Consider the following 57,671-nt stretch of genomic DNA (forward strand, 5'->3'; position numbering starts at 1 on the left):
GGGCGCCGACAACGGCTGCGAATGCGTCGGCTACCAGGCACACGACCCCCAGGGACACGAGGACGCCAGCCTCACGCTCAACGGCCTGATCGACTCGGTCAGGTTCACGGGCGACATCGGCGTGGTGGGCGTGTTCCTGCCCCAGGACCCCGGCGGCGCGGAGGCCCAGGGCGAGCTGGAAGCTCAGGGCAAGGTCCCGATCGACTTCGGCATGATGTGGTTCAAGGGCCAGCGCATGGGAACCGGGCAGGCGCCGGTGAAGAAGTACAATCGGGCGCTGCGGGACCTGATCGTCGGCGGGAAGGCGAAGCCGAGCTTCGTCGTCTCCCACGAGCTCAGCCTGGACGAGGCCCCCACCGCCTACGAGCACTTCGACGCCCGTGACGAAGGCTGGACCAAGGTGGTCCTGCATCCCAACGGACACGGGAACGGCCACAAGCGGTAAGAGACCCGGGGCCGCCGTGCCCCCTGTTTCCCCTGGACCGGTCCGGGGGACGGGTGGCGATCTGCCCGTCCGCCGGACGGGGCCGGGGGCAATCGCCGCGCTCCGGCCGGACCTGAACCAACACCGAATGCCCGCGCTTCGGTCTGGAGGACGGACGGCGGACGCTCAGCAGTGTCCGCAGCGGCAGCACCCCGTCCAGCGGCTGCGGCCGCCAGCCAGCCAGCGGGCCGTGTGGGAGGCTTCCTTGCTTGACGGTTGCCGCACCTCAACCAGGCCGACGCGACCCGGCAGGGCATTCCCGCCAGGCGGACACCCGTGACGTGGCTGCGGGCCTTCGGGGAGGTCGTGCGATCTGGGCTCACGATCGAGGAGACGCGGCTGGAGCCCCTGCTCGCGCTGCGCACGGCCGCTGGGGTGGCGATCGTCATCGGGCCGGCGCTGTGGCTGGTCTCCCCTGCGTATGCCGCGTCCGCCGCCCTCGGCGCCTACTCCGCGGGTGGGGCCACCTTCCAGCGCAGCTGGCGTCCGCGCAAGGTGGTCGCGCTCGGCGCGGGCGCGGGTCTGGCGCTCAGCACCTTCGTGGGCTACCTGGCGGCGGGGCGACTCGTGACGTTCCTGCCGCTGCTGGCCGTATGGGCCTTTGCCGCGGGCATGGCGTGGGCCGTCGGATCGACCGCTGGGATCGTCGCAGCGACGACCGTGGGCAGCATGCTGGTGACCGTCACCTTGCCCACGAGCATCGGTCGCGCCCTGGAGCACGCCGGGGTCATCGCACTCGGGGGCGTGACGCAGGCCGTGCTGATCTTGCTGTTCCCGATCCGGCGTTGGGGAGCGCATCGTGACGCGCTCGCCGACGCCCTGGCCGCCGTGGCGGACTACGCCCGCCGATTGCGGCACGACCCGACCGCCCCGTTCGACCCGGAGCCGTTGATGACGGCCCGGGACGCGGCTGCCGTGACGCCGTCACAGGCCCGCACCCGTCCCCCCGTCCTGCACGGCCCCCGGGGACTCGCCGAGCGCATTCGGCCGGTCGTCGCCGCGCTCGCCGACCCGGACGTCGGCGCCCCGGCGGAGGGACCCGGGCGGGACCGCGCGCGGGAGTTGCTCGACGCGGCAGCCGACGTTCTGGATGCGGCCGCCCGTTCGATCCGCCGCGGCACCCCCGCCGAGGTGCGGCCCGGGAGCATGGACGTCCTGTGCGTCGACGAGGAGCACGAGGTGCTGGAGGGCCCCGCGCGGCAAGCCGCCGAACGGCTCGTGGAACTGCTCGGCGAGGCGTTGGAGATCGCCGGGAGCGGCTGCGCGCGCGGGAGGACGCCCATGCCGCCCGGCCTCGCCGGCGCCCAGTTCCTGGTGCGGCCGACAATGCTCCGGCTGGTCCCGGTCGTCGTACGGGCGGTCCGCCGTGAGTTCCGCCGGGACTCGCCGGTGTTCCGGCACGCCGTCCGCCTGGCGGCGGTGGCCACGCTCGGCTATCTGATCGCCGCCCGGCTCCCACTGGGCCACGGCTACTGGGCGCCCATCGCCTCGGTGATGGTGATGCGGCCGGACTTCCACCGGACGTACGCGCGTGCAGTGGCCCGTCTCGCCGGGACCCTGGCGGGGGTCGCGCTCGCCACTGGGATGGTGCGGGCCCTGGGCCCGGACGCCCATGTGTCCGGCGCGCTGGCGGTGGTCTCGGCGGGCCTGTCGTACACGCTGAACCGTACCGGCTACGCCTACTCCCAGTGCTTCACCGCCGCGTACGTCGTCTTCCTGCTCGGCATGGGCGGCCAGGCATGGGAGCAGACGGTCCCGGAGCGGGTGGTGCTCACCCTGCTCGGCGGGGCCCTGGCGATGCTGGCGTACGTGGTGTTCCCCGCATGGGAGACACCCCGGCTGCCGGGCCGGCTCGCGGACTGGCTCGCCGCCAACGGCCGCTACGCGGCCGCGGTGCTCCGCGACTACGCCGAACCGACCCGGGAGCATCACGCCGGCATGCGCAGGGCACTGCTGGAGAGCAGGGAGGCACGTGCCGCCTGGCAGGAGGCATACGACCGGGCAAGGCAGGAACCGGTCCGCCCCAGGGGTCTGACGTCGCGCGAGGCGCAGGAGGCGCAGGAGGCGCTCAAGGGGTTCGGCCGGGCAGCGATGCTCATGGAGAGCAACGTCCCGCGGACCGACAGCCGTTTCGTCCCCGAGGCGGAGCGATTCGCCGAGGCCCTGGAGACGGACACCGCGAAGGCAGCAATGGCCGTGCGCGAGCACAGGAATCCGGACTGGGGACGCGTGGAGGAGGCGCTCCACGCGTGGGAGGACGCCGCCGGCAATGGGAGCCCGGTCGTGCGGCGCGAGGCGGAACTGCAAAAACGGGCCTTGGAAGACCTCGCGACAGCCGTGAGCCGCACACCCCTGGAACGGGACGTCGGCTCTGCTCGCGAGGAGCAGCGGGTGCGGGCGGCCCTGGCTGCGGAAGGTAACGGAGCGGGGCCCGCGCACCGGGGTGGATGACGGCGCCGACGACGGAGGGCGCTGCGCCTGCTGGAACGGGAAATAGTCTCCGGCCGCGTCCAGACTGCGGCGTCGGCGGGCCGCAGAGTGACAGTGGGCAGCTTCGCGGCGCGGTCCGAGCAACTGGACCTCGGCGATCTGCAGTTGCTTCGGCTTCGAACCCGATCGCCGACTGCGCACCTTCGCCAGCACGGTGCTCAGTGTGGTGGCCCACCCCGGCGGTGCACTGGACTCCCTCGCCCCGTCCCGCCCGCAGGTCAGCGTGACAACCCCTGGGAGCGGCTGCGCGCCTTGCCCGCCGCGCTCCTGGTGCAGGCCAAGGACGCCGGAGCATGACCCATCATCCGTGCCGTCCTCGCCCCGGGGGTGCAGGGAGGGCAGCTGTGGGGGCCGAGGGTCTTCGGCCTGCGCGGCAGACCACGGTGTGAGCCCGTCCCTTCTCACATGGCCGACCCGGCCGTCGCCTCTCGCCTGTCGCCAGCGGTGAGCTGGCCGGCACCGATCCGAACCTCGGATCTCGGTAGTCCGGAGCCGCACCCAGTACAACCATCCGACGGCCAACTGCCATGGTTCAACCCGGCGTGGCGGATCGCTCAGTCACAACCAGGTGCCTGCAGGTAGTCGTTGATGCCAACCCATGATCATGACGATCTCGAGCGCGAGATCTTCGTCGGCGACGATCAGTGCCTTCTTCACGTAGGCGAGGGACGGGATGACCACCTTCTCGCGGACATTCTCAGGTTCCTGGACGCCCTTCACAGGGTCATCCGCCATGGCCCCCTTGCCATAGGCATCGCGCAGGATGGCCTTGAGGGTGCGGAAGATGTTCACCTGGTTTCCGCGACCGATCCCGTCCGTCTCCAGCTCGTCCAGGAAGCGCTCTCCCAGGACAGGCGTGACGGAATACAGCTTGCGATCCGAGGCGGGGGATGATGTGCACGTTGATGGAGCTGTCCACGTACCACCCCGTGGAGTATTCGGTCATTGTGCGCTGCCGGGGCCGCCACTGCTCCGCGTATTCCGCGACCGTCTGCCGGCCGAGTTCGCGGCGGACCTCGGCTACTGATGGCGCCGTCTTCCTTTTCTCCGCGTAGATCTGCGTGAGGCGCTCGATCGCGTCGTCTTGCGTGCTGTAGCCGGCCTCCTCACGCTGCCTGCCGAGAGCCTCCCGGAACCGGATCGTGTACGAGTGCGGGCAACGGGACGGTCTCGAACAACCGCATTCCTTGAAGAACGACCCCATCCCACGGGCAAGTTTTCGAGCCACGCATCTAGCCTTCCGAGCGGGCGCCGGGCGGCACAGCAGGCCCCTGGTAGCCGCAAGTCAGCAACGCGGGACACCGCCCGGTCCAATGCTGACCTTTTGCTGACTCGGACGCCGCGATCAGGGCCCCACCTGCTGAAACACCCAAACGCTAGATCTTGGACTTGAACATGGTACGAAGCACGAAGAAGCTCCCGGTTTGTCTGCTCCCTGCCTGCTTCTTGCAGGTCAAGGGCGGTCTTCACCGTACACGGGCACGCTGTCGATGAGCTGAAGCGAAGCGGCTTGGCGGAGAACCTGCAGATCGTGTCCCTGCGCCGGAAATCGGCACAGGAGCAGAAAGGCCGCCCCTTCTCCCACGTCTGTCATGCGGGGTGCTCCGCGTGTTTCACGGAGGTGTGGCCGGCGGTGCGCGACCATACGGACGCGGCACACACATTTCCCAGCCGGTGGGCGCCATGCGCGCTGATTGCGTGGGCCGACGTACTCGGCACCAGCAAAGCCGACGACGTCAAGAGCGGCGGCCGGCAGAAGGACACCGAGACAGGAAGAGGTCGGGCATGTCCGGCAGTGAAAGCGAGAATCCAGTAATCCCGTCACCGACGCCCACGCCAACTCGGCGGCCCAGGACGAACCGGGACTGGTGGCCGAATCAACTGGACCTTCAGGTTCTCCAGCAGCACTCGCCCCGGTCCCACCCGATGGACGAGGACTTCGACTACGCGAAGGAGTTCGCGACCCTCGACGTCGACGCGCTGAAGCGTGACGTCTTCGAGGTGATGACGGCATCCCAGGACTGGTGGCCTGCCGACTACGGTCACTACGGGCCGCTCTTCATCCGGATGAGCTGGCATGCCGCGGGAACGTACCGCATCGCGGACGGCCGCGGCGGTGCCGGCAGGGGCGCACAGCGCTTCGCCCCCCTCAACAGCTGGCCGGACAACGCGAGCCTGGACAAGGCGCGCCGTCTGCTGTGGCCGGTCAAACAGAAGTACGGCCAAAAAATCTCCTGGGCCGATCTTCTGGTATTCGCCGGAAACTGCGCCATGGAATCCATGGGGTTCAAGACGTTCGGGTTCGGTTTCGGACGAGAGGACATCTGGGAACCCGAGGAGATCTTCTGGGGTCCCGAGGACACATGGCTCGGAGATGAGCGCTACAGCGGCGACAGGGAACTCACCGGTCCTTTCGCCGCCGTGCAGATGGGACTGATCTACGTCAATCCCGAGGGGCCCAACGGAAACCCGGACCCGCTGGCGGCCGCCGGGGACATCCGGGAGACGTTCGGGCGCATGGCGATGAATGACGAGGAGACGGTCGCGCTCATCGTCGGCGGCCACACCTTCGGCAAGTGTCATGGCGCGGTCGACGCCAGTTATATCGGCCCGGAACCGGAGGCCGCCGCCATCGAGCAGCAGGGCCTCGGCTGGCGGAACACCTACGGCAGCGGCACGGGCCCCCACGCGCTCACCAGTGGCCTGGAGGGCGCATGGACCACCGAGCCGACCAAGTGGGACAACGGGTACCTGGACAATCTTTACGGGTACGAGTGGGAGCTGACTAGCAGCCCCGCCGGTGCCCACCAGTGGACTCCCTCGGATCCCGCGGCCAGGAACACCGTACGCGACGCCCATGATCCGTCGAAGCGGCACGCTCCCATGATGCTGACGACGGATCTCGCGCTGAAGGTGGACCCGGTCTACGGCCCGATCACGAAGAGGTTCCACGAGAACCCGGACGAACTCGCGGTGGCGTTCGCCAAGGCGTGGTACAAACTGCTGCACCGCGACATGGGACCCCTCTCGCGCTACCTCGGCCCGTGGATTCCCGAGCCGCAGCTGTGGCAGGACCCCGTTCCCGACGTCGATCACGAACTGGTCGGGGACGAGGACGTCGCTGCCCTCAAGGGCAGGATCCTCGCCTCGGGCCTTTCCGTCCCCCAACTGGTCACCACCGCCTGGGCGTCGGCGGCGAGCTTCCGCGGCACCGACAAGCGCGGCGGGGCGAACGGGGCACGGATCCGGCTCGCGCCGCAGAAGGACTGGGAACTCAACGACCTCCCCGAGGTGACCGAGGTACTGCGCACGCTCGAGGGGATCCAGGAGGACTTCAACCGCTCCCAGGCCGGCGGAACGCGGGTCTCCCTCGCCGACCTCATCGTCCTCGGCGGGTGCGCGGCCGTCGAGCAGGCCGCGAGGGACGCCGGGTACGACGTCACGGTTCCGTTCGCACCGGGGCGAACGGACGCCTCGCAGGAGCAGACCGACGCGGCGTCGTTCGCCGTGCTGGAGCCCAAGGCGGATGCCTTCCGCAACTACCTTCCGGCGGGCGAGAAGCTGTCGCCGGAGACCCTCATGCTGGACCGCGCCAACCTGCTGACGCTGACCGTCCCCGAGATGACGGTGCTGATCGGCGGCATGCGGGCCCTGAACACCGGCTTCAAGGGATCCGGCCACGGTGTCTTCACCCACCGGCCGGGAATCCTGACCAACGACTTCTTCGTCAACCTGCTCGACATGGGCACGGAGTGGAAGGTGTCGGCCACGGACGAGAACGTGTTCGAAGGCCGGGATCGCGCCACCGGCGAGGTCAAGTGGACCGCCACCGCCGTCGACCTGATCTTCGGTGCGCACTCCCAGCTCCGGGCCGTCTCGGAGGTCTACGCGTCCCAGGACGCGGGAGAGAAGTTCGTACGTGACTTCGTGGCGGCGTGGAACAAGGTGATGAATCTCGACCGGTTCGACCTCGCCTGAGCCCGACGTCCCGGTCCGCCGTCGTCGGCCGCCCGGGACGTGCCGCGGTGTGGCACTCTGCCGCCGTCATTGCCTGCCCGGGGCGGGCCGGGTCGACGCCGAGTCGTCACCCGGCCACCGGGACCACGGTGGGTTCCACCGTGGCACTCATGAGCAACGCGCCGAGGCTGCAGCCGACCGCGACGGCCCATGTGCGGATGGGCGCGGTGGGCTTCGTGGCATCCCCGTTCAACGCGGTCCCGTGTCGCCGCTTGTCAGTCCCGAAGACCGCCGAGCGCGCGCAGGGCGCTCAGGCTGGGCAGGAAGCAGTACTCACCGCCCCTGGTGACGACGAACCGGGGCAGTGGGGCAAGGCGTCGTCGCACCGGCCGCCGGGGAACGGTGAAACCGGTCGAGCCGTCCTGGGAGCCGGTGACGGGGTCCTTGCCGTCACCTCCGCCGAAGAAGACGCTGTCGTTCAGCCACTCGGACTGGACGAACTCGAACTGCCGCCCCAGGTGTGCGCCGATGAACGCGAACATCAGGCCGCGGTCCACGCCGTCGTCCTCCAGCGCCCCGTCCGGCAGGGGCGGACCGTAGACGGCGCCGCGTCTGATCATGCGGTGCAGGCGCACCTCCCCCGCCACGGCGGCGTCGCGGGGGTTGGCCCGGCGGATGTGGCAGCCGCCGGGAGTGCTGAAGCCGATCGGGTCGTCCCGCTGGTACAGGAAGGTGTTGCGCCGGTGCGGGTCGGCCCCGAGGGCCGGATCGTCCTGGTGGGGGGCGAGTGCGAGGGGAGCCCCGCTGCGCCAGCGCCCCATGATCTTCGCCGCGACGAGTTCCTGGTCTTCGGGCCCGGCGGAGTTGTCCTTCAGGTAGCGGCGGAACCGGGCGACGTCCTGGTGGAGTTTGCGGAAGACGGCGTAACTGCCGTTGCGCCCCAGCTCGGTGGGCTGCGGGGTCTGGATGCCTCCCAGTTCGTCGGGGTACCCGAGCACGAACTCCCCCGCTTTCAGAGGCACTTCGAGCGGGTTCGACCCGGCGATTCCGCTTCCCTCGACCGCGGGGTGACTGACACCGTCGCGATAGCCGAAATGCTCCCTCTCGGTGGGCAGCGCGTAACAGTCCTGCCGCCAGACCGCCGTCACGCCGGGGAGGCGGTCGTACACCGGGCGAGCACGGTCGATGGCCGCCTGCAGGCGCGGGGAGTCGGGGGCTACGGCGGTGAGCACCACGTGGACGCCGGGGGTGCCGAGCGGTGTTTCCCAGTGCTCCGGGGCACTGTCACCGACATCGCCGAGTGCTCGGGCACGGGCGGCCATGCCCTGCCGGAACTCCCAGGCGAACGTGTCCAGCGATGCGGCCGGGACGCCGAGGGCCTTGAGACCGTGACAGGTCAGGGCGGCGCTGACCCAGGTGTCCCCGAGAGCACCGGCAGGGTCGGCGGCGGAGGTCACCGCCGCGCTGACGCGCCGCATCAGCTCCCGCCCCTGTTCCCGGTCGTCGATCCGGAAGGCCAGGTAGGCGGCCGCGTACGGGGTCGGCCGAGGGCTGAGGAGGCCGCGCTGGATGTCTTCCAGTTCCAGCTCGGCCTCCAGGGGCTCGTTCACGGGTGACCTCCTTGCGGGCCCTACTTCGAGACGAGGTTCCGCCAGAAGCTGCGCAGGCTCTCGTCACCCCCGAACAGGGAACTGAAGATCGTCGAGTCCGCCAGCAGCACATCGCCCGCCCGGTCCCCGCCCGGCGGCATCCACAGGAACATGTTGAACTCGGTGTTGCCGGCCTCGGTGAACGGATGCGGCCTGGACATGTCGATCGGCTGCCTCGCCAGCACATGGATGCCGTCCGCTTCGCCGGCCGTCACCTCGTAGTGCGGCAGATGCATGTGGAAGTTGAAGTTCGTCACCCCGTCCAGCCACCCTCGGGCGTCCAGATCGCGAACCGTGGACAGCGGGGCGATCCTGCCGTCCTCGCCGGTCGCGGGACGCAGTCCGTAACGGTTCACCACCGGCACACCCAAACCCTTCATCAGGTCCCTGACGTAGGTGGCGAACCGCTGCCGGCGAGGCACCAGCAGGTCGCCGTGGTGGAGGTACTCCATCTCCCGTTCGGCGAGATCCTCCGACGCACCGACGTCGTGGTGGGGGCCGAGCACCAGGCGGACGTTCTCGCGGGCGAGGAAGGCCCGGAGCGCCTCGATCTCGTCCTGCCGGGCGTCCTGCTCGGTGATCATGTGGTCCAGCCCGAAGACGAACAGGACATCGGTGTCCGCCAGGACCCGCTCGTCCAGCAGGGTGGGGAAGCCGGCCTGGTCGATGCGCTGGTACACCGGAACCGGATGCCCCGTGGTCTCCTCGACGAAGTCCTGGAACGGCACCCAGGCCCAGAAGAACAGCTCCAGCGACCCGGCGATGCCCTGCTGGAACCGATAGGGGTCGGACCATTTCGGGTCCTCGTAGGCAGGCCACGCCACCCGCCTGACCTCGGTCATCGTCGAGAAGCGGTCGTCCAGCTCCGTCGCGTGCCTGCCCGCCTCGGCCGGATAGCTCCACGAGACGTAGATGCTCACCCGTTTCCCGCCGGGGGTGTACGCACGGGGGATGTGCCGCTGGTTGTAGGTGCGCGCGGTCCTGACCTCGCTCATGTCGCGCCCCTCACTGCAACTGGTCGAGCATCTCCGACAGGGCGCCCTTGATCCGCAGGGCCTTCTTGACCTCGTCGGCCGTCACGTACGGGTACTCCCCGTACTCGATGAAGCTCGGACAGTGGTGCTCGCGCACGTACCGGACGAACGCCTCGGGATTGGTCCGCCAGTCCTCGGGAAACCCTTCGAGGTTCTCGAAGACGGTGCTCACGCCGGCCTTCGTGAAGAGCGCGACCGCGTCCTCGGTGTACTTGTCGAAGTCGGTGTCGAAGATGCCCTGGTACATGAAGCGCGTGTCGTCGTCGAAGAGAACCCAGCGAAGGTAGTGCAGCTTCAGCGGAGCCAGCAGGTACGGATCTGCCTCCAACGCCTCGACCAGCGTCCGGCCGTGGGCACGCACCGCGTCGGCCCGGCCCGGTTTGATCCGGGCAATGACCGTGAACCCGTAGCAGGCCGGGGTCCTCGGAAAGACGGGGCCGTACTTCCCCTGCTCAAGATGGTCGGTGTCCTTGGGGATGGCGACCATCTGCGGCTTGATTTCCATACCCGCTCCTCCCGCCGTCCGGGACACGGTCATCGTCCCACCGGCTCACCGGTTCCGCCCGCGCAGCGCAGCCGGACCGACAACGCCGGGGGTTCCGTCAGGCCTGCGCGCGGGCCGGCCGTGCGCCGGCGACCGCCCGGCGGGCCACCGTGACCAGTTCCGCCGCCGGGCCCACGAGGCGCCGCCCGGTCGGCCAGACCGCGCGCAGGTCGCGGGTGAGGTCGACGCCCGTGACGGGGACACCGATCAGCCGGCCTTCCGCGATGTCCCCGCGGACCGCCAGCTCGCTCAGGACGGACGGTCCGGTGCCGGCGATCACCGCGCCGCGCACGGCGGCCGTCGAGCCGAGTTCCACCAGGGGCCGGACGCGTTCACAGCCGGCCAGGTGCAGGGCCCGGTCCAGGGTCTGCCGCGTTCCGGAACCGCTCTCCCGCAGCACCAGCGGCGCCCGCGACAGCTCCTGCGCCGACAGCGGCTCGCGTCGCCGCGCCCACGGGTGAGCGGGGTCGGCCACGACGACGAGCCGGTCCTCGGCCACCTGCCGCGTGGACATCACGCGGGACAGGCGCGGCCCTTCGATGAACCCGATGTCGGCCTCGCCCGACTCCACCAGCTCGGGCACATGCTCACTGTTGGTCACCTGCAGCCCGATGTACAGCTCCGGTCGGCGAGCGCGCAGCTCGCTGATCCAGGCCGGCAGCAGGTACTCCGCGATGGTCAGGCTCGCCGCGACGCGCAGTTCGGCCTCCCGCCGGTCGCGCAGCTTGTCCGCTGAGGCGAGCAGCTCGTCCAGCTCGTCCAGGACCCGCCGGGCGTGTGCGGTTACGGTCTGCCCGGCCAGCGTCAGCCGGGACCCGCGACGGGTCCGGTCGACCAGCACCAGTCCCAGCCCGCGCTCCAGCGTGGACAGCCGGCGGCTGGCGGACGGCTGGGAGATCCGCAGCCGCTCGGCAGCCCGGCCCAGGCTCCCCAGGTCGGCCACGAGGACGAGAAGCCGCAGCGACTCCAGGTCGGGCGTGCGCGAGGGGAGGCAGACGGTACGGGGATCGGGCACGGAGGGCTCTGTCACAGCCCCAGCGTATGAGTCAGCCATACGTTTGGGCTATGACCTCCTGTCCGATCAGGGGCTACAGGGCCGGCAGGGCGCCGACCACAGTGGTGATCATGAAGGACGCCAGCCTCTCCCGGTCAGGGACCACCCGCCCACCCGGCCCCGCCCTCGCCCGCGGCACCGCCCTCGCCGCCCGGCTCCGTGGCTCTGCCGCCCGGCTGCCCGGACTGTCCCTGGCCGTCGGTGTCGCCCTCGTCGCGACCGCACTGGGGCGGCTGGTCCCCGTCGTCGGCGGCCCGGTGAGCGCGATCGTGCTCGGGGTGCTGGTGGCGATCGTGGTACGGCCCGGGGACCGGATGCGGCCCGGCATCACCTTCGCCGGGCGCGCGGTGCTCCAGGCGGCGGTGGTCGTCCTCGGCGCGCAGTTGTCCCTGGGCCAGGTGCTGCGGGTCGGTGCCGGCTCGCTGCCGGTGATGACCGCGACCCTCGCGGTCTGCCTGGCGGCGGCGTACGGGATCGGACGCCGGCTGGGTGTCGTCCGCGACCTGCGCACCCTGATCGGTGTGGGCACCGGCATCTGCGGCGCCTCCGCGATCGCCGCGGTCACACCGGTCATCGGCGCGGCCGAGGCGGAGGTGGCCTACGCCGTCTCCACGATCTTCGTCTTCAATGTCGCCGCGGTGCTGACCTTCCCCGCACTCGGACATCTGCTGGGCATGGGCCAGCACGCCTTCGGCCTGTTCGCCGGCACCGCGGTCAACGACATGTCGTCGGTGGTCGCCGCCGCCACCACGTACGGCGGCCCGGCGGCCGACTACGCGGTGGTGGTCAAGCTGGCCCGCACGCTGCTGATCATCCCCGTCTGCCTGGGACTCGCCGCCCTCGCCCGCCGCCGCGCGCGGACCGCGGACGTGCCGGACCACACCGGTGCACCGGGCGGCCGGCCCGGCCCGGTGCACGTCGGCCGGCTGGTGCCGTGGTTCCTCGTCGGCTTCCTCGCGCTGGCGGCCGTGAACACGGCCGGCCTCGTCCCGTCCGCCGCCCACGGCCCGCTCAGCACACTCGCCGTCTTCCTGATCACCGTCGCCCTGTCCGCGATCGGCCTGTCCACCGAACCTGCCAGGCTGCGCCGGACCGGTCCCGCGCCCCTGCTGCTCGGTGGCTGCCTGTGGCTGGTGGTGTCCGCGACGAGCCTGGCCCTCCAGTTCCTGACCGGGCACCTGTGACCGCTGCGGTTCAGCGGTAGTAGGTCTCCAGTTCGGCGATCGAGGTGAAGGTCTGTGTTCCGCCGCTGCCGCCGATGACGCGTACGCCGTCGCCGGTCGTGGCGTCGAAGCGGGCCCCACGGGGTGGGCGCCTCGTAGAACTCGTAGGTGTACTCCGTCCAGGACGTGTAGATGTAGCGGTTCAACGGCTTGTCGTAGACGACTCCGCCCTGGCTGATCACGCTCAGGTCGCTGGGCCGGCCGGCGGTTCCCACGTTCTGGTAGACGCGGTGGTCGTCGTGGAGCACGGAGACCCTCTGGTCGATGTCGGAGGTCCATACGGGTGTGCCGTTGCCGTCACCGGCGTAGAACTGCCAGGCGCTGCGGTCCTGGACGGACGTGGCGGGTACGCGTGCCAGGTAGAGGTCGGCCGGGTCCGGGGCGGGGCTGTAGGTGTCGCGCCAGTTGTAGTCCAGGCCGTAGGCGTAGACGTATCCGTCGGGGCTGTTCGCGTTGTCCTTGCCGTAGTCCAGGAACATGATCGTCGTGAACTTCTGGTCCGAGAACATCGGTGCGGTCCTGTCGGACGTCCAAGTGGCGCCCTTGTCCGCCGACTTCACGATCGTCGCGCTGGGCGCGCTGTCCAGGGTGCCCTGCCTGAGGTCCTGGACGGCGAGGTACAGGTCGCCGTTCACGCAGACCATGCCACGTCTCCGCACAGGTGCACCTCGACGCCCAGTTCGGCGAAGAGTGCGGCCTTCGCGCGCAGCGCCTTGTCGGCGGTCTCCGCGTCGGGGGCGTAGGCCACGTTCAGGTGGTTGGCGCGGTGGCGGGCCATGAACTGGTCGCGGGTGACGCCGTGCAGGACGGCGTGCATGATCGGCCACTGCGGGGTGGTGGCGTCGAGCCTGCGCCGGGTCTCCGCCTCGGGCAGTTCGATCGAGGTGGCGCGGCCGAGGTCGGCATGCAGCCGGCCGTCCATCAGGAACACGCGCGACCAGACGATCTCGCCCGGCTTGGAGACACCGCTGAGGGTGCCGCCGCCGAGCGGGAAGTACATCGGGGGCTGACGCATGCTGTACGACTTGTGGTAGCCGCCGTTGTGGGAGGCGGGCACCGAGCCGGAGATCTCGAAGACCCAGACGAACCGGCCCTCGTACTCCTCGCCCCAGCGGATGTCGTGCAGCGTGGTGGCCGGGTCGAGGCCCATCGCCGTCCAGATCCGGTTGGTGATCAGGGAGTCGACGGCCACGCCCTCGTCCACCTCGTTGAAGTGCGGCAGCGCGGCGCCCGGGTAGAGTTCGCGGGCGCCGTCGCGGCTGCGTACCGGCGGGCGCTGGACGTTGTTGAGCAGGCCCTCGGCGAGGTCGCTGGCCGGGACGGTGTCCTTGAGGCCCTGCTGGTACTGGATGCCGACCGCGTCGAGCCCGAAGTCGTCGGCGATGCGCAGGGCGGCTATGTACATCTTGAACTGGCTGAGCAGTTGCGCGTCGGTGAGTTCGGTGGCCTCGTCGGTGCCGGTGTGGAAGGTCAGGCCGGCATGGTCGAGCCAGGCGCGCACGGCCCGGGCCTCTTCGTCGGAGACCTTCTGCATCTCGGCGACGAGGGCGCTCTGCGACAGCCGCTCCTTGTAGATGCCGAGCGGGTTGAGGAACTCGTCGTCGATGATGGCGTTGTACATGCCCATGCAGCCCTCGTCGAAGACGCCGATGACGGCCTTCTCCTCGCGCAGCTGCCGGGCGAGGGCGACGCCCAGTTCGGTCTCGGGGTCCTTCGGCAGCGGGGGCAGGGGCCTGACGTGGCTGGTGTCGTGGGTGAGGGTGCCCGTCTCCAGCCAGGTGCGCAGGCCTTCGCGGGCCCAGTCGTCGGTGAAGTCGGGGCTCCACAGGACGGAGTAGTCGCGCCCCGCCTTGGTGAGGCTGCCGGCGAGGTTCAACAGACCGACCAGGCCCGGGAATTCACCGCTCCAGTTGGCGACGACGAGGATCGGGCCCCGGTGGCTGCGCAGGCCGGCCAGGACGTGGTGGCTGTACTGCCAGACGCCCTCGACGACGATCAGCGGGGCGTCGCTGGGCAGGTTTTTGAACACCTCGATCCCGGCACGCTGGCTGTCGATGAAGCCGTGTCCCTTGGTCTCGTCGACGGCGTGGCCGCGGCGGATCTGCCGGCCGAGTTCGGTGAGGGCCGCGGTGAGGTCGTTCTCCAGCTTCTCCTGAGTGGGCCAGCAGGTGACATTGGCTGCGGGGCGCAGGTCGCCGCTGGCCACCGTGTAGACGGTGTTCGGTTCGGCGGCGGGTCGCTGGTGCGGCTCCGGCAGGGTGTACGCGGTCATGCGGTCTCCGGTGGTTGTGCGTGCGGTCCCGGCATGCGATCTGCGGGTCGCGCGGTCGGTCTGGTGGTGGGGGCCGTCTGCGGCGGCGAGGTCGGCGGGACGCAGTTGGCAGGCAGGCGGTGGCGGACAGGAGCCGGCCGGACTCAACCGGCAGGCACGGGGCGGCGGACACAAACCGGCCGGAGGCAACCGGCGGGCACGGGGCGGCTGCCGGCGGGCAGCCGGGAGACGCCCTCGCAGGTGCGCGGCAGGCTGAGGTCAGCGCTCCTGGAGTGCCGCCAGGGCGTGGACGGTCTGCGTCGTCTGCGGGTACAGCCGCCGGTAGAGGGTGTACAACTCGTCGTAGCGAGCGGCGTTTTCGGGGCGGGGCATCACCGTTTCGCGCACCGGGTTCCAGTCGTCGACGCAGGCGTCGCCGACGAGCTGGGCGGCGAGCAGCGCCCCGCCGTAGGCGGCGCCGATGGTGATGGTGCGCAGTTCCTGCGGGCGGCCGGTGATGTCGGAGACGATCTGGGTCCACAGGGAGCCCTGGGTGCCGCCGCCGACGGCGACCACGCGGCGGATGTCGCCGCCGGCCGCCTCGATGACCTCGACGTTGTGCCGGATGCCGAAACCGGTGGCTTCGAGTGCGGCCCGGTAGAGATCGCCGCGGGTGTGGGAGAGAGTCAGGCCGGCGATCACCCCGCGGGCGTCCGGATCCATGATCGGGGTGCGCTCGCCGGAGAAGTACGGGAGCATCAGCAGGCCGTTCGCGCCGGGGGCCGACTCGCCGGCCAGCCGGGTGAGTTCGGCGTGGTCGGTGCCCGCGAACAGGTCGCGCAGCCAGGTGGTGACCGCTCCGGAGGTGGCCATGCCGCCCGCCAGATTGCGGGTCCCGGGCAGCGCGCCGACCGTGCCCCACAGGGACGGGCTGGTCAGGGGCTTGGGCACGGTGTGGATGAGAAACATGGTCGTGCCATACATGAGCATCAGGTCACCGGTGTGCTGGGCACCCACGCTCAGCGCCTCGGCCCAGGCGTCGATGGTGCCGGGGATGCCGGCGGGCAGGCCGGTCTCCCGGGCGGCCTCGGCGGTGAGGGTGCCCGCCGCCTCGCCGGACCAGCGCAGCGGTGGCAGGTCGATGCCGGGGGCGACCTCGGCGGCCCAGGGGGCGTACCACTCGCCCGCGAGCGTGTCGTACAGCGGGGTGCACTGGCTGGCCGAGTGGTGGTCCAGGACGTAGGCCCCGGTGAGCTTCCTGACCAGCCAGGAGCTGGGCATGTAGAGGCGGCGGGCGCGGGCGTAGAGGCCGGGTTCCTCGTCCGCGATCCAGGCGATCTTCGGCCCGGCGGCCTGGGTGGTCAGGGCGGAGCCGCCGCGGCGCATGATCTCCTCGGCACCGAGCCGGGCCTCGATGCGCTCGATCTGGCGGACCGAGCGGGTGTCCACGCCGTAGAGGACGGCGGGACGCAGCGGGGTGTCGTGCTCGTCGGTGAGCAGGACGCAGGGGCCCATACCGCTCACCCCGACGGCGGTCACGGTGGTGTCGTCCGCGGCGGTCAGCTCCCGGGCGAGTCCGCGGCCGTGCCGGGCGGCGCCGCGGCCACCGTGGGCGCAGGCGGGTCACGGGGGCGGCGGGGCCTGGATGCCGGGACGGAACTTGGGGACGTGGAGCGTGATCTTCGTGCCCGCGCCGACGCCCGTCTCGATGACGAGGCCGTGGTCGTCGCCGTAGACCTGGCGCAGCCGGCGGTCCACGTTGCGCAGGCCGATGCCGGTGGCCGGTCCGGCCGTGCCGCGCAGGATCGCGCGCAGGCGTTCCGGTTCCATGCCGACGCCGTTGTCCTCGACGACGACCCGGGCCTCGGTGCCCTCGTCCTCGGCGGTGATCGTGACGACGCTGCGCTCCACCGACTCCTCCAGGCCGTGCTTGAGGGCGTTCTCGACCAGGGGTTGCAGACAGAGGAACGGCAGCGTGACGGGCAGCACCTCGGGGGCGATGCGCAGGGTGACCTTCAGGCGGCGGCCGAAGCGGGCGCGGGCGAGTTCCAGGTACTGCTCGATGGAGCGCAACTCCTCGGCGAGGGTGGTGAAGTCGCCGTCGCGGCGGAAGGAGTAGCGGGTGAAGTCGGCGAACTCCTGGAGGAGTTCACGGGCGCGCTCGGGGTCCGTGCGCACGAACGAGGCGATGCTCGCGAGCGAGTTGTAGATGAAGTGCGGGGAGATCTGGGCGCGCAGGGCGCGGACCTCGGCCTCGTGGGCGCCGGCCCGGACCCGGTCGAGGCCGGCGAGGTCGAGGTCCAGCGAGAGTCTGCGGGCCGCCGCCTCGACGGCCCGTGTGTGGGCGGTGGACTCCGTTGTGGCGAACACGGCGAGGACGCCGGCGGGCCGCCCGTCGGCAGTGAGCGGGGCCAGGGCGCCCCAGCGCACGGGGCAGCCCTCGTCGTCGCAGGACAGCGGGAAGGTCCCGGTCCGGGGCAAGCCGGTGAGCCGGGCCGCGAGTTGCTCACGGTGGTGGTCGGCGGCACCGTCCCAGGCGAGGACGACGGCGGCGTCGGTGAGGGCGAGGGCGGGCGCGCCGAGCAGGGGGCGCAGCCGCCGCACCACCCTGCGGGCCGTGTCCGGGGTGAGCCCGGCGCGCAGCGGTGCCGCGGCGAGCGCGACGGTGTGCAGGGTGTGGACGAGGGTCCGGGCCCCGTCGGCGTCGACCGCGTGCTCGTGCTGCCGGCGCGCCGCATGGTGCCCGAGGGCGGCGCCGAGCACGAACAGCGCGAACCCGGCGAGGACGAGGGCGGCGCCGCCGAGGACGCTCATGGGCGGGCCCGGGTGTCGTGGTGCGCGGTGAGGCCGGTGGTGGACACGGTGGTGGCTCCTCGGTCAGGGGGTGGCCGGGCCCGGCCGGGTGCCCTCGGGCAGGTGGAGGCGGGCCATCGTGCCCGCGGTGCCGGGCGGGACGCGGTCGCGGGTGGCCAGGGAGGTCAGGATCATCGCCGCGAAGCCGGCCGGGACGGACCACACCGCGGGCCAGGCCAGCAGGGTGTGCGGCCAGCCGGAGTCGGCGCCGCCCGCGATGGTGGCCGCCACCGCGGCCAGCGCCGAGCCGCCGCCGAGGAGCAGCCCGGCGACGGCGCCCGGCGGGGTCAGGCCGCGCCACCAGATGCCGAGGACGAGCAGCGGGCAGAAGGACGAGGCCGCGACGGCGAAGGCCAGTCCGACCGCATCGGGATGCGCAGGCCGAGCGCGCCGACGAGGACCGTGGCGAGGACCACGGCCGTCACGCCCGCCATGCCGTACGTCTGGTTCACCGGGCGGCCCCGGCGGGGGAACGGCGCATGGTCAGGGGCGCTCCGCGGGGGCCGGGCCCGGCGGTCCGGCCTCGTTGCGCTCGGCGCGGCGGACGTACCAGGCGCCGATGGCGAGCAGCGCGGGGTACGGCGCCACGCCGAGCAGGAGCCAGACGGCGAGGGGGACGTGGGGCTGGGCGGTGGCGGACGGCAGCAGCCGCAGCACGACGGGGAGCAGGCCGATCGGGACCGCGAGGAGGGCCGTCGCGGTGAGCGCGGCACGGATCTGACGGTCCATCAACTCACTCACCATGGCGTCGGTTTCGGGTGCGTCCGGGCGGGGATCGGGGACGGCGCCGGGCGGTCGTCGGCGGGCGGGCCCGCGGTGACCACCTCTCTGCGAGGGACGGATTCGGCTCCCATGACGCGCTCCCCGAGGCCACGGTGATCACCTGGTGTGCGGCGAGTGTACGCAGCGTCGGACCGCGGCGGCAGCCGCCGGAGCAGAATCGCCACATGTCCGTCACCTCGGTCACCCGCGGACCGCTCCCGCCGCGTGCCGGGCCAGCAGGTCGCGCAGTTCCCGGGCGTTGCGCCGGCTCACGGCGAGGGTCCGGTCGCCGATCCGGACGGTCACGTTGCCGCCGTCCAGGCGGAGTTCCTCGATGCGGCCGAGGGCGACGAGCCGGCTGCGGTGGATGCGGACGAAGCCGCGGGCGCGCCACTGTTCCTCCAGCGTGGACAGCGGGATGCGCACCAGGTGGCTGCCGTGCCGGGTGTGCAGGCGGGCGTAGTCGCCCTGTGCCTCGACGTAGGTGATGTCGGCGACGGGCACGAAGCGGGTCACGCCGCCCAGTTCCACGGGGACGTGGTCGCCGGGGGCGGGGGCGGTCACCGGGGGGCCGGCGGGGCGGGGTCCCGCTCCGGCCGCGACCAGTTCGGCGACCCGGCGTACGGCCTCGGCGAAGCGCTCCTCGCGCAGGGGTTTGAGGAGGTAGTCGACGGCCTTGAGGTCGAAGGCGCGCACCGCGAAGCCGTCGTGGGCGGTGACGAAGACGATCAGCGGCGGTGCGGCGAAGCCGCCGAGCAGGCGGGCCAGTTCGAGACCGTCGAGTCCCGGCATGTGGATGTCGAGGAAGACCACGTCGACGGCCGGGGCGCCGTCCGGCCCGGCCTCCATGGCCCGCCCGAGGCGGCGCAGCGCCTCGGTGGCCGTGGGCGCGGGGATCACGGTGCCGACGCGCGGGTCCCGTCCGAGCAGGTACAGCAGCTCCTCGAGCGCGGGTTCCTCGTCGTCCACCGCCAGCACCCGCAAGGGGGCGTCGGTCGCGCTCATCTTCGCGGCTCCTCTCCTCCGGCCACCGATTGATGCATCAACTACCTATCGGTGCATGGTGGTCCTCCGGGCCGCCGCCGTCGAGATCGCGGGCGGGGTGTGCGGCGGCTCTCGCGCGGCGAGGACCGGTGCGCTCACTCCGGCAGCACCAGACGGGCCGTCTCGCCGGGCACCACCGGGATGACCTGGTCCCGCAGGCGGATACCGATGGGGGAACGGTCGGAGGCCGGTACGGCGACCTCCAGCAGGCCGCTGCGCAGGCGCAGATGCGCGCCCCAGTGGCCGTGGTAGCGGAACGGGAAGCCGTAGGAGGAGAGTTCGGGCAGCGGGACCGGGTCGAAGCTGAGGACGCCGCCCCGGGTCTCCAGGCCGGTCAGTCCGCGCTGGACGAGGTCGAGGGTGCCGGCCATCGCACCGAGGTGGATGCCCTCGCCGGTGGTGCCGCCCTGGAGGTCGGCGATGTCCCCGCGCAGCGCCTCCTGGACGAAGGCCCAGGCGTCCTCCCGGCGGGCGCGGGCCAGGATCCAGCCGTGGACCAGGCCGCTGAGCGTGGAGCCGTGGCTGGTGCGGTGCAGGTAGTGGTCCACCGTGGCGGTCCAGGTGTGCTCGTCGATCCGGTAGCCCAGCCGGCCGAAGAGCGCGCGGAGTTCGGGGGGCGAGAAGAGGTAGCCGAGCATCAGGACGTCGGCCTGCTTGGACGCCTTGTACCGGTTGACGGTGTCGCCCTCCGCCTCCAGGATCCGGTCCAGGCGCCGGATGTCGTCGTACCGCTTGCGGTAGTCGTCCCAGTCCAGCTCGGCAAGGTCGCCGTAGCCCTCGAACTGGCTGATCACCCCGTCGTGGAAGGGGACGTGGAGGGTGCGGGAGACCTCCTCCCAGCGGGCGGTCTCGTCCTGGGCCAGGCCGGCGCTCTCGGTGAGTTCGCGGCGGCGCGGCTCGGGCAGGGCGTTCAGCAGCTCGAGGGCGCGGGCGAGCACCCAGGCGGCGGTGACGTTGGTGTACGCGTTGTCGTCCAGGCCGGGTGCGGCCGCGCCGGGGTAGGCGTCGTGGTACTCGTCGGGGCCGACCACGCCCCGGATGCGGTGCCGGCCGAGGCCGGCGTCGTAGGTGGCCGAGTCCGCCCAGAAGCGGGCGATGTGCAGCAGCATCTCGGCGCCCTCGCCGTGCAGGAAGTCGGTGTCGCCGGTGGCCTCGTGGTACTGCCAGATGTTGTAGGCCACCGCCGAGCCGACGTGGTGCTGCAGATGGGAGTGGTCCGGCAGCCAGCGGCCGGAGCGGGGGTTGAGGTGCAGCCGCGGGGCCTCCTCGCGGCCGTCGCTGCCGCTCTGCCACGGGTAGAGCGCGCCGCGCCGGCCGAGTTCCTGTGCCGCGTGACGGGCGGCGTCAAGGCGCCGGTGCCGGTAGTGGAGCAGGGCGCGGGAGACCTCGGGCAGGTGGAGGTTGAGGTAGGGCAGGACGAAGAGTTCGTCCCAGAAGACGTGGCCGCGGTAGGCCTCGCCGTGCAGTCCGCGCGCGGGGACGCCGACGTCGAGGTCGGCGGTGTGCGGGGAGAGGGTCTGCAGCACATGGAAGAGGTGCAGGCGCAGGATGCTGCCCGCCTCGCCGGGGACCTCGAGTGCGGTGCGCCGCCACAGCTGCTCCCAGGCCCTCGCGTGCGTCTCGAGCAGTTCGTCGAAGCCGGGGGCGGCACAGGCGCGCTCGACGGCCGCGTGCAGGGGGTCGCCGATGGCGGGGTCGCGGGAGGTGTGCAGGGCGACGGTCTTGTCGACGGTGACGGTACGCCCGGGCAGCAGCGTGAGCCGCAGCTGCTGCACGGCGCGGTGGGCCTCGTTCGCGTGGGTGACGGGTGAGTCGGCGGTCAGCCGGTGGGCCAGTCCGAAGCGGATGTCGGAGGTGCGGGTACGGCACTGCAGCCACGCCGTGCCGGGTACGGCGGTGCCCGCGTGGAAGTGGGTGAGGTGCCGGCCGTCCAGGTCCCGGTAGCGGGCCACACCGCAGTTGGTGACCCTGCCGTCGAGCGCGGCCTCGGCCTCCAGGTCCATGCGGGGTCCCTCGACGGTGAACTCGGTGCGCAGGGCGGCGAGATGGGGGTCGGCCAGGTGGAGCAGGCGCAGCTGGCGTACGTGCAGCGTGCCGCCGCCGGGCAGGCCGTAGCCGGTGCGGCGCTCCAGCAGGCCCGGCTCGAGGTGGAGGACCTGGTGGTGCTCGGTGACGGGGGCGGTGTCCGGGGTGAGCCAGTCCCCGCCCGCGGGCCTGAAGCGCAGCGGCAGCCAGTTGGGCAGGTTGACCATGTCCTCGTTCTCGATCCGGCGTCCGGCGACCTCGGAGGTGAGCCGGTTGTAGCAGCCGGCCGCGTAGGTGCCCGGGTAGTGGACGTCGTCCGCGGTGCACTCGGGCAGGGCGCCGCGGGTGGCGAAGTATCCGTTGCCCAGCGTGCACAGGGACTCCCGCAGCCGCTCCTCCTCCGGCCGGTAGCCGTCGTACTCCCAGGCCGGTCCCGTCACCGCCACCCCTCGGACCGGGCCCCGCATTCGAACATGCGAACGGGCCGGGCCGTCGGGCCGCCCCGGCCGGGCGGGGACACGACGGCCCGGCCCCCCACCCGTCGGGCCCTGCCGGTATGCGGCTCCATGAGGAGATTGTGCAGGGGCGGGGCCCGGCGGTGTGGGACTGACTGGGCTGGACGGGGGACGGCGTCGGGGACGGCCGGCCAGGTCCGCCACGTCCGGCCGGCCCGCCGGCGCACGGCCGGGCGTCAGCCGGTGTACCCGGCGGGGACGCGGGTGCACGAAGGCGAGGGTGAACCACTTCACGCCGGTGGCCTGGGTGATGGCGGTGGGGTCGGGCGGGCTGCCCCAGCCGTACAGGTAGGGCGCGACGGCAAGGTCCGGACCACTGCCGTCAAGGGGGTGGGCGGCAACCTCCGGCCGGCCCACCCCCTGGGTCTCAGGCCGTCGCGACCTCGTCGTCCCGCTGGGCGAACTGCGTCCGGTGCAGCTCGGCGTACCTGCCGCCGGCCGCCAGCAGCGAGGTGTGCGTGCCGCGTTCCACGATCCGGCCCGACTCCACGACCAGGATCTGGTCGGCGGCCCGGACCGTGGACAGCCGGTGGGCGATGACCACGGCGGTGCGCCCCTCCAGGGCCTCGGTGAGCGCCTCCTGCACGGCGGCCTCGGAGGTGTTGTCCAGGTGGGCGGTGGCCTCGTCGAGGATCACCACGCGCTGGCGGGCCAGCAGCAGCCGGGCGATGGTCATCCGCTGGCGCTCACCGCCGGAGAGCCGGTAGCCGCGCTCGCCGACGACCGTGTCCAGGCCGTCCGGCAGGGACCGTACGACATCGGCCAGGCGGGCGCGGCCGAGGGCGTCCCACAGCTCCTCGTCGGTGGCCTGCGGGCGGGCCAGCAGCAGGTTGGCGCGCACGGTGTCGTGGAAGAGGTGGCCGTCCTGGGTGACCATGCCGAGGGTGGCCCGCAGGGAGGCGGCGGTCAGGTCGCGCACGTCGGTGCCGCCGATGCGGACGGCGCCCGCGTCGACGTCGTACAGCCGTGGCAGCAGCTGGGCGATGGTGGACTTTCCGGCGCCGGAGGAGCCGACGAGGGCGACCGTCTGCCCGGCTTCGGCACGGAAGGAGACACCGTGCAGCACCTCGGAGCCGCCGCGGGTGTCGAGGGCGGCGACCTCCTCCAGGGAGGCGAGGGAGACCTGGTCGGCGGACGGGTAGGCGAAGCGGACGTCATCGAACTCCACGGCGACGGGGCCCTCGGGGACCTCGACGGCGTCCGGCCGCTCCTCGATGAGCGGCTCGAGGTCCAGCACCTCGAAGACCCGCTCGAAGCTGACGAGGGCGCTCATCACCTCGACCCGGGCGCCGGCGAGCGCGGTGAGCGGGGCGTAGAGCCGGGTCAGCAGCAGCGAGAGGGAGACGACCGCGCCCGCCTGGAGGGTGCCGCGCAGCGCGAACCAGCCGCCGAGGCCGTAGACGAGGGCCAGCGCCAGCGCGGAGACGAGGGTGAGGGAGGTGATGAACACCGACTGCGCGGTGGCCGTGCGCACCCCGATGTCGCGCACCCGGGCGGCGCGGGCCGCGAACTCCGCCGACTCCTCCTCGGGGCGGCCGAACAGCTTGACCAGGGTGGCGCCGGGCGCGGAGAACCGCTCGGTCATCCGGGTGCCCATGGCCGCGTTCAGCGCCGCCGCCTCCCGCTGCATGCGGGCCATCCGGCTGCCCATGCGGCGGGCCGGCAGCACGAACACCGGCAGCAGCACCAGCGCGAGCAGGGTGATCTGCCAGGACAGGGTCAGCATCACCGCGAGCGTGAGCACCAGGGTGACCAGGTTGCTCACCACACCGGAGAGAGTGTTGGCGAAGGCGCGCTGGGCGCCGATGACGTCATTGTTGAGACGGCTGACCAGCGCGCCCGTACGAGTCCGTGTGAAGAACGCGACGGGCATGCGCTGCACATGATCGAACACAGCCGTTCTGAGGTCGAGGATGAGTCCCTCCCCGAGCGTCGACGACAGCCGCCGCCCGAGGATGCCGAGCCCCGCCTCGGCGAGGGCGACGAGCGCGATCAGCAGCGAGAGCCGGACGACCCTGCCGGAGTCGTGCCCCGCCACGATCGCGTCGACGACGCGGCCGGCGAGCACGGGGGTCGCGACGGCGAGCAGGGCGGTCACCACCCCGAACAGTACGAACCGGACGATGCCCGCGCGGTGCGGGCGGGCGAAGGCGGCGATACGGCGCAGCGTGGCGCGGGCGAAGGGACGGCGGTCGGCCTGCGCGTTCATCACGCTGTGCAGCTGCGTCCATGCGGTGGTCTCCATGCTCATGCGCAAGAACGTAGAACCTCAAGCTTCGTTGAGGTCAAGGTCCGCCGCATTTCACCCTCGAAGGCCCCGATGACCACAGCCTGCAAGCCGCCAGTCCGTAAGCCGCCGTCCCCGCAGCCGCCACCCGCCGTTGAGCCGGCGCGGAAAACCTCTCGAGGTGTGACAGCAGCACTCCTGCCCGGCCCGGGCCATGGACGCCTTCGCCGGCTCGCCCGGCGCATCCCCGTGCGGCAGCTGCTGTGTCTGCTGCCGCTCCTGCTCGTCGCGGTCGTCGCGGTGCGCGACCGGTCCGTGCTCCTCGAGGGCTTCGGCCGGCTGCGGACCGCCTCCTGGCCCTGGCTGCTGGCGGCGGCCGGCGCCACCTGCCTGACCTGGGTGGCCGCGGCCTTCACCCGGCAGGGCGCCGTGATCCAGCCGCTGCCCCGGTGGCGGCTGCTGGCGACGCAGTTCGCGGCGGCCTCGGCGAACCACCTGCTGCCGACGGGGCTCGGCGCGGGCGCGGTCAATCTGCGGTTCATGACCGTGTGCGGGGTGCCGCTCGCCCGCTCCTCGGCCGCGCTCGCGCTGTATCTGCTCGCCGAGTCCGTCGGCCGGCTGAGCCTGCTGACCGCGCTGCTGCTGCTCTTCCCCGACGCGCTGCGGCTCGGCACGCTGGTCCCCGCCGGGGCCGCCGGCCCGCTGCCGGCGATCGCGGGCGCGCTGCTGGCGGTGACGGTTCTCGCGCTGGCCCTCGTACGACGCCTGCGCGCGCCCGTGCTCCGCTTCGTCCGCACCGCTCTGGGCGAGGCCCGCTCGGTGCACACGCGTCCGGCCCGGGCGCTCGCGCTGTGGGGCGGCTCGCTCGCCTTCCCGGCGCTGCAGGCCGCCGGCCTGGTGGCGGTGGGACAGGCGCTGGAACTGCCGGTGCCGCCCGCGCACATGGCGCTGGCGTACCTGGCCGCGACGGTGGCAGTGGCGCTGGTGCCCACCCCGGGCGGACTCGGCTCCGTCGAGGCGGCGCTGATCGTGGCGCTGGTGGCGGCGGGCGGCCCGGTGGCGCCCGCCACGGCGGTGGTGCTCGCCTACCGCATCATCACCGTGTGGGTGCCGCTGGTGCCGGGCGCGCTCACGCTGGGGGCGCTGGTGCGCCTCAAGGTCATCTGAGGCAGAGTGGCCCTTCGCAGCGCCGTCGCCCCTGAGGAGGGTCCGAAGTGCCGGTCCGCGTGGAGCGCAAGGAGTACGTCACCACGGTCGTCCTGTCCCGGCCCGGGGCCCGCAACGCGGTCGACGGTCCCACGGCCGTGGAACTCGCCCGCGCCTTCAGGGAGTTCGAGGCCGACGAGGGTGCCCGGGTTGCGGTCCTGTGGGGCGAGGGCGGCACGTTCTGCGCGGGCGCGGACCTGAAGGCGATCGGTACCGAGCGGGGCAACCGCGTGGCCGAGGACGGTGACGGCCCGATGGGCCCGACCCGGATGCGGCTGTCGAAGCCGGTGATCGCGGCGGTGGCCGGGCACGCGGTCGCGGGCGGCCTCGAACTCGCCCTGTGGTGCGATCTGCGGGTCGCCGAGGAGGACGCCGTCTTCGGCGTGTTCTGCCGCCGCTGGGGCGTTCCCCTGATCGACGGCGGCACCCTGCGTCTGCCCCGGCTGATCGGCACCAGCCGGGCCATGGACATGATTCTGACCGGCCGCCCGGTCCCGGCCCGGGAGGCCTACGAGACCGGGCTCGCCAACCGCCTGGTGCCCACGGGGTCCGCCCGCGCCGAGGCCGAGGCGCTCGCGGCCGGCATCGCCCGCTTTCCCCAGGCCTGTCTGCGCAGCGACCGCGCGTCGGTCCTCGACCAGGAGGGACTGGACGAGGAGGCGGCACTGCGCACCGAACTCCGCCACGGGATGGGCGTGCTGGCGCAGAGCACCGAGGGCGCCGCCCGGTTCGCCTCGGGTGCCGGACGGCACGGCTCGTTCAGCGAGATCTGACGGGCGGCGCGCGGCCCCGGTGCGCGCGCGGGCCGGTCAGCGGACACTCACCCGCACCTCGCCGCCCCCGGGGTCCACGCGGTCGTGCCAGCGGGCGGTGAGGGTCAGGGCGCGGTGGAGCAGGGCGGTGCCGGGAGCGGGCCGCTCGCGGTGCAGCAGGCGGCCGTCCTGGCGGACGTGCAGCACGGGCCGGCCCAGCGGGGCGGCGGTGCGCAGGACGTAGCGCTCGGGGCGGTCCGCCGGCGCGATGCGGTTCGGGGCGATCCAGCGCAGCGGCGCCTCGACGGTGAGCGGGATCCCGGGTCCGGGCCAGGCGGCACCGGCCAGGAAGCCGAGGACGGCCCGGGCCGCCCGGGCGCCCTCACGGGCCGCGGCGCCCGCGGGTTCGACGGCGTGCAGGACGTTCCCGGCGGCGAAGACACCGGGGCGCGAGGTGTGCAGGGAGCCGTCGACGGCGGGGCCGCGGGTGCCGGGGTCCAGGGCGAGGGCACCGCGACGGGCGAGTTCGTGGTCCGGGATGAAGTCGCCGGTGAACACGACGGTGTCGCAGGACAGTACGGCCGTACGGCCGTCGCGGTGGCGGACGCGGACGCCGGACAGGCGTCCGTGGCCGAGGAGTTCGGCGACCGTGGTGTCCGTGAGCAGCGGGGTGCGGTGCCACAGGCGAGCCGACTGGGCCTGCTGGAACGGCACTTGGGCACGGGGCTGTTCCGTGACCAGGGCGACGACCCCGGCGCCGGCCGCGCGCACGGTCTCGGCCGCCGCGCAGGAGACCGGCTCGGCGCCGACGACGACCGCGCGGGTGCCGACGTACTGCCCGAACAGGTGGACGGCCTGCTGGAGTTCACCGGTGGTGTAGACACCGGCGGGCCGGGTGCCGGGCACCAGCCGGGCCGTGCGCGGGCGTTCCCGGGCACCCGTGGCAAGGACGACGGCCCGCGCCTCGACGGTCTCGGGCCCACCGGGTCCGACGGCATGCAGCACCGGCCCCGCGCACACCGCCCCTTGCCCCATCCCGCCACCGGCCACGAACGCCGGCATGGCCTGGCCGGCTCCGGCCGGGTCCGCCCGGGGCACCCCCGCCACGGCCGCACCCGGGGCCACCCCCCAGTCCAGGACGGTCACCCCGGTCCGGATCACGGCGCCCGCCCGCTCGGCCGCCGCCGCCAGCCGACGGGCGTACCCGGGACCGGTCATCGGCTGCGTAAGGGTGCCGAAGCCGCCGTGGGCGCAGTGCCGGGGTACTCCCCCGGCGTCTGGCTCACGCTCGAGCACCTCGACCCGGCCGGCTCCGGCTGCGGCCAGACGGGCGGCGGCGGTCAGGCCCGCGGGCCCCGCGCCGACGACCAGGACGTCGACCCGGCGAGCGGGCCGTCCCGGTACGCCGGCCGGCCCGTCGCCGCCCGCCGCGCCGCGTTGCGCCCTCACGCCCGGCTCCCCTCACCGCACGGCCCCTCGGACCGCCCCCGCGCCACCGCCCCGCGCACACCCCGCCGGCCCGTCACGCCGGGGTCCCCTCGCCGTGCGCCGCCTCGAGCAGGTGCCGTACCGCCGCCCCGCAGTAGAACCCCTGGCAGCGGCCTGCCCGGGCCCGGGTGCGGCGGCGCAGCCCCTCGAGGGTGTGCGGCGGGATCGGGCCGGCGAGGGCGTCGCGGATCTCGCCGCGCGAGACGCGCTCGCAGTGGCAGACCAGGGTGCCGTACTCGGGGTCGGCGGCGATGAGTTCGGGCCGCTGGTAGGGGCGCGGGAAGGCCTCGCCGAGGTTGGGCATGGTCAGCGGCTCCAGGTCCCGGGCCGGGCCCAGGTCGAGCCCGGTTCCCGCCAGCAGGTCCGTGACATGGTCGGCGATCGCCAGGGACGCGGTCAGCCCGGTGGAGCGGATGCCGCCGACGGTGACGTATCCCTGCTCGGGGTGGGCGGCGATGCGGTAGTCCTCCTGGCCGGTGGCCGCGCGCAGCCCGGCGTAGACGGCGGTGACCTCCTCCTCCAGCAGGGCGGGCAGCACACGGCGGCCCTGGTCCCTGAGGCCGGCGAGGCCGTCGGCGGTGGAGCCGGTGGCGCGCTTGTCGTCCAGGTCCTCGGCGGTCGGGCCGAGCAGGACGTTGCCGTGGACGGTGGGCGCGACCAGCACGCCCTTGCCGAGCGCGGTCGGGACGGGCAGGAGGATGTGCCGCACGAGGGGGCGGGCGAGCTTGTCGTACACGAGGAGCTGGCCGCGGCGCGGGGTGACGGTGAAGTCCTCGTGGCCGAGCAGCCGGTCGACGGTGTCGGCGTGCAGTCCGGCGGCGTTGACCAGGCGGCGGGCGCGCAGCGGGCCGCGGGAGGTGAGCAGGCGGTGACCGTCCTGCCGGCCGGCCTGCGTCACCCTGGTGTTGAGGTGCAGGTCGACTCCGGCGCGGACCGCCTGGGTGGCGTACGCCAGGGGTGTCGTCCAGGGGCAGATGATGCTCTCGCCGGGGACGTGCAGGGCGCCGAGCGCCCCGGGGCCGAGGCGGGGTTCGCGGGCGTACAGCTCGCCGGGACCGAGCAGTCTCGTCTCGTGGTACCCGTTGCGCTCGGCCTTCTCGGCCAGACGGGGCAGCGCGGCCCGTTGCTCCTCGTCCCAGGCGACGAGCAGGGCGCCGACGCGCTCGACGGGGATGCCGGTCTCGGCCGCGTAGGCAGCCAGGCGCGCGTGGCCCTCGCGGACCAGGCGGGCCTCCAGGGTGCCGGGGACCGCGTCGAAACCGGTGTGCAGGATCGCGGTGTTGGCCTTGGAGGTGCCCTGCCCCACGTCGTCCTGGGCCTCCAGCAGGGCGATGCGCAGCCCGGGCCGGCGGGCGAGTTCACGTGCGACGGCGCAGCCGACGACGCCGGCGCCGACGACAGCCACGTCGTACGCCGCCTCGGGCAGCGGTCCGTTCGCGGTGACGGTCATGGGCCGAGCAGGGCCTGGACGGCGGCGCGGAAGCCGGCCCGGCGTTCGGCGGCCTGGTCGGCGCTGATGCGCGGTTCGTACACGGCGGCGGGCTTTGCGTCGGGCAGTGCCTGGTCGACGCCCAGGGTGCGGTCCGCGCCCAGGCGGGCGAGCGCGGCCGCGCCGAGGGCGGTGGCGTCGGGCAGCGCGGAGACCTCGACGGGGAGCTGCAGCAGGTCCGCCTGGGTCTGCATGAGGAGCGCGGAGCGGGTCAGGCCGCCGTCGGCACGCAGGCGGGTCAGGCCGGTGCCGAGGTCTTCGGCAGCGGCGTCGGCGAGTTCGGCGACCTGGGCGGCGATGCCCTCGCACAGGGCGCGCACGAGGTGGCCTGCGGTGGTGTCGAGGCCGAGTCCGGTGAGCGAACCGCGCAGGTCGCCGCGCCACCAGGGGGCGGCGAGTCCGGCGAGGGCGGGGACGAAGGTGACGCCTGCGCTGTCCGGGACCGTGCCGCCCACCGGGTCGAGGTCGGCGGCGGAGGAGATGACGCCGAGGCCGGTGAGCCAGCGGACGGCGGAGGCGGCCGTGTAGACCTGGCCGTCCAGGCAGTAGCTGGTGGTGCCGGCGAGCCGCCAGGCGACACAGCTGACCAGCCCGGAGGTCCCGCGCCGGGGCTGCTCGCCGGTGTGCGCGAGCAGGAACGCGCCCGTGCCGTAGGTGCACTTGGCGGTGCCGGGGCCGGTGACGCGCTGGGCGAGCAGGGCGGCCTGCTGGTCGACGGCCAGGCCGGTGAGCGGGATCTCGGTACCGAAGGCCGTGGTCGTGCCGATGTGCTGGGCGTTGTCGGCGGGCCGCGGGAGCCGTTCGCCGTCGAGGCCGTACAGCTCCAGCGCCCTCGGTGACCACTCGGTGCTGTCCAGGTCGAGGAGCTGGGTGCGGCCGGCGGTGGCGGCGTCGGTGACATAGGCGCCGGTGAGGCGGTGGACCAGCCAGGCGTCGGAGGTGGTGACGACGCCCTCGCGGGTGAGGTGGCGGCGGATCCAGGCCATCTTGGGCGCGGCGAAGTACGGGTCGAGGGGCAGCCCGGTCAGCCCGCGCAACTCCTCGGCGTGCCCGGCGAGTTCGGTGCACACCGTCTCGGCGCGGCGGTCCTGCCAGACCAGGGCGTCGGTGAGCGGGCGGCCGGTGGCCGGGTCCCAGGCGAGGACGGTCTCGCCCTGGTTGGCGAGGCCGAGCGCCACGACCGGTTCGCCCGCTTCGGCGAGTGCCTGCCGGCCGGCGGCGAGCACCGAGCCGTACAGCTCGGCGGGGTCCGCCTCGACCAGGCCGCCGGGCAGGTGCCGGGGACGGACCTCGGCGAACCCGGTGCCGAGGACACCGCGCTCCGGGCAGACCACCAGGGCCTTGGTGCCGGACGTGCCCTGGTCGACGGCGAGCACCGGACCCGTCATCGCACCTTCTCCCGCGTCGCCTCGAAGATCACACCGCTCACCTGGAAGATCACACCGCGTCAGCCTGCCGTCGCGCCGGGCCCGGCGTCAAGCACCGACGGGCGCTCAACTCGCCTGCATAGATAGTTGAGTTGACAACAATGGTATGGAGGTACCGCCGCCTCTATAGTGACCGCCGACCCGCGTACCGCGTCCCGATCCCCGCCCACAGGAGAGCTGTTGCTACGCCACCCCGCCACCTCGCCCGTGTGCCAGTGGCCCGGGACCGACGGCTGATGGCCAGAGAAGGAGCACGTCCCTCCTACGACCCGGCCGGACCCGACCGCGCGCTGCGCGCCGCCCTGCAGGATCTGCGCACCGGCCGCTGGATGGCGATGCGCGCGCTGCTCGCGGACACCGCGAACTGGTGGCAGTGGACCCAGCGCACCCAGGTCCTGGCGGCCGCCGCCGCCGGCACCGACGTGGTGCGCGCCTGGCTCGCCGAGGAGCCGGGCAGCGTCCACGCCGTGGTGATGCACGCCCGGGTCGCGGTGGAGCGGGCCCTGCGCGCGCAGCGTGAACGGCACCGCCGTACCCATGAGTTGTGGATCGAGGCCTGGGACGCGGCCCAGTCCGCCACCCGGACCGCCCCGCACGACCCGGTGCCCTGGGTGTGCCTGCTCGCCCTCGCCCAGCTGGACCCCGACCAGCGCTGGGAGGAGCACCGCGCGGCCGCGCCCGAGCCGATGCTGCCACCGGGGCCCTGGGGGCTGCTGGCCGAGGCCGGCAAGCGCGACCCGTACAACCGCGAGGCGCACCACCGGATGCTGCAGTTCCTGTACGCGCGCGGCGGCACGGGCCGGGTCGCGGAGGCGGCCGGCTATGCGCAGTGGGCCGCCGGGCAGGCCCCGGCCGGATCCGCGCTGCATGTGCTGCCGCTGTACGTCCGGGTCGAGCGCTACCGGCGCGAGAGCGGTCACGACGCGGCGCTCGACCTGCACTGGGTGGCCGAGGACGCGGCCCGCGAGGCCCGGCGCGCCCTGCACTCCTGGTTCGAGCACACCCACCGCGGCGAACGCTCGCTGCTGGACCTCAACCATCTCGCCCACGCGCTGTGGGGATCCCTGCAGTTCCCCGACGCGGCCCGGGTGTTCGACGCGATCGGCCCGTACTTCACTCCCTCGCCCTGGATGCACCGCACCCCCGACCGCGACCGTGCCGTGGAGATCTTCCTCCAGGCCCGGGACCGCTGCCGGAGCGCCGCGGACGGCTCCGGCGCCTGAACGTACCGCCCGCACACGCCCCTTGACCCGGAGGTTTCCCCCGCATGTCCGCCACCCCCGATCCATCGCCGTCGCCGGGCCTGCTCCAGCAGGACGAGGAGCAGCGGCTGCGCGAACTCGGCTACCGGCCGGTGCTGGCCCGCCGCATGGGCGGCTTCGGCAACTTCGCGATCAGCTTCTCGGTGATCTCGATCCTGTCCGGCTGCATGACCCTGTACGGCTTCGGTCTGAACACCGGCGGCCCCGCCGTGATGCTGTGGGGCTGGGCGGGCGTCGGCCTGTTCGTGCTGTGCGTCGGCCTCGCGCTCGCCGAGGTCACCAGCGCCTATCCGACGTCCGGCGCGCTGTACTACATGGCCGACCGGCTCGGCGGGCGGCGCTGGGGCTGGTACACGGGCTGGCTGAATCTGCTCGGTCTGCTCGGCGCGATCGCCGGCATCGACTACGGCGCCGCGCTGTTCACCGGCGCGTTCGCGAACCTCCAGTGGGGCTTCACCCCGACGCCCGCCAAGACCATGCTGATCTTCTGCGCCATCCTGCTGCTGCACGCGGTGCTGAACCTGTTCGGCGTCCGCCTGGTGAGCCTGCTCAACTCCGTCAGCGTGTGGTGGCACCTGGCGGGCGTCGCGCTGATCGTCGGCGCGCTCGCGATCGTCCCCGACCACCACCAGTCGGCGTCCTTCGTGTTCACGAAGTACGTCAACGAGACCGGCTGGCACAACCCGGTCTACGTGGCCGCGATCGGCCTGCTGCTCGCGCAGTACACCTTCTCCGGCTACGACGCCTCCGCCCATCTGTCGGAGGAGACCTCGCAGGCGTCGGTGTCCGCGGCCAAGGGCATCGTGCGGTCCATCTGGGCGTCCTGGATCGCCGGCTTCGTCCTGCTCGCCGGGCTGACCTTCGCCATCCAGAACTACGACGCCACGCGCAACACCGCCACCGGCGTGCCGCCGGCCCAGATCCTGCTCGACGGCCTCGGCACCGGCGGCGCGAGCGCCCTGCTGCTGGCCGTGATCATCGCCCAGCTGTTCTGCGGCAACGCCGAGGTCGCCGCGGCCAGCCGGATGGTGTTCGCGTTCAGCCGGGACGGCGCGCTGCCCGGCTCGCACCTGTGGCGCAAGGTGAGCGGCCGCACCCAGACGCCGGTCGCGGCGGTGTGGCTGGCCGTCGTCGTGGCCGGTGTCCTCGCCCTGCCGTCCCTGTACTCGGCCACGGCGTACAACGCGGTGACCGCCATCAACGTCATCGGCATCACGCCCGCCTACGCCATTCCGGTGCTGCTGCGGCTGCGCGCGGGCGACCGCTTCCGGCCCGGCCCCTGGCACCTGGGCCGCTGGAGCAGGCCGGTCGGCTGGATCGCGGTGATCTGGGTGGCCTGCGTGACCGTCCTGTTCTGCCTGCCGCAGGCCTCCCCGGTCACCGCCGACACGATGAACTACGCCTCGGTCGCGCTCGCCGTGGTCCTCGTCCTGGCGAGCATCTGGTGGTACGTCGCCCGCCGTTCGTACGGCACGCCCACCGCCGCCGCGTACGGCGACGACCGCGACCAGGCCGAACTCGCGGAGGGCATCATCTGAGCCGGCTGCCCGAAGGCGCCGGTCCGGGTGCGAACTGGTGTTCCGGATACGGCAGGATGAACGATCGCGCCGGTCACCGGGGTTCCTCCGGCCGGCGCGTTCGCACATCCCGCACTTCGAGCAGGTGACCACGTGACGACACTTCACAACTCCGCAGCCGGCCCGTGCATCGCAGGTGACCGGTGAACCGCGCGCTGACCCTGGACGACCTCGTCCTCGCCGGTGTCTCCGTCGCCGCGGGCCTGGTGCTCGCCTTCCTGTCGCGCACCCTGCTGCGCTGGCTCGCGAAACACGCCAAGCGGACCAAGTGGAGCGGCGACGACGTCATCGTGGACGCGCTGCGCTCGGTCGTGCCCTGGGCGGCCGTCGCGGGCGGCGCGGCGGCGGCAGCGGCCGTGCTGCCCCTGACCCGGACGGTGCAGCACCACACCGACCAGATCCTCCAGGTGTGGCTGATCCTCGTGGTGACCCTGTCCGCGGCCCGGGTGATCGCCGGTCTGGTCCGCACGGTCACCCAGTCCCGCTCGGGCGTGGCTGGCTCGGCGACGATCTTCGTCAACATCACCCGGGTGCTGGTCCTCGCGATCGGCTTCCTGATCGTGCTCCAGACGCTGGGCATCTCCATCGCGCCCCTGCTGACCGCCCTCGGTGTCGGCGGCCTGGCGGTGGCCCTCGCCCTGCAGGACACACTCGCCAACCTCTTCGCCGGCGTCCACATCCTGGCCTCCAAGACCGTCCAGCCGGGCGACTACATCCGGCTCAGCAGCGGCGAAGAGGGCTACGTCGTGGACATCAACTGGCGCCAGACGACGGTCCGCCAGCTGTCCAACAACCTCGTGGTCATCCCCAACGGCCAGCTCGCCAAGGCCAACATGACCAACTTCACCCGCCCCGAACAGCGGCTGACCGTGCCGGTGCAGGCGGGCGTCGGCTACGACTGCGACCTGGAACACGTCGAGCGGGTGACCGGCGAGGTCGTCGCCGAGACCATGCGCGAGGTCCCCGGTGCCGTACCGGACCACGAGCCCGCCGTCCGCTTCCACACCTTCGGCGACTCCCGCATCGGCTTCACGGTGATCCTCGGCGTCGGCGAGTTCAGCGACCAGTACCGCATCAAACACGAATTCATCAAGCGCCTGCACCGCCGCTACCGGGCGGAGGGCATCCGCATCCCGTCCCCGGCCCGCACGGTGGCCCTCCAGCAGGGGGCGGTGGTGATCCCGCAGCAGCGCAGCGGGGAGGACGTGATCCAAGGGGTCATGGAGTAGTACGCACGTCCGGAATGACGGGAGTGTCCCGGCCGCCAGGGCCGGACGGCGGGAAAACGCGGGCCACTCCCGGACCCCTGTCGAGCCCGCCCCGATCACGAGATATCTTGATGTCGAGCAATGTTGCAGACGTGGAGCGGAGCACCCGGTGACTGACTCGACCATCATCTACACCTACACAGACGAGGCCCCGGCCCTGGCGACGCATTCGTTCCTGCCGGTGATCCAGGCGTACGCCTCGCAGGCCGGTGTACCGGTCACGACGCGCGACATCTCGCTGGCCGGACGCATCATCGCCCACTTCCCGGAGTACCTGAACGAGGACCAGCGCATCCCGGACGCGCTGGCCGAGCTGGGTGACCTGGCCAAGACGCCCGAGGCCAACATCGTCAAGCTGCCGAACATCTCGGCGTCCATCCCGCAGCTGCGCGCCGCCGTCGCCGAGCTGCAGGGCAAGGGCTACGCGCTGCCGGACTACCCGGACGACCCGAAGACCGACGAGGAGCGCGAGATCCGCGCCCGCTACGACAAGGTCAAGGGCTCGGCCGTCAACCCGGTGCTGCGTGAGGGCAACTCCGACCGCCGCGCCCCGGCCTCGGTGAAGAACTACGCCAAGACCCACCCGCACCGCATGGGTGCCTGGAGCTCCGACTCCAAGACCGCGGTGGCCACCATGGGCGTGGACGACTTCCGCTCCACGGAGAAGTCCGTGGTCATCTCCGAGGCCGGTGCGCTGCGCATCGAGCTCAAGGGCGACGACGGCTCGACCACCGTGCTGCGCGAGTCCGTCCCGGTCCTCGAGGGCGAGGTCGTCGACGCCTCCGTGCTGCGGGTCGCCGCGCTGCGCGAGTTCCTGACCGCGCAGGTCGCCCGCGCCAAGGAGGAGGGCGTCCTGTTCTCCGTGCACCTGAAGGCCACGATGATGAAGGTCTCCGACCCGATCATCTTCGGTCACGTGGTGCGCTCCTTCTTCCCGAAGACGTTCGCGAAGTACGGCGAGACGTTCGCCGCCGCCGGTCTGACCCCGAACGACGGTCTGGGCGGCATCCTCAAGGGCATCGAGGCCCTGCCCGAGGGCGCCGAGATCAAGGCCTCCTTCGACGCCGAGCTGGCCGAGGGCCCCGCGCTGGCCATGGTCGACTCCGACAAGGGCATCACCAACCTGCACGTCCCCTCCGACGTGATCGTGGACGCCTCGATGCCGGCCATGATCCGCACCTCGGGCCACATGTGGGGCCCGGACGGCCAGGAGGCGGACACCCTCGCGGTGCTGCCGGACTCCTCCTACGCCGGCGTCTACCAGGCCGTGATCGAGGACTGCCGCGCCCACGGCGCCTACGACCCCTCGACCATGGGCTCCGTGCCGAACGTCGGCCTCATGGCGCAGAAGGCCGAGGAGTACGGCAGCCACGACAAGACCTTCGAGATCCCGGTCACGGGCACCGTCCGCCTGGTCGACCAGGCCGGCAACGCCGTCCTGGAGCAGACCGTCTCGGCCGGCGACATCTTCCGCGCCTGCCAGACCAAGGACGCCCCGATCCGCGACTGGGTCAAGCTGGCCGTCACCCGCGCCCGCGCCACCGGCGACCCGGCCGTGTTCTGGCTGGACGAGGGCCGCGCCCACGACGCGCAGCTGATCGCCAAGGTCCGGCAGTACCTGCCGGAGCACGACACCGAGGGCCTGGACATCAAGATCCTCTCCCCCGTCGAGGCCACCAAGCTGTCGGTGGAGCGCATCCGCCGCGGCGAGAACACCATCTCGGTCACCGGCAACGTCCTGCGTGACTACCTGACCGACCTGTTCCCGATCCTGGAGCTGGGCACCAGCGCCAAGATGCTCTCGGTCGTCCCGCTGATGGCGGGCGGCGGCCTGTTCGAGACGGGCGCCGGCGGCTCCGCGCCGAAGCACGTCCAGCAGCTGGTCAAGGAGAACTACCTGCGCTGGGACTCCCTCGGCGAGTTCTTCGCCCTGGTGCCGGCCTTCGAGCAGTACGCCGAGACCACCGGCAACACCCGCGCCAAGGTCCTCGCAGACACCCTCGACCGCGCCACGGCGACCTTCCTCAACGAGGACAAGTCCCCGACCCGTCGCGTCGGCGGCATCGACAACCGCGGCAGCCACTTCTACCTGTCCCTGTACTGGGCGCAGGAGCTGGCCGAGCAGACCGACGACGCCGGCCTGGCCAAGGCGTTCGCGCCGCTGGCCGAGTCCCTCGCGGCCGACGAGCAGAAGATCGTGGACGAGCTGATCGCGGTCCAGGGCTCCCCGGCCGACATCGGCGGCTACTACCAGGTCGACCAGGCCAAGGCGGACGCCGTCATGCGCCCGTCGGCCACCTGGAACGCGGCGCTCGCGTCCCTGGCCTAAGCTCTGCGGCGCCTGAGCCGACCCGCTGACCCCGCCCCGGCCGGTACTCCCCGGCCGGGGCGGAGCCGTCTACGGGATCCGCTCACCCGTGTCTGCTCGTACAGGAGTCGCCGAGCCGCGCGCTCACCATTCCCGGGGCGCGATCAGCTCCCCCGCGGATGTGACACCTTGATCCTGCGCCACGCCACCGACAACGCCCCCTGGAGCAGCCCGTGACCTGGTCCGGCCCCGCCTACAGCCTGCTGCCCGGCGACCCCGCCTCCCCCGTGCTGCTGCACGTGCCGCACTCGGCGCGGGCCGTGCCCGGGGACGTGCGCGCCGGGATCGTGCTGGACGACGCCGGGCTGGAGCGGGAGCTGGACCACATCACCGACGCGCACACCGCAGAACTCGCCGAGCGGGCGGCCGAGTTGGCCAGGGCGACACCCTGGCGGTTCGTGAACCGGCTGTCCCGGCTGGTCGTGGACCCGGAGCGGTTCCCGGACGAGCGCGAGGAGATGGCCGCCGTCGGGATGGGCGCCGTGTACACGCGGACCACGCACCGGGGCGAGCTGCGGGCCGCGGACACCGATCCGGAGCCACTGCTGGAGCGGTACTTCCGGCCGTACGCGCGAGCCATGACCGAGGCGGTGGCGGACCGGCTGGCCGCGACCGGGCAGGCCGTGATCATCGACGTGCACTCCTACCCGAGCGCACCGCTGCCCTACGAACTGCACGCAGGCGGCCCGCGCCCGCCGGTCTGCCTGGGCACGGACCCCTTCCACACCCCGCCACGGCTGACCGGAGCCGGGCGCGAGGCCTTCGCGCCCTGCGGCGGAACGGGCCTGGACAGCCCCTTCGCCGGGACGTACGTACCGCTGGACTTCTACGGCACCGACGCGCGGGTCTGCGCCCTGATGGTGGAGATCCGCCGGGACACCTACATGGCGGAGCCGGGAGGGGCGGCCGGGCCGGGGCTGGAGCAGGTGGCCACGGCGCTGGCGACGCTCGTGGACGCGGTGTCCCAAACGCCCCGGAGAGACGCGTAGGGCACGGGGAACCGCGCGGCCGGCACGACTCCCGCACACGCCCGACGGCACGCCCCGGCGCCCGGCCCTCCACATGGCGCACTCCCGCGCGACAGCCGGGGACCCCCGTACCAGGGTGGAGGGCATGACCGAGGAGACCACGCTCACCGGCCAGGCCCCGCCGCCCGTGCGGGACTGGTCCACGCCCGACCTGGACGGGACGGACTTCGACCCGGTGCTCGCCGGCCTCATGCGCGAGGGTCCGCTGACCCGGATCCGGCTGCCGTTCGGCGAGGGCTGGGCGTGGCTGGCGACCCGGCACGACGACGTGAAGCTGATCACCAACGACCCGCGGTTCAGCCGGACCGAGGTGACATGCCGTCAGGTCACGCGCATGGCCCCGAACTTCGCGCCCCGGCCGGGCTCGCTCGCCTGGGCCGACCAGCCCGACCACAACCGGCTGCGCAAGCCCGTCGCCGGCGCCTTCACGGTGAGCGCCATGAAGCGGCTGCGGCCCCGTGCCCAGGCGATCCTGGACGAGCTGGTGGACGGCGTCGTACGGGACGGGCCGCCGGCCGATCTGATCGAGCGGGTGCTGGAGCCGTTCCCGCTCGCCGTGGTCAGCGAGGTGATGGGCGTGCCCGCCGCCGACCGGGAGCAGGTGCACGCCTGGACGCGGGAGATCATCTCCACCAACGGGGTGGAGGCGGCCGGCCGGGCCAAGGACGGACTGTACGGGTGGATCACCCGGGCCGTGCGGGCCCGGGCCGCGAGCCCGGGCGAGGACGTCTACTCGATGCTCGGCGCGGCCGTGGCGCGCGGGGAGATCCGCGAGGAGGAGGCCGTCGGGCTCGCCGGGCCGCTGCAGATCGGCGGCGAGGCCGTCACCCACAACTGCGGGCAGATGCTGTATCTCCTGCTGACCCGGCCGGAGCTGATGGAGCGGATGCGGGCGCGCCCCGAGGCACGCGGTCCGGTGCTGGAGGAGTTGTTCCGGTGGATCCCGCACCGCAGCTCGGTGGGGCTCGCCCGGATCGCGCTGGAGGACGTGGAGATCGCCGGGCACCGGATCAGCGCGGGCGAGCCGGTCTACGTCTCCTACCTCGCCGCCAACCGCGACCCGGCCGTCTTCCCCGACCCGGACCGCATCGACCCCGACCGCGATCCCAACCCGCACGTGGCGTTCGGCAACGGCCCGCACTTCTGCACCGGCACACTGCTGGCCCGGCTGCAGACGGAGCTGCTGGTCGGCACCCTGCTGGACCGGCTGCCCGGGCTGCGGCTCGCGGTGCCGCCGGAGCAAGTGCTCTGGCGGCACAGGACGATGATCCGCGGCCCGCGGACACTGCCCGTGACCTGGTCCGCCTGACCGGGTTCAGGCCCGCAGCCACTCGGTGACGATGACCTCCGCGCCGGTCCGCAGCCTCAGCGCGAACGGGCCGGCCGGCGGTGTGTCGCTGGCGAAGCGGCCGAGGGGATCGACCGTGACCGAGCGGGCCGTCTGCGGACCGCCGAGCACCTCGATGCGCGCCGAGCGCGGCGGCAGCACCTGGCCGATCAGCCCGTCCTCGGTGACCTCGACGTCGACCGTCACCTCGCCCGCCCGGAACGTCAGCATCCGCGGCGGGTCCGTGACGCCCCGCACCGGCAGCGCGTCCACGAGCGAGTCGAAGGCCAGCTCCGCGATCTCGGCGTCCAGGTCGTGCAACGCGTAGGCCTCGAGCGCCAGTTGGCGCAGGGCGTCCGGGACGGGATCCAGGACGGCGGCCGCCTGCCGCAGCTCCTCCTCCAGCAGCGCGTCCGCGAACGCGTCGTCGTCCGCGCCCTCGTGGGACAGACCGCCCTCGTCGTCCGCGCCCTTTGCGGGCACACCGTTGCCGTCATTGCCACTCATGCCGCACCTCGTGCGTCCATCCGGGCCCGCAGCCGGCGCAGGCAGCGCTGCCGCAGGGGTCCGATGCTGCCGACCGCGATACCGAGCGCGGCCGAGATCTCCACATAGCTGGGCTGCGGACAGGAGACCAGCACGCGCAGCAACTGCCGGCAGCGCTCCCCCATCCCCTCCAGCTCCTGCCACAGGCGGCGCACCCGCTCGGCACGGTCCGCCTCCTCCTCGGAGTCGATCAGCGACTCCTCGGGCGTCCGGTCGTCGCTGGCCCGGTCGAGCACCTGCGGGTCGTCCGTCAGGGTCAGCCGGGCCAGGCTCTTGAGCACCTTCAGGCACTCGTGGCGGGCCGTACTGGCCAGCCAGGCCCCCGTCTTGTCGGGTTCGCGGATCCGCCCCAGATGCTGGGCGAAGCGGAACCACACGGTCTGGTAGACCTCGTGCGCGTCGGCGTCGGAGAGCCGGTGCGCGCGCACCACCGACCACACCAGCGGACTCATCCCTTCCACGAGCGCCTTCCAGGCCGCGGCGTCCCCGTCGACGGCGGACTGAACCAACGCCCCGACCTCTGTACGGTCCACGGCTCCACCCCTCGTGTACGGCACGTCATCGTACGCCGTGGAGCGGAGCGTCCCGGACCTCATACGGGCACGGCCGGGTCGAAAGCCGTCGCCGGGCGCCAGGTCGGCGGCCGGAGCACCGTCACGCGTGCCCCGCGCACCTCGGTGCTGTCCGTGGCCGAGGCCAGCAGCCGGTCGCGGGCGGCGCGCGGGTCGCGTTCCCCCTGCGCCGTCATCTGCGCGGCGACGAGGCCCGCGACGACCGGGGTGGCGAAGGAGGTGCCGCTCCACTGCGCGAGCCCGTCGAACATCACCTGGTGCGGCTTGGCGCCGGTGTTCTCCCGGCCCTCGCTCAACACGCCGGTGTGGCGCGGGAGCTGGCAGGTGCAGGAGTAGTCGAAGCCGAACCGGCAGGCGTCGTAGGTCGAGTGCTGGTAGACGTACGGCACGGGCGCGGCGAAGCCGGTGAGGGCGCTGGTGAGGCGCTCGCCCGGGGCGAAGACCCGCACCCACGGCCCGTGGTTGCTGAAGCAGGCCTCGCTCTCGCCGTCCGCGCTCAGCGCGCCGACCGACACCACGCTGTCCGCGTACTCGGGCAGGGCGGCGTAGGCGGCGGGCCAGAACGGCGCGTTGCTGGAGTTGTTGCCGGCTGCGGCCACCAGCAGGGTGCGCTGCTCGCGCAGTTCCCGCATGAACGCGTCCAGGCCGATGAGGCCGTCGGTGCCCTCGGTGGTGGTGCCGGCGGAGAGGCTGATGATGTCGGGCCAGCCGCCCTCGTCGACCGCCTCGAAGAGCCGGGCGCCGAACTCGGACTCCAGGATGGCACCCGCGTCGCTCATGGTGTTGCGGACGCTCACCTCGGTGTTGGGCGCGACGGCCGCGAGGATCCCGGCGATGAACGTGCCGTGCCCGGCGTACTGGCGCAGCACCCCGTCGGCGCCGGTCTCGGCCGGCTGGACGTCGCCCGTGGTGTGCGCGAGCAGCGGGTAGCCGCCGTGGTCGTGCACCAGGCCGGTGTCGACCACGAGGACCCGGGCGGCGCTCGCCGCGTCGTAACGGCCCCCGGCGGCGGCCGGGTTGGCCGGCTGGGTGCGCGGCACGGGCACCGGCTCGTCGCTCGGGCAGGCGTTGACCGCGATGTGCACCAGGTGGTTGCGGCCGGCCAGCCGGCGGCCCTGGCGGCCCTCGGCTTCGCGCAGCGCGCGCAGGGCGTGCGGGACGGTGTCGGTGCCCTCGGCGGGGTCGCCGATGCGGATGCGGGTCACGCCGGTGCGGTTGGTCTGCGGGCCGTCGCGGCGCACATGGTCGGGCACGAGGCCTTCGGTGGCGGTGAAGTGGGCGCGCACGGTGTCCTCGACGACCCGGGCCTCCTCGCCGTCCCGGGCGAGGACGACCCCCTTCTCGTACAGGAAGTGGGATGCGCCGTCGTCGTGCGGGCCCATCGCCAGGGCCACGTCCGGCATCGCGCGCCGGATGTGGTCGAACTGCTCGTGGAATCGCTGTGGTGCCATGATGTCTCCTCCCCCGACAGGACGGTGTCCGACAGTGAGAGTCGCGGGGCCACCGTCTGATACACCAGGCCACTACCATGCGAGACGTGACAGCGGGAAGCGAATCAGTTTCCGAACTGCTGCCCTTGGTCTTCGCCGACCCGGGCGCGGCCCGGGCGCGCGCGGAACAGGTGCTGCAGGCCGGTCCGCCGCCGCTGCACGCCAGCGTCGCCCACCAGGTCCTCGGCATCTGGCAGCGGGACTTCGGCGATCTGCGGATCGCGCTCGGGCATCTGCGCCGGGCCCGGGACCTGGCCGCGCGCGCCGAGTCGGCCGACCGGGAGGCCGACGTGCTCGCGACTCTCGGGGTCGCACTGGTGCACGCGGGGCGCACTCGGCAGGGGCTCACCTCCTTCGAGCGGGGTGTCGCGCGGGGCACCGGGCACACCCGGGCGCGGGTGCTGTACCGGCGGGCGTACGTGTGGTGGGTGCTGGGGCACCACCGCGAGGCGCTGGAGGACGTACGGCGGGCGCTGCCGGTGCTGCGGCAGGCCGGCGACGACATCTGGACGGCGCGGGCGCTGACCCTGCGGGCCACCGTGCGTCTGGCGCTCGGCTCGGTGGACCGGGCGGTCGCCGACTTCACGGCGGCCGAGCGGCTGTGGGACACCACCGGCCAGGAGCACGACAAGGCCGACGCGGTGGAGAGCAGGGGCCTTGCCGCGTTCCGCTCCGGGGACATCCCGGCGGCGCTGCGGCTGCTGGACGAGGCCGAGGAGCGCTACGCCAAGCTCGGCACCCCCACGTACATGCTCTCCATCCGGCGCTGCGAGGTGCTGATGGCGGCCGGGCTGGCCCCGGAGGCCCTCGCCGAGGCGGACGCGACGATCGCGCTGCTGGACCGGATCGGCGGGCAGTCCACCCGCAAGGCCGAGGTGCTGCTGGCCGCCGCGCGGGCCGCCCGCTCGGCCGGGGACCCGCACACCGCCGTCGCCCGCGCCGCCGTGGCCGTACGGCTGTTCGCGGCCCAGCGGCGGATGTGGTGGCAGGCCCATGCCCGGCTGGTGCTGATCGAGGCGCGGGTGGCGGCCGGGCGCCGCTCGGGGCGGCTGGTGGCGGACGCGGCGGCGGTCGCCGAGAAGCTGGCCTCCTTCGGTTCGCCCGCCGCTTCGGAGGCCTCGCTGCTCGCGGGCCGGATCGCGCTCTCGCTGGGCTGGACCGCGGACGCCGAACGGCACCTGGCGGTGGCCGCGCGCAGCCGGTACGGCGGGCCGCCGCAGGCCCGGGTGACCGGCTGGGCGGCGCAGGCGCTCAGGGCCCGGGCCGCCGGGTCCGGGCGCGGGGTGCTGGAGGCCTGCCGGCGCGGCCTGGACGTGCTGGACGACCACCGGATGACGCTCGGCGCCTCCGAGCTGCGCGCCCGCACCACCGCGCAGGGCGCCGAACTGGCCGCGCTGGCCCAGGAGGCGGGCCTCGCCCAGGGCGGCCCGCGGCGGCTGCTGGAGTGGAGCGAGCGGTGGCGGGCCACCCTGCTGTCCGCGCCGCCCACCCGGCCGCCCGCCGACCCGGCGCTGCAAAGCGGCCTGACCGCCTACCGGGAGATAGCGGCCCGTGCGGAGGAGGCCCGGATGGAGGGCCGTCCGGTGCCCGCTCTGGAGCGCGAACAGCGGCGCCTGGAGCGGGAGATCCGCTCCCGTACCCACCACATCCGCGGTGCCGCACCCCACGGCGGGGACCGCTTCGACGCGGCCCGGCTGCTGGACCGGCTCGGCGACGCCCGCCTGGTCGAACTCGCCGTCGTGGACGGGCGGGTGCACGTCCTGCTGTGCGGGCAGGGCCGGGTGCGGCGGTTCGCGGGCGGCCCGCTGGCGGAGGCGATGGCCGAGGCCGAGTACGTCCAGGCGGGCCTGCGACGGCTCGCCCACCCCGGCGCCGAGGCACGGCTGCCGCTGGTGGAGGCGGGCGGCCGGCGACTGCAGGAACTGCTGCTGGGCGAGGCGGCGCAGCAGCTCGGCGCCGGTCCCGTGGTGATCGTGCCGCCGGGGGCGCTGCACCGGGTGCCGTGGGCGCTGCTGCCCGCGCTGCGCGAGCGGGTCCTCAGCGTGTCGCCGTCGGCGGGCAGCTGGCTGCGCGCCCGCGAGACCGAGCCGCCGCCGGGCGGGCGGCACGTCCTGGTCCGCGGCCCCGGCCTCGCCACCGGCGGCGCCGAGGTGCCGGAACTGGCGGGCCGGTACGGCACGGCGACGGTCCTGGAGGGCGATGACGCCCAGGTCCCCCGGGTGCTGGAGCACCTCGACGGCGCCGCACTCGCCCATCTCGCGGCGCACGGCACGTTCCGCGCGGACAGTCCGCTGTTCAGCAGTCTGCGGATGGCCGACGGCCCGCTGATCGTGCACGACTTCGAGCGCCTCGCCCGCAGCCCGTACCGGATCATCCTGTCCAGCTGCGACACCGCCCGCCTCGCCTCGGTCGGCGCCGACGAACTCCTCGGCCTGGTCACCGCGTTGCTCCCGCTGGGCACGGCCGGCGTGGTGGCGAGCAGCGCACCGGTCAACGACGCGGCGGTGGTCCCGCTGATGCTCGCCCTGCACAAGAGCCTCGATGCGGGCCTCTGCCTGGCCGAGGCCCTCCGCGACGCCCGCGCCGGTGTGCCGGGCGACCCGGTCCACCAGGCGACGGGGTGGGCGTTCGCGGCGTTCGGGGCGGCCTGAGCACGGCTACGCCGGCGCCCCCTGCGGCAGCTCCACCAGCCAGGGCAACGCCCCCCGGTCCCCCGTACCGAGCCGCGTATAGGCGCTGTACAGGTGATTTCCGACGGTCCGCACGGACAGCGTGAGCCGCTCGGCGATCTCCCGGTTGCTCAGGCCCGCCGCGGCGAGCGTCACGATCTGCCGCTGCCGGGCGGTCAGTTCACCGAGGGCGAGGCCCGTCAGCACCGGTGTGTGCGCCCCCTGGCAGCGGCGCGCCAGCGCGACCGCGCGGGTGCGCGACAGCCGGGCGGCACGCGGATCGCGGTGAGCCCGCACGGCCTGCGCGTGCGCCTCGGCGGCGAAGAGCAGGAACCCCCGCTCCCGCAGTTCCTCGGCGGCCCGGTCCAGTCCGCCCCCGTCCCCGCGCGTCAGCGCCTCGGCGTGCTGCGCGAACACGCTGCCCGCCGGCAGCTGCCCCGCGGCCCGACCCGGCTCACCCAGGCGTACGCAGTCGTAGCGGGCGTACACGTCGTCGCCCTCGCCCGGCTCCCCCTGCGCCAGACGGAGTTCCGCACGGCAGGCCGCGTCCCCGGGCGCGTCCCCGAGCCCCTCGCGAGCCCAGGCGGCGGCGTCCCGCAGCTCGCCGCGCAGCCGGGCGAAGCGGGCGCGGACGGCGGCGTACCCGGCCGGGACCCGGGCGCCCTCCGCCACCAGCCAGTCCCCCACCGAGGTGGGCACCGCACGGACGTCGAGCTGCTCGATCGCCCCTGCCAGCGCCCGCCGTTCGGCCTCGAGAGCCGGGCCCGCGTCGCGTGGAGCGCGGGTGGTAGCGGGCGCGCAGCCGGCCCGCGGCGCGCAGGGCGGGGCCGTGCAGGGGGTGGGCGAGGGTGACGGCCGCGCCGTGCTCGTCGACGTGGATCAGACCGTCCGTCTCCAGGCGTTCGAGCACGTCCAGGTCGAGGTCGTCCAGCGGCAGCGCGACCGGCTCGGCGAACGCGAGGCGTTCCAGCGTCTCCCGTTCACCGGGGCCGGGGCGCCCGAGCAGCGGGGCGAGCCGTTCGCGCACGGCCGCGGTGAGCGGCAGCGCGCCCCGCCAGGCCCGCTCGCCGGTGCCCGGCACCGGGGTCAGCCGGCCGTCCGCGCCGAGTGCGGTCACCAGGTCGCGCAGCAGCCGCAGATCGCCCCGGCACACGGCGTGCAGGCGGCGCACGGTGAGCGGTTCCAGGCCGGCCGCGGTGAGCAGGTGCGCCACGTCCTCGTACGGCAGTGGCGAAAGGGCCAGCCGGGGCAGCAGTTCCCCCGTCCACAGCCGGGACACCGCGCCGGGCGCGGGCACGCCGTCCACCGCGGCCACCACGAGCCGGGTGCGGCCGTGCACGGCGAGCTGGTGGACCAGGGCGGCGGAGGCCTCGTCCAGCAGATGGGCGTCGTCCACGACGAGGAGCCGCACCCCGGACAGGATCCGGAGCGCGTGCTGCGGCGAGACGCCGTCGGGCAACAGGTGCGCGAAGGCCGCGAAGGGCAGGTCACGGGCCTCGGGCGTGCCGGTCACCCGGGCGTGGTCGGTGCCCCGCACCGCCTCCGTGATCAGCCGGGTCTTGCCGTGGCCGGCCCCTCCGGTCACCACGATCCCGTGCCGGCCGGCGGCCCACGACCCGCGGACCAGCTCCAGTTCGTCGGCCCGGCCGGTGAACGGCCAGGGCGGTACCGGTGTCGTCGCGTCCTGTTCGTAAGTCCTCACACCAACTGGAGTGCGCGTACTCAGATTTGATACAGGGTGACTTGAGTAGCCCCCGACTCAGGCGCCCGGCGGCGCCGTTCGGGCACGCTGACCGCATGACCCGACGCCTGTGCTCGCTACCGCGGCAGCCGGCCCCGTGCTTCGCCCCGGGGCTGACGGCCGAGCGGCTGGGCGCGCTGCTCGCCGGGCGGCGGATGTGGGTCAACGGCACGGTCCTGCACTACTACTTCTACGACGACGTCCGTGACGCCTCGGTGATCCCGGTCCCCGGGACCGGGGAGCTGCGCCGGGTGCCGTGGGCCGGCGGGGAGGCGCAGCGGGACGCGGTGCGCGAGTGCCTGCGCGAGTGGCGGGAGCTGGGCATCGGTGTCACGTTCCGCGAGGTCGGCGACCGGCACGAGGCGGAGCTGCGGATCGGGTTCCAGACCGGCGGCGGCTCCTGGTCGGCGGTGGGCCGCGAGGCGCTGACGGTCGGCCGGGGCGAGCGCACCATGAACCTGGGCTGGGATGTGACCGGGCCCGGGGAGCGCGCGACGGTCCTGCACGTGGTCGGGCACGCGCTGGGCATGGTGCACGAGCACCAGAGCCCGTACGCCGGGCTCCACTGGGACGACGAGGCCGTGTACGCCGAGCTGGCGGGCCCGCCGAACTTCTGGAGCCGTCAGACGACGGACACGAACGTCCTGCAGCGGCTCGAGGCCGGCGAGGCGAGCGGTTCGGTGTGGGATCCGCAGTCGGTGATGACGTTCGCGTTCGGGCCGGGGCTGGTGCTGGAGCCGGAGCAGTACCGCGGGGGGCTGCGTCCGTCCGGTGCCCCGTCCCCGGCCGACAAGGAGTTCGTGCTCCGCTGGTATCCGCCGGCCGCACCGCCGGAGCCGGCCGCGCTGGTGCCGTTCCGTTCGGCGCCGCTCGGGCTCGGACCGGGCGAGCAGGCCGACTTCAGCGTCGAGCCGCCGGAGACCCGCGACTACACCGTGGGCACCTTCGGCGACGCCGACACCGTGCTCGTGGTCTTCGAGGAGCGCGACGGGGAACCGCGCTTCCTCGCGGGCCACGACGACGGCGGCGCGCCGGGCAACGCCGCCGTGCGGGTCCGGCTCGTCAAGGGCCGCCGCTACGTCGTCCGCGTCCGGCTGTACTCGACATGGGGGTCGGGGGAGACAGCCGTCATGTGCTGGTGACAGCACAGGGACGAGGACGACCACGGTCCGGCGCCGGGGGAGCGGTCGCGGACGTCACCTACGGGGGAGGTGACGTCCGCGGCCGTGGGACAGCGCGGCGGGCGAGATCGACGGAGGTGCGCCGCGCCTCGGGTGCGCTCGAACCGGATGCGACGGGGGCCAGGTCGAGGACGCCGGGGCCGAGGACGCCGAGGGGGTGCCGGAAGGCATGGCTGCGGCTCCTCAGCTGTCGGCGGGCGCGGGGTCGCGTGCGGCCCGGGGCAGGACCGGTGCCCAGGGGAACGGCGGGTCCGGGATGTCCTTGCGGAGCACCGGCGCGACCGCCGACTGGAACAGCTCCAGGGAGTCCCGGTGCTGGACGTCGCCCAGCCCGCCCGCGTCGGCGTGCACGTGCAGCACGGTGTGCCCCAGCTGCTCGTGATAGCGGTGCACCTTGTCGATGACCTGCTGCGGGCTGCCGATCAGGGCCGAGCTGCGGGCGACGAAGTCCTCCAGCGTCTCGAAGACCACGGGCAGACCCGTCCTCCTCCGGAACGCCAGATCGCTCTCGAAGACCGGCCGGTAGCCCTCCAGCGCCTGCTGCGAGGTGGGGGCCACGTACAGGCCCGCGGAGCCCGCGCCGACCGCGAGGTCCGCCGGATCGTGGCCGTAGTGCTCCCAGCGCTCGCGGTAGTGGCGGATCAACTCGGCGTACGGCTCGATCGGGTTGGTGACGTTCGCGGAGAACAGCGGGTCGCCGTAGCGGGCGGCCAGATCCACGGACTCCTCGCTGGTGGCGCTGCCGTGCCAGACCCGGACCGGCCGCTGGTACGGCCGCGGCCAGACCTCGGCGTCCTTCAGCGGTGGCCGGAAACGGGTGTCCGCGGTGACCTTGTCCTGTCGCCACAGCCGCCGGAACACCTCGTAGCTCTCGGCGTTGCGGTCCCACTGGTCCTCGGGTGTGACGTGGAACAGCTCCCGCTGGGCGGTGCCGTTGCCCTTGCCGATGATCAGGTCGAGGCGACCGTCCGCGAGGTGGTCCAGCGTCGCGTAGTCCTCGTAGGCCCGGACGGGGTCCAGCAGGCTGAGCGTCGTCACGGCGGTGAAGAGCCGGATGCGCCGGGTCAGCGCGGCGATGTGGCTGAGGACCACCGCCGGCGCGGAGGAGATGAACGGCCGCTCGTGCCGCTCCCCCACGCCGAACCCGTCGAAGCCCAGCTCCTCGGCCAGCACCGCGTTGCCGAGGACCTCGCGGAAGCGGGCGTGCGTGGGCTTCTGGACGCCGGTGAGCACGTCCGGCCGGTGCACGATGAGGGTGATCGCGAGGAACTTCACGACGCGGCCCGCTCGGCCGGCCCGCCGGCGCCCGCGTCGGGGTGGGCAAGGCCGAGGTGGTCGCGCAGGGTCGTGCCCGTGTAGTCGGCGCGGAACACGCCCTGTTCCTGGAGCAGGGGTACGACCTTGTCGGCGAAGGGGTCGAGGCCGCCGGGGGTGATGTGCGGGACGAGGATGAAGCCGTCGGAGGCGTCCGCCTGCACGAAGTCGTTGATGGTCCGGGCGACCGTGGCCGGGGAGCCGACGAAGGTCTGCCGGTTGCCGGTGTTGATGACCAGGTCGCGGATGGACCACTTGTTGGCCTCGGCGAGCTGCCGCCACTCGCGGGCGATGGCGAGCGGGTCCCGGTACATCCGCACCTGGGCGCGGCCCCGGGAGATGTGGTCCTCGCTCACCACCGGGTCGACGTCGGGCAGCGGGCCCTCCGGGTCGTACGCCGACAGGTCGCGGTTCCAGACGAACTCCAGGTGTTTGACGGCGGTCGCGCCGCTGACCTGCTGGCGGCGGACCTCACGGGCGAGTTCGGCGGCCTCCTGGTCGGTGTCGCCGAGGACGAAGGTGGCGGCGGGCAGGATCAGCAGCTGGTCGGGGCGGCGGCCGTACTTGGCGAGGCGGCTCTTGACGTCCGTGTAGAAGGCCTGGCCCTCCTTCAGTGTGGCGTACCGGCTGAAGATGGCGTCCGCGCCGGCGGCGGCGAACTCGCGGCCCTCGTCGGAGTCGCCCGCCTGGAAGATCACCGGGCGGCCCTGCGGGGAGCGCGGGACGTTGAACCGGCCGTGGATGTCGAAGTGCTGGCCCCGGTGGACGAAGGCACCGGCCCCGGCATCCCTCAGGAAGGTGCCGGCGGCCTGGTCGGCGAGGATCTCGTCACCGCGCCAGGAATCGAAGAGTTCGTGCGCGGTGGCGAGGAACTCCTTGGCGCGGGAGTAGCGCTCCTCCTGCGGCAGGAACCCGCCGCGGCGGAAGTTCTCGCCGGTGAAGGCGTCCCAGGAGGTGACGACGTTCCAGGCGGAGCGGCCGCCGGAGAGGTGGTCGAGGCTCGCGAACTGGCGGGCCACCTCGTACGGCTCGTTGAAGGTGGAGTTGATCGTGCCGGTCAGGCCGAGGCGGTCGGTGACGGCGGCCAGCGCGGCGAGCACGGTGAAGGTGTCGGGGCGGCCGACGACGTCCAAGTCGTATATTTTGCCGCCTTGTTCGCGCAGCCTGAGTCCTTCGGCGAGGAACAGGAAGTCGAACTTGGCGCGTTCGGCGGTCCGCGCGAAGTGGGCGAAGGAACTGAACTCGATGTGGCTGCCGGCGGCCGGGTCGCTCCACACGGTGGTGTTGTTGACGCCCGGGAAGTGGGCGGCCAGGTGGATCTGCTTCAGTGGCTTGCTCATGGGTGCGGTCGTCCTCTCCGGCTGCTCAGACGGTGGCGGCGTAGCGGTTGGCGGGGCAGGCGAGGCCGAGCAGGCCGCGCAGGGTGCCGGCCTCGTAGGCGTCCCGGAAGCGGCCCCGGCGCTGCAGCTCGGGCACCAGCTCGCGGCTGATGCGGGGCAGGTCGTGCCCGGCGACGGCGGGCCGCAGCCGGAACCCGCTCAGCCCGGCGGACGCCAGATCCTCGAGGACATCGGCCAGTTGGGCGGCCGTGCCGGTGAAGATCCGGGCGTCGCTCGTGTACGGCTCACCGGCGAGCGCGTCCAGCCGCGCCCGCCGGTCCTCCGCCTCGGCCCGGCTGTCGTCGAGGAGGACGAGGAGGTCACCGAAGACGTGCAGGGTGTCCCCGGCCCGGCCCGCCGCCTGCTGTTCGGCGCGGATCTCGGCGACGATCGCACGGGCCTGCTCCGCGTCGTGCGGGGTGACGTGGCCGACGTCGGCCTGGCGGGCGACGAGCCGGTACGGGACGGTCTGGTGGGCGAGGGCGGTGACCAGCGGCTGGCCCTGGGGCGGGCGCGGCGTGATCGAGGGCCCCTTGACCTTGAAGTGGCTGCCCTCGAAGTCGATGTAGTGCAGCTTGTCCCGGTCGACGAAGCGGCCGGTCGCCGCGTCCCGGATCTCGGCGTCGTCCTCCCAGCTGTCCCAGAGCCGGCGCACCGCTTCCACGTGGTCGGCGGCCTCGTCGAACAGCTCGGTGATCACCTCTTGGGCGGCGGGGCTGTCGTAGGCCTCGATCCGCTCGATGGTGCGGCGGCCGAAGTGGGCGGCCTCGTTCGGCCTCGCGCTGATCTGCACCCGCAGGCCCGCGCGGCCTGTGCTGACGTAGTCGAGGGTGGCGATCGCCTTGGAGATGTGGAACGGCTCGGTGTGCGTGGCCACCACGGTCGGGACGAGGCCTATGTGCCGGGTGAGCGGGGCGACGCGGGAGGCGACGAGGACCGCGTCGAGCCGGCCGCGCACCTGGTCGGTGCGTTCGTCGGGGTCGAGGAGGAGCGAGGACTGCGGGCCGAGGCCGTCCTCGATGGTGACGAAGTCGATCAGGCCGCGTTCGGCCTCGGTGACCAGGTCGCCCCAGTACCCGGCGGTGAACAGGTCCCGGGGCCGGGCGACCGGCTCGCGCCAGGACGCGGGGTGCCATCCGGTGCCCTCCAGGGCGACGGCAAGGTGCAGGTGGGAAGCGGGAGTTGAGGACACGTCGGTGCCTTCCTTGAGGTCCGTGCGAGAACACCGGCTCGCCCGGACAGGGGTGTCGGCGGGGGCGGGCGCGGCGGGAGGAGACCCGGGCCCGGGCGACCGGGTCGAGGTGACAGGGTTCAGGTGACCGGGTCCGGACGGCCGGGGAGAGACGTCAGCGGCGACAGAGTGCGGCGGACACGCGCTGGAGGTCTATGTGCGGCCGGGATGTCAGCCAGGCGGAGCGGTACGGGCGCGGGGCGTGCTGCGGGAGTGCGCGGGGCACGGCCGTCACCTCCGTCCGTCGGGCGGGGCGGGCCGGGTGAGCGGCCGCCTCGCGGATCTCGTCATGACTCACAACGCGCCGCCGGCTCCGGTTGTTCCCGCACCGCGGGGCGGGCCGGGGTGTTTCAGGAGTTGTCGAGCGGCAGGCCGGGCGGGTTGACCTCGGACTTGGCCACGGCTTCGTTGGAGAGGTTGTAGGCCTTCAGCCAGGCAGCGTACTGGCCGTTCCTGATCAGGTAATTGATCGCGTCGGCGAGCGGCTTGGCGAGGCCGCTGTCCTTCCTCGCGGTGGCGGCGATCAGGCCCTGCAGGCTCGCGCCCGCGCCGGAGAACTTGCCTGCGTTGCGGGTGGCATTGGGCGTGTTCGCGACCTGGGTGACGTGGTAAGCGATACCGGGGTTGGGTCCGAAGTAGGCGTCGATCTTGCCGCTGGCCAGGGCCAGGTAGGTGCTGTTGTGGTCCTGGAAGTACTTGACGGTGAGCTTCTTGCCCTCCTTGGCCAGCTTGGCCTTCCACTCCAGGAGGATCCGCTCCTGGTTGGTGCCGGAGCTGACGGAGACGGTCCGGCCCGCGAGGTTCTCGTAGTTGCCGCCGAAGTTCCAGGTGCTCTTCTTCGGCACCTCGAAGGCGAGGTTGTCCTGGCGGTAGGAGGCGAACTCGTACTTCTTCTTGCGTTCCTCGGTGTCGGTGACGTTGGAGAAGGCGACGTCGACCTTGCCGCTGTCGACACCGACGAAGAGGTTCTCCCAGGTGAAGTTCCGCAGCTCGGGCTTGAGTCCGAGCACGGCGGCGACCAGGCGGCCGAGGTCGGGTTCGGATCCGGTGAGGGTCTTCTGGTCGCTGCCCACGTATGCCAGCGGCGGGAATCCGGCCGGCAGTGCGCCCTCGCCGATGACGAGCTTTCCGCTCCTGCGCAGGGAGGCGGGCAGTTCGGCGCTGATGGACTTCACCTCGGACACCTTGACGGTCGTCTGCCTGGCGGCGCCGTTGGAGACCTGCCCGATGACGACCTCGCCGGGCCTGGGGCTGTCGTTGGTCGCCGCGTCGCTGTTGCCACCGCAGGCGGCGAGCCCGGTGGCGAGGGTGGCGACTGCGGTCGCCGCGGTGATGCCGCGTGTCAGGCTGCGTCGGAGGAGGTGGCTGCGCATGGCTGTCCTTGTCGTTCGGTGCGGGCGGAGGGGGTGGTGGCTGGGGAGGGACGTCACAGGACCCTGGCGAGGAAGTCCCGGGTGCGTTCGTGCCGGGGCCGGTCCAGGACGTCCCCGGGCGGGCCCTGTTCGACGATCCGGCCGCCGTCGAGGAAGACGATCCGGTCGGCGACCTCGCGGGCGAAGCCGATCTCGTGGGTGACGATGACGAGGGTGGTGCCGCTGGTGGCGAGGTCCTTGATGACGGAGAGGACCTCGCCGACCGTTTCGGGGTCGAGCGCGGAGGTGGGCTCGTCGAACAGGATGATGCCGGGGCGCAGCGCCAGGGCGCGGGCGATGGCGACGCGCTGCTGCTGTCCGCCCGACAACTGGCGCGGATAGGCGCCGGTGCGGTCCCCGAGGCCGACCCGGGTGAGCAGGTCCCGGGCACGCTCGCGGGCCGCGGCCCTGTCGAGGCGGCCGGTGGCGACGGGAGCCGCGGCGACGTTGTCGAGGACGGTCAGATGCGGGAAGAGGTTGAAGTTCTGGAAGACGAACCCGATCCGGCCGCGCTGGGCGAGGATGGCCCGCTCGCTCAGCTCCTTGAGCCGGCCGCCGCTGCCGCGCTTGACGCCGATCAGTTCGCCACCGACGCTGACATGGCCGATCTCGGGCTTCTCCAGGTGGTTGACGACCCGCAGCAGGGTGGACTTGCCGGAGCCGGAAGGGCCGATGACGACGGTGACCTCGCCGGGGCGCACCGTGAGGTCGATGCCGTCCAGCACGCGATGGGTGCCGTACCACTTGTGGACGCCGTGCACCTCCAGCGCGGCCGGGGCGGTGTGCGGGGTGCCGGTGACGGTCATACGGCGGCCTCCCTGCGCAGCCGGGCCCGGAATCCGGTGAGGGCCGCCCGCGCCTTCTGCAGCGGGGTCGGCGGCAGCGCGCGGGTGGCGCCGCGGGCGAAGTACCGCTCGACGTAGAACTGGACGACGGACACGGCGCTGGTGAGGATCAGGTACCAGACAGTGGCGACGAGCAGCAGCGGGACGATGTCGCCGGGGTAGGTGCTGCCCATGGTCTGCACGGAGCCGAACAGGTCGAGCAGCGAGACGTAGAAGACCAGCGAGGTGCTCTTGACCAGGCCGATGAGCTGGTTGACGTAGTTCGGTGTGATGGACCTGAGTGCCTGCGGGAAGACGATCCGGGTGAACTGGTAGCCCCTGGGCAGGCCGAGCGCGGCCGCCGCCTCGTGCTGGCCCTGGTCGACGGCGAGGATGCCGCCGCGCACGACTTCCGCCGCGTACGCCGCCTCGTTGAGGCTGAGTCCGACCACGGCGACCGTCATGTCGGTGGCGAGCTTCGACTCGTCGAAGGTGACGAAGGCGGGGCCGAACGGGATGCCGAGGCTCACCGTCTTGTACAGGGCGGAGAAGTTGTACAGGAAGATCAGGACGACGATCAGCGGCACGGAGCGGAACAGCCAGGTGTAGGTCCAGCTCACGGCGCGCAGCACCGGGCTGCCGGACTGCCGTCCGAGGGCCAGCAGGATGCCGCCGAGGAGACCGGACACGGCGCTGAGGGCGGCGACTTCGAGGGTGACGAGGAGCCCGTCGAGGATGCTGGGGCGCAGGAACCAGTAGCGGAAGCGGTCCCACTGGTAGAACGGGTTCGTGGCCAGTCCGTGCGCGATCTGGGCGACGAGCACGAGGGCGACGGCGGTGGCCACCCACCGGCCGGGCCGGCGCAGCGGCTGAACGCGCTGGGCATGGAAGGACTTTGAGGGTACGTCAGCAGGCGGCGGCGCCTCGGCGAGAAAGACGGCGGTGCCTGGGGGTTCACTCATGACGGGCTCCGGCTCGGGTCGGCGCCCCGGCCCGGGCGGCGGACGGGCACGGACCGCGACGGCGCTACGGCACAGGGCGGCCCGCGGCAGCGCGCGGGATCCGGGGGGCTGGGCGGACAACGGCACACCACGGGGACGGTGTGCGGCAACGGCACAGCGCCGGGGCGGTGTATGTCGGGAATACGGGGCTGGGAAGGGGCGTCAGCCCTGGCGGCGGGCAGTGCCCGGCGCGGTACACAGTGCGCTGTTGACCCGGAGCAGGTCGACGGCGCGGTCGGCGACGAGGAGCCCGGCGTACGACGGCACGCAGCCCTGGGGGCGGCTTGTGGCCGTCCGGAGAGCTGCGCCCATGGTGTCACCTGTCACTGTCCGGCCCCGTGGGGCCCTCGCGCTTACCGAAAACGTCATTCCGGTCCGGTCGTCACCTGGGGCACCCCACCGCGATGCGAGGGTTGCCGGTCAGCGAGCCAGGGCTTGGCGCTGACGCTCATGACCGTTCTGAGCCGTAGGTTAAGGCAGTCGCCGCGTCCTCTGTCAACGGCTGTCCGCCTGGTGGGCGTTCCCGGTCCGCTGTCACCTGCGGGAAGCGTCCTCGCTGTCGGCGGCGTGACCTGCCCAGTCCAGGATCTGGACAGCGGCTCCGGCGGCCTCCAGGCCCTGGCAACGGCCGTGGTGGCGGCGGGAGATGCCCTCGAGGTCGAGGTGCCGGCCGAAGGCGGGGTGCGCGGCCAGCCGGCCGGCGTAGGCCCACAGCGCGCGGTGGCCGGCGATGCGGTGCACGGCGCGGGCGTCGAGGTGGCAGCGGTGGACGGTGTCCAACTGCACGAGGGTCACCCACAGTTCGACGTCGGCGGCGGTGAGCCGGTCGTCGACCAGGTACTCCTCCCCCGTGAGCCGGTTCTCCAGCCGGCCCAGCGTGTCGAACAGCGCGTCGAGGGCGGCGGAGTGCCCGTCCGCTCCGGTGCCCGCCCGTCCGGCGCACTGCGCGGCCTCCTCGATCACGTCGCACATCGCCTCGACGGCCTCGATCACGGACCCCTGGCCGCTCGGGTACAGCGCGGTGCCGTCCCCGTGCGGGAAGCGGTCGAGGTCGCGCAGGATGTCGCGGGCCCGGGTGCTGACGATGCGTCCGGACCAGTCGTCGCTGAGCACGGGTGCGAGGGCCGGGCCGGTGTAGTGGTGGGCGCTCGCCTCGTACAGCGGGCGCAGCACGGCGTGGCCGCCGCCGGCACAGTCCGGGACGGCGGGCAGCAGGGTGACCGGACAGCTGTCGTCGAGGCCGAGGAGGCTGTGCCCGACGGCGAGGCGCAGCCCGTCGGGACAGGCGGTCGACAGGTGCAGCCGGTAGCGGTGGGGCACTGCGTAGTGGCCGCTGCGCGCGTCCTGGCCGATCCGGCCCCGGAAGACGGGGCCGGACCGGTGGACGGACGGGACGGTGGCGAGCGGAGTGATGGACATGCGTCTCCCCGGATGGTGGGCGTGCGTCAGGGGCGCGCCGACGGACGTCGTCGGCCGGTGGGCGCGCGGGCCCGGCTCAGCGGTGCTGGCTGATCGCGCTGCAGACGCGCAGCAGGTCGATGTGCAGACGGGAGGTGAGCAGGGGTGCGCGCAACGGTGAGCGGCCCGCTGGGCCGGTGACCGTCTCGAGGCGCGGCATGATTCCCTACCTGTTCACTAGGATTCCCTCCCTGGAGTGTCGATGCGGCGTCGTACGACGTCAAGGGGGCGTCCACGCCCGGGACTCCGGGCGGAGGGGCCGGTAGGGAGCCGGAGGCCGTCGAGTACGCACCCGCCGCGCCGGAGGAGCACCCCCGGCCGCGCCACAGGACATATCGCGGCGCGGACGTCCTGCTGATGCACTTTTTACGCGGGCAGCCACCCTGAACCACACAAGATCCGGCGATTTTGCGGTGGGCGGAGACTTCCCCGACCATGACTGGCGTCCCGGCGATCCCGGGACATCTGTGTGATTGGAGAGGCGGACCCCTCATGGACACCACCGGAACCGCCCCGCAACCGGCTCCGGTCCCCTCGGAGACCCTCGCGGTGCCCGCCCAGGTCCCTCACGACACCCCGAACGTGACGGACTCCCCCGGCGGCAGCAAGCATGCCCGGCGCTTCGGCCTGCCCGTCGCCACCGCGCTGGTCATGGGCAACATCATCGGCGGCGGCATCTTCACGCTGCCCGCCTCCATCGCCCCCTACGGCACGGTCAGCCTGGTCGCCTTCGGCGTGCTGACCGTCGCCGCCATCGCCCTGGCCCTGGTCTTCGGCCGGCTCGCCGCACGCGATCCGCGCACCGGCGGGCCGTACGTCTACGCCCGCGAGGCCTTCGGTGACTTCGCCGGCTTCCTGACCGCCTGGTCGTACTGGATCACCGGCTGGGTCTCGAACGCCGCGCTCGCCGTGGCCGCGGTCGGCTACCTCGACGTGGTGATACCGGTGGGCGGCCACCCCTGGTCCGCGTGCCTGACCGCCCTGGTCCTGCTGTGGCTGCCCGCCGTCGCCAACTTCGCCGGCACCCGGTACGTGGGCGCCGTACAACTCGTGTCCACGGTGCTGAAGTTCGTGCCGCTGCTGCTCGTCGCGGTCGGCGGGCTGTTCTTCTTCGACCCGGCGCGGCTCGGGCCGTTCAATTCGAGCGGTCACGGGCCGGTCGGCGCGGTGTCCGCCTCCGCTGCCCTGCTGCTGTTCTCCTACCTCGGGGTGGAGTCCGCCGCCGTCAGCGCGGGTGAGGTCGAGGACGCCCGCCGCAACGTGGGGCGCGCCAGTGTCATCGGCACCACGGGCGCCGCGCTGGTGTATCTGCTGGGCACCCTGGCCGTCTTCGGCACGGTCCCGCACGACCGTCTGGTGCACTCCACCGCGCCGTTCTCGGACGCCGTGAACGCGATGTTCGGCGGCGGCTGGGGCGGTACGGCCGTGGCGCTGGCGGCGGTGGTGTCGATGACCGGGTGCCTCAACGGCTGGACACTGCTGAGCGCCCAGACCCCGTACGCCGCGGCCAAGGACGGCCTGTTCCCGGCGGCCTTCGCACGGCGCCGCC

General features: G+C 73.0%; 44 protein-coding genes, 3 pseudogenes and 1 riboswitch (2 of these 48 only partly in view). Of the genes and pseudogenes, 16 read left to right on the forward strand and 31 right to left on the reverse strand.

Annotation, left to right across the window (positions count from 1 at the left end):
* The 3 genes and pseudogenes from A6P39_RS08215 to A6P39_RS08225 form a co-directional block, all read left to right on the forward strand.
* Positions 1-445: the 3' portion of a glutathione-independent formaldehyde dehydrogenase gene (locus A6P39_RS08215; protein WP_067043043.1), read on the forward strand. 731 nt of this gene lie to the left of the window's left edge; 445 of the gene's 1,176 nt are visible here — the last part of the coding sequence; its start codon lies off the left edge, out of view; its stop codon occupies positions 443-445.
* Between the two features lie 315 nt (positions 446-760).
* Positions 761-2,935: an FUSC family protein gene (locus A6P39_RS08220; protein WP_067043152.1), complete on the forward strand. Its 2,175-nt coding sequence runs from the start codon at positions 761-763 to the stop codon at positions 2,933-2,935.
* 63 nt (positions 2,936-2,998) lie between these two features.
* Positions 2,999-3,459 (forward strand): annotated as a pseudogene (locus tag A6P39_RS08225) (SDR family NAD(P)-dependent oxidoreductase); the annotation flags it as partial.
* Between the two features lie 73 nt (positions 3,460-3,532).
* Here the strand turns inward: A6P39_RS08225 and A6P39_RS08230 are convergent.
* Positions 3,533-3,766 (reverse strand): hypothetical protein, encoded by a 234-nt coding sequence (locus A6P39_RS08230; protein ID WP_234378805.1) that lies wholly within the window; start codon positions 3,764-3,766, stop codon positions 3,533-3,535.
* A 993-nt stretch (positions 3,767-4,759) separates the two neighbouring features.
* Here A6P39_RS08230 and katG point away from each other — a divergent pair.
* Positions 4,760-6,952, forward strand: a complete 2,193-nt coding sequence (gene katG / locus A6P39_RS08235; protein ID WP_067043039.1) for a catalase/peroxidase HPI — start codon at positions 4,760-4,762, stop codon at positions 6,950-6,952.
* A gap of 254 nt (positions 6,953-7,206) precedes the next feature.
* Here the strand turns inward: katG and A6P39_RS08240 are convergent, their stop codons facing one another.
* From A6P39_RS08240 to A6P39_RS08255, 4 genes are all read right to left on the reverse strand, one after another.
* A complete protein-coding gene (locus A6P39_RS08240; RefSeq protein ID WP_079133256.1) occupies positions 7,207-8,541 on the reverse strand; it encodes a Dyp-type peroxidase in 1,335 nt (444 codons plus the stop codon).
* A 20-nt stretch (positions 8,542-8,561) separates the two neighbouring features.
* Positions 8,562-9,575 (reverse strand): hypothetical protein, encoded by a 1,014-nt coding sequence (locus tag A6P39_RS08245; RefSeq protein ID WP_079133255.1) that lies wholly within the window; start codon positions 9,573-9,575, stop codon positions 8,562-8,564.
* A gap of 10 nt (positions 9,576-9,585) precedes the next feature.
* Positions 9,586-10,119 (reverse strand): hypothetical protein, encoded by a 534-nt coding sequence (locus A6P39_RS08250; RefSeq protein WP_067043037.1) that lies wholly within the window; start codon positions 10,117-10,119, stop codon positions 9,586-9,588.
* A 97-nt stretch (positions 10,120-10,216) separates the two neighbouring features.
* Positions 10,217-11,212, reverse strand: a complete 996-nt coding sequence (locus A6P39_RS08255) for a LysR substrate-binding domain-containing protein (RefSeq protein ID WP_107304291.1) — start codon at positions 11,210-11,212, stop codon at positions 10,217-10,219.
* Positions 11,213-11,283: 71 nt separating this feature from the next.
* Between A6P39_RS08255 and A6P39_RS08260 the strand changes: the two genes are divergently transcribed.
* Positions 11,284-12,396 (forward strand): YeiH family protein, encoded by a 1,113-nt coding sequence (locus A6P39_RS08260; protein WP_067043143.1) that lies wholly within the window; start codon positions 11,284-11,286, stop codon positions 12,394-12,396.
* A 670-nt stretch (positions 12,397-13,066) separates the two neighbouring features.
* On the opposite strand, the gene A6P39_RS08270 is transcribed toward A6P39_RS08260, so the two are convergent.
* From A6P39_RS08270 to A6P39_RS08305, 9 genes and pseudogenes are all read right to left on the reverse strand, one after another.
* Positions 13,067-14,707 carry a fucose isomerase gene (locus A6P39_RS08270; protein WP_067043032.1) on the reverse strand — a complete coding sequence of 547 codons (1,641 nt, stop codon included), beginning with the start codon at positions 14,705-14,707 and terminating at the stop codon, positions 13,067-13,069.
* Positions 14,708-14,965: 258 nt separating this feature from the next.
* Complete coding sequence (locus A6P39_RS08275) at positions 14,966-16,225, reverse strand: FGGY-family carbohydrate kinase (protein ID WP_234378804.1); 1,260 nt, start codon at positions 16,223-16,225, stop codon at positions 14,966-14,968.
* Between the two features lie 84 nt (positions 16,226-16,309).
* Positions 16,310-17,500: a sensor histidine kinase gene (locus A6P39_RS08280; protein WP_275883832.1), complete on the reverse strand. Its 1,191-nt coding sequence runs from the start codon at positions 17,498-17,500 to the stop codon at positions 16,310-16,312.
* A 63-nt stretch (positions 17,501-17,563) separates the two neighbouring features.
* Positions 17,564-17,908, reverse strand: a pseudogene (locus tag A6P39_RS08285) (cation acetate symporter); the annotation flags it as partial.
* The gene (locus A6P39_RS45455; RefSeq protein WP_159396013.1) at positions 17,827-17,991 is read right to left on the reverse strand and encodes a hypothetical protein; all 165 of its coding nucleotides are present in this window, start codon (positions 17,989-17,991) and stop codon (positions 17,827-17,829) included. The gene A6P39_RS45455 and the pseudogene A6P39_RS08285, both read right to left, overlap by 82 nt.
* A 31-nt stretch (positions 17,992-18,022) precedes the next feature.
* On the reverse strand, positions 18,023-18,268 hold the full coding sequence (locus tag A6P39_RS08290; RefSeq protein WP_067044836.1) for a hypothetical protein: 246 nt from the start codon (positions 18,266-18,268) through the stop codon (positions 18,023-18,025).
* 234 nt (positions 18,269-18,502) lie between these two features.
* The gene (locus A6P39_RS08295; protein WP_067044839.1) at positions 18,503-19,306 is read right to left on the reverse strand and encodes a LytR/AlgR family response regulator transcription factor; all 804 of its coding nucleotides are present in this window, start codon (positions 19,304-19,306) and stop codon (positions 18,503-18,505) included.
* Between the two features lie 134 nt (positions 19,307-19,440).
* Complete coding sequence (locus A6P39_RS08300; RefSeq protein ID WP_275883833.1) at positions 19,441-21,837, reverse strand: glycoside hydrolase family 65 protein; 2,397 nt, start codon at positions 21,835-21,837, stop codon at positions 19,441-19,443.
* Positions 21,838-22,252: 415 nt separating this feature from the next.
* A complete protein-coding gene (locus A6P39_RS08305; RefSeq protein ID WP_067053682.1) occupies positions 22,253-24,130 on the reverse strand; it encodes an ABC transporter ATP-binding protein in 1,878 nt (625 codons plus the stop codon).
* Positions 24,131-24,295: 165 nt separating this feature from the next.
* Between A6P39_RS08305 and A6P39_RS08310 the strand changes: the two genes are divergently transcribed.
* Complete coding sequence (locus tag A6P39_RS08310) at positions 24,296-25,279, forward strand: lysylphosphatidylglycerol synthase transmembrane domain-containing protein (protein WP_234379177.1); 984 nt, start codon at positions 24,296-24,298, stop codon at positions 25,277-25,279.
* A gap of 47 nt (positions 25,280-25,326) precedes the next feature.
* Positions 25,327-26,091: a crotonase/enoyl-CoA hydratase family protein gene (locus A6P39_RS08315; protein WP_067053686.1), complete on the forward strand. Its 765-nt coding sequence runs from the start codon at positions 25,327-25,329 to the stop codon at positions 26,089-26,091.
* A gap of 36 nt (positions 26,092-26,127) precedes the next feature.
* Here the strand turns inward: A6P39_RS08315 and A6P39_RS08320 are convergent, their stop codons facing one another.
* The 3 genes from A6P39_RS08320 to A6P39_RS08330 all read right to left on the reverse strand — a co-directional run bounded on the left by A6P39_RS08320 (position 26,128) and on the right by A6P39_RS08330 (position 30,435).
* A complete protein-coding gene (locus A6P39_RS08320) occupies positions 26,128-27,441 on the reverse strand; it encodes an FAD-dependent oxidoreductase (protein ID WP_067054012.1) in 1,314 nt (437 codons plus the stop codon).
* Positions 27,442-27,592: 151 nt separating this feature from the next.
* On the reverse strand, positions 27,593-29,008 hold the full coding sequence (locus tag A6P39_RS08325; RefSeq protein WP_067053688.1) for an FAD-dependent oxidoreductase: 1,416 nt from the start codon (positions 29,006-29,008) through the stop codon (positions 27,593-27,595).
* Positions 29,005-30,435 carry an FGGY family carbohydrate kinase gene (locus A6P39_RS08330; RefSeq protein WP_067053690.1) on the reverse strand — a complete coding sequence of 477 codons (1,431 nt, stop codon included), beginning with the start codon at positions 30,433-30,435 and terminating at the stop codon, positions 29,005-29,007. The genes A6P39_RS08325 and A6P39_RS08330 overlap by 4 nt, the downstream gene beginning before the upstream one ends.
* 275 nt (positions 30,436-30,710) lie before the next feature.
* Between A6P39_RS08330 and A6P39_RS08335 the strand changes: the two genes are divergently transcribed.
* The 6 genes from A6P39_RS08335 (at position 30,711) to A6P39_RS08360 (ending at position 39,286) form a co-directional block, all read left to right on the forward strand.
* A complete protein-coding gene (locus tag A6P39_RS08335; protein WP_199840979.1) occupies positions 30,711-31,697 on the forward strand; it encodes a hypothetical protein in 987 nt (328 codons plus the stop codon).
* A 44-nt stretch (positions 31,698-31,741) separates the two neighbouring features.
* Entirely contained in the window at positions 31,742-33,274 is a 1,533-nt protein-coding gene (locus tag A6P39_RS08340; RefSeq protein WP_067053692.1) for an amino acid permease, read from the forward strand.
* Positions 33,275-33,456: 182 nt separating this feature from the next.
* A complete protein-coding gene (locus A6P39_RS08345) occupies positions 33,457-34,542 on the forward strand; it encodes a mechanosensitive ion channel family protein (RefSeq protein WP_067053694.1) in 1,086 nt (361 codons plus the stop codon).
* A gap of 148 nt (positions 34,543-34,690) precedes the next feature.
* On the forward strand, positions 34,691-36,910 hold the full coding sequence (locus A6P39_RS08350) for an NADP-dependent isocitrate dehydrogenase (protein WP_067053696.1): 2,220 nt from the start codon (positions 34,691-34,693) through the stop codon (positions 36,908-36,910).
* 212 nt (positions 36,911-37,122) lie between these two features.
* Positions 37,123-37,938 (forward strand): N-formylglutamate amidohydrolase, encoded by an 816-nt coding sequence (locus tag A6P39_RS08355; RefSeq protein WP_067053698.1) that lies wholly within the window; start codon positions 37,123-37,125, stop codon positions 37,936-37,938.
* Between the two features lie 124 nt (positions 37,939-38,062).
* The gene (locus A6P39_RS08360) at positions 38,063-39,286 is read left to right on the forward strand and encodes a cytochrome P450 (RefSeq protein WP_067053700.1); all 1,224 of its coding nucleotides are present in this window, start codon (positions 38,063-38,065) and stop codon (positions 39,284-39,286) included.
* Positions 39,287-39,292: 6 nt separating this feature from the next.
* Here the strand turns inward: A6P39_RS08360 and A6P39_RS08365 are convergent, their stop codons facing one another.
* From A6P39_RS08365 to A6P39_RS08375, 3 genes are read right to left on the reverse strand one after another with little or no spacing between them, the layout of a single operon-like run.
* Positions 39,293-39,811 (reverse strand): hypothetical protein, encoded by a 519-nt coding sequence (locus tag A6P39_RS08365; protein WP_234379179.1) that lies wholly within the window; start codon positions 39,809-39,811, stop codon positions 39,293-39,295.
* Positions 39,808-40,446 (reverse strand): RNA polymerase sigma factor, encoded by a 639-nt coding sequence (locus A6P39_RS08370; protein ID WP_199840980.1) that lies wholly within the window; start codon positions 40,444-40,446, stop codon positions 39,808-39,810. Before A6P39_RS08370 ends, A6P39_RS08365 begins: the two co-directional genes overlap by 4 nt.
* Complete coding sequence (locus A6P39_RS08375) at positions 40,443-41,873, reverse strand: S8 family peptidase (RefSeq protein WP_067053704.1); 1,431 nt, start codon at positions 41,871-41,873, stop codon at positions 40,443-40,445. The genes A6P39_RS08370 and A6P39_RS08375 overlap by 4 nt, the downstream gene beginning before the upstream one ends.
* Before the next feature lie 77 nt (positions 41,874-41,950).
* On the opposite strand from A6P39_RS08375, the gene A6P39_RS08380 reads away from it, so the two are divergent.
* Positions 41,951-44,563 (forward strand): CHAT domain-containing protein, encoded by a 2,613-nt coding sequence (locus A6P39_RS08380; protein ID WP_107304493.1) that lies wholly within the window; start codon positions 41,951-41,953, stop codon positions 44,561-44,563.
* A 6-nt stretch (positions 44,564-44,569) separates the two neighbouring features.
* On the opposite strand, the pseudogene A6P39_RS08385 reads toward A6P39_RS08380, so the two are convergent.
* Positions 44,570-46,283: pseudogene (locus A6P39_RS08385) on the reverse strand (LuxR family transcriptional regulator AbsR2).
* 95 nt (positions 46,284-46,378) lie between these two features.
* Between A6P39_RS08385 and absR1 the strand changes: the two are divergent.
* Positions 46,379-47,464, forward strand: a complete 1,086-nt coding sequence (gene absR1, locus A6P39_RS08390) for a beta-glucuronidase AbsR1 (protein ID WP_067053711.1) — start codon at positions 46,379-46,381, stop codon at positions 47,462-47,464.
* Between the two features lie 222 nt (positions 47,465-47,686).
* Here the strand turns inward: absR1 and A6P39_RS08395 are convergent, their stop codons facing one another.
* From A6P39_RS08395 to A6P39_RS08440, 10 genes are all read right to left on the reverse strand, one after another.
* Positions 47,687-48,778: an LLM class flavin-dependent oxidoreductase gene (locus tag A6P39_RS08395; RefSeq protein WP_067053713.1), complete on the reverse strand. Its 1,092-nt coding sequence runs from the start codon at positions 48,776-48,778 to the stop codon at positions 47,687-47,689.
* Positions 48,775-50,157 (reverse strand): NtaA/DmoA family FMN-dependent monooxygenase, encoded by a 1,383-nt coding sequence (locus A6P39_RS08400; protein ID WP_067053715.1) that lies wholly within the window; start codon positions 50,155-50,157, stop codon positions 48,775-48,777. The genes A6P39_RS08395 and A6P39_RS08400 overlap by 4 nt, the downstream gene beginning before the upstream one ends.
* 25 nt (positions 50,158-50,182) lie before the next feature.
* A complete protein-coding gene (locus A6P39_RS08405) occupies positions 50,183-51,388 on the reverse strand; it encodes an LLM class flavin-dependent oxidoreductase (RefSeq protein ID WP_067053717.1) in 1,206 nt (401 codons plus the stop codon).
* Between the two features lie 154 nt (positions 51,389-51,542).
* Entirely contained in the window at positions 51,543-51,725 is a 183-nt protein-coding gene (locus A6P39_RS08410) for a putative leader peptide (protein ID WP_107304494.1), read from the reverse strand.
* 52 nt (positions 51,726-51,777) lie between these two features.
* Entirely contained in the window at positions 51,778-52,800 is a 1,023-nt protein-coding gene (locus A6P39_RS08415; RefSeq protein WP_067053719.1) for an ABC transporter substrate-binding protein, read from the reverse strand.
* Positions 52,801-52,853: 53 nt separating this feature from the next.
* The gene (locus A6P39_RS08420; RefSeq protein WP_067053721.1) at positions 52,854-53,645 is read right to left on the reverse strand and encodes an amino acid ABC transporter ATP-binding protein; all 792 of its coding nucleotides are present in this window, start codon (positions 53,643-53,645) and stop codon (positions 52,854-52,856) included.
* The gene (locus A6P39_RS08425; protein WP_067053723.1) at positions 53,642-54,625 is read right to left on the reverse strand and encodes an amino acid ABC transporter permease; all 984 of its coding nucleotides are present in this window, start codon (positions 54,623-54,625) and stop codon (positions 53,642-53,644) included. The genes A6P39_RS08420 and A6P39_RS08425 overlap by 4 nt, the downstream gene beginning before the upstream one ends.
* Before the next feature lie 201 nt (positions 54,626-54,826).
* The gene (locus tag A6P39_RS08430; RefSeq protein ID WP_159396175.1) at positions 54,827-54,976 is read right to left on the reverse strand and encodes a hypothetical protein; all 150 of its coding nucleotides are present in this window, start codon (positions 54,974-54,976) and stop codon (positions 54,827-54,829) included.
* A gap of 32 nt (positions 54,977-55,008) precedes the next feature.
* Positions 55,009-55,120: riboswitch (SAM riboswitch) on the reverse strand.
* Between the two features lie 78 nt (positions 55,121-55,198).
* Positions 55,199-56,083 carry a glutathione S-transferase C-terminal domain-containing protein gene (locus A6P39_RS08435; protein ID WP_067053725.1) on the reverse strand — a complete coding sequence of 295 codons (885 nt, stop codon included), beginning with the start codon at positions 56,081-56,083 and terminating at the stop codon, positions 55,199-55,201.
* 76 nt (positions 56,084-56,159) lie between these two features.
* The gene (locus A6P39_RS08440; RefSeq protein ID WP_267893381.1) at positions 56,160-56,282 is read right to left on the reverse strand and encodes a putative leader peptide; all 123 of its coding nucleotides are present in this window, start codon (positions 56,280-56,282) and stop codon (positions 56,160-56,162) included.
* Positions 56,283-56,614: 332 nt separating this feature from the next.
* Between A6P39_RS08440 and A6P39_RS08445 the strand changes: the two genes are divergently transcribed.
* Positions 56,615-57,671, forward strand: partial view of an amino acid permease gene (locus tag A6P39_RS08445; RefSeq protein ID WP_067053727.1) — the 5' portion only. 362 nt of this gene lie beyond the right edge of the window; the window shows 1,057 of its 1,419 coding nt (coding positions 1-1,057); it begins with the start codon at positions 56,615-56,617; its stop codon lies off the right edge, out of view.

The organism is Streptomyces sp. FXJ1.172, assembly GCF_001636945.3.
Classification (GTDB): Bacteria; Actinomycetota; Actinomycetes; order Streptomycetales; family Streptomycetaceae; genus Streptomyces.

Bases quoted from the DNA above. Each gene is read 5' to 3' on its own strand.
- A6P39_RS08280 (WP_275883832.1), bottom strand. From the start codon at position 17,500: ATGAGCGTCCTCGGCGGCGCCGCCCTCGTCCTCGCCGGGTTCGCGCTG.
- A6P39_RS08400 (WP_067053715.1), bottom strand. From the start codon at position 50,157: ATGAGCAAGCCACTGAAGCAGATCCACCTGGCCGCCCACTTCCCGGGC.
- A6P39_RS08340 (WP_067053692.1), top strand. From the start codon at position 31,742: ATGTCCGCCACCCCCGATCCATCGCCGTCGCCGGGCCTGCTCCAGCAG.
- A6P39_RS08440 (WP_267893381.1), bottom strand. From the start codon at position 56,282: ATGCCGCGCCTCGAGACGGTCACCGGCCCAGCGGGCCGCTCACCGTTG.
- A6P39_RS08370 (WP_199840980.1), bottom strand. From the start codon at position 40,446: ATGAGGTCCGGGACGCTCCGCTCCACGGCGTACGATGACGTGCCGTAC.
- A6P39_RS08375 (WP_067053704.1), bottom strand. From the start codon at position 41,873: ATGGCACCACAGCGATTCCACGAGCAGTTCGACCACATCCGGCGCGCG.
- A6P39_RS08300 (WP_275883833.1), bottom strand. From the start codon at position 21,837: ATGCGGGGCCCGGTCCGAGGGGTGGCGGTGACGGGACCGGCCTGGGAG.
- A6P39_RS08250 (WP_067043037.1), bottom strand. From the start codon at position 10,119: ATGGAAATCAAGCCGCAGATGGTCGCCATCCCCAAGGACACCGACCAT.
- A6P39_RS08255 (WP_107304291.1), bottom strand. From the start codon at position 11,212: ATGGCTGACTCATACGCTGGGGCTGTGACAGAGCCCTCCGTGCCCGAT.
- A6P39_RS08415 (WP_067053719.1), bottom strand. From the start codon at position 52,800: ATGCGCAGCCACCTCCTCCGACGCAGCCTGACACGCGGCATCACCGCG.
- A6P39_RS08365 (WP_234379179.1), bottom strand. From the start codon at position 39,811: ATGAGTGGCAATGACGGCAACGGTGTGCCCGCAAAGGGCGCGGACGAC.
- A6P39_RS08435 (WP_067053725.1), bottom strand. From the start codon at position 56,083: ATGTCCATCACTCCGCTCGCCACCGTCCCGTCCGTCCACCGGTCCGGC.
- A6P39_RS08335 (WP_199840979.1), top strand. From the start codon at position 30,711: ATGGCCAGAGAAGGAGCACGTCCCTCCTACGACCCGGCCGGACCCGAC.
- katG (WP_067043039.1), top strand. From the start codon at position 4,760: ATGTCCGGCAGTGAAAGCGAGAATCCAGTAATCCCGTCACCGACGCCC.
- A6P39_RS08360 (WP_067053700.1), top strand. From the start codon at position 38,063: ATGACCGAGGAGACCACGCTCACCGGCCAGGCCCCGCCGCCCGTGCGG.
- A6P39_RS08430 (WP_159396175.1), bottom strand. From the start codon at position 54,976: ATGGGCGCAGCTCTCCGGACGGCCACAAGCCGCCCCCAGGGCTGCGTG.
- A6P39_RS08380 (WP_107304493.1), top strand. From the start codon at position 41,951: ATGCGAGACGTGACAGCGGGAAGCGAATCAGTTTCCGAACTGCTGCCC.
- A6P39_RS08305 (WP_067053682.1), bottom strand. From the start codon at position 24,130: ATGGAGACCACCGCATGGACGCAGCTGCACAGCGTGATGAACGCGCAG.
- A6P39_RS08270 (WP_067043032.1), bottom strand. From the start codon at position 14,707: ATGACCGCGTACACCCTGCCGGAGCCGCACCAGCGACCCGCCGCCGAA.
- A6P39_RS08425 (WP_067053723.1), bottom strand. From the start codon at position 54,625: ATGAGTGAACCCCCAGGCACCGCCGTCTTTCTCGCCGAGGCGCCGCCG.
- A6P39_RS08330 (WP_067053690.1), bottom strand. From the start codon at position 30,435: ATGACGGGTCCGGTGCTCGCCGTCGACCAGGGCACGTCCGGCACCAAG.
- A6P39_RS08420 (WP_067053721.1), bottom strand. From the start codon at position 53,645: ATGACCGTCACCGGCACCCCGCACACCGCCCCGGCCGCGCTGGAGGTG.
- absR1 (WP_067053711.1), top strand. From the start codon at position 46,379: ATGACCCGACGCCTGTGCTCGCTACCGCGGCAGCCGGCCCCGTGCTTC.
- A6P39_RS08295 (WP_067044839.1), bottom strand. From the start codon at position 19,306: ATGAGCGCGACCGACGCCCCCTTGCGGGTGCTGGCGGTGGACGACGAG.
- A6P39_RS08290 (WP_067044836.1), bottom strand. From the start codon at position 18,268: ATGGACCGTCAGATCCGTGCCGCGCTCACCGCGACGGCCCTCCTCGCG.
- A6P39_RS08325 (WP_067053688.1), bottom strand. From the start codon at position 29,008: ATGACCGTCACCGCGAACGGACCGCTGCCCGAGGCGGCGTACGACGTG.
- A6P39_RS08245 (WP_079133255.1), bottom strand. From the start codon at position 9,575: ATGAGCGAGGTCAGGACCGCGCGCACCTACAACCAGCGGCACATCCCC.
- A6P39_RS08260 (WP_067043143.1), top strand. From the start codon at position 11,284: ATGAAGGACGCCAGCCTCTCCCGGTCAGGGACCACCCGCCCACCCGGC.